47 protein-coding genes and 2 pseudogenes (2 of these 49 running past the window's edge) are annotated in these 57,671 nt (G+C 34.8%); 26 read left to right on the top strand and 23 right to left on the bottom strand.

Translation table 11 applies throughout. From position 1 onward, the window contains the following. Together PGH12_RS07660 and PGH12_RS07665 are read left to right on the top strand one after the other, a co-directional pair. A protein-coding gene (locus tag PGH12_RS07660; protein ID WP_267597575.1) for a TonB-dependent receptor plug domain-containing protein crosses the window boundary here: on the top strand, nt 1–169 show its end. 1,667 nt of this gene lie to the left of the window's left edge; 169 of the gene's 1,836 nt are visible here — the last part of the coding sequence; the start codon falls outside the window, past its left edge; its stop codon occupies nt 167–169. A gap of 10 nt (nt 170–179) precedes the next feature. Further along, complete coding sequence (locus PGH12_RS07665; protein ID WP_267597576.1) at nt 180–1,241, top strand: hypothetical protein; 1,062 nt, start codon at nt 180–182, stop codon at nt 1,239–1,241. Between the two features lie 358 nt (nt 1,242–1,599). Here PGH12_RS07665 and PGH12_RS07670 read toward each other — a convergent pair whose 3' ends face one another. The 9 genes from PGH12_RS07670 to gldB all read right to left on the bottom strand — a co-directional run bounded on the left by PGH12_RS07670 (nt 1,600) and on the right by gldB (nt 8,769). Further along, nucleotides 1,600–3,021, bottom strand: a complete 1,422-nt coding sequence (locus tag PGH12_RS07670; protein ID WP_267597577.1) for a CCA tRNA nucleotidyltransferase — start codon at nt 3,019–3,021, stop codon at nt 1,600–1,602. 172 nt (nt 3,022–3,193) lie between these two features. Next, the gene (locus PGH12_RS07675) at nt 3,194–3,742 is read right to left on the bottom strand and encodes an L-threonylcarbamoyladenylate synthase (protein WP_267597578.1); all 549 of its coding nucleotides are present in this window, start codon (nt 3,740–3,742) and stop codon (nt 3,194–3,196) included. Between the two features lie 65 nt (nt 3,743–3,807). Continuing rightward, complete coding sequence (gene tnpA / locus PGH12_RS07680; protein WP_267597580.1) at nt 3,808–4,236, bottom strand: IS200/IS605 family transposase; 429 nt, start codon at nt 4,234–4,236, stop codon at nt 3,808–3,810. 122 nt (nt 4,237–4,358) lie between these two features. Next, nucleotides 4,359–4,862, bottom strand: coding sequence for a DinB family protein (locus PGH12_RS07685; protein ID WP_267597581.1), 504 nt, complete (start codon nt 4,860–4,862; stop codon nt 4,359–4,361). Nucleotides 4,863–4,977: 115 nt separating this feature from the next. Continuing rightward, nucleotides 4,978–5,424, bottom strand: a complete 447-nt coding sequence (locus PGH12_RS07690) for a GNAT family N-acetyltransferase (RefSeq protein WP_267597583.1) — start codon at nt 5,422–5,424, stop codon at nt 4,978–4,980. A 58-nt stretch (nt 5,425–5,482) separates the two neighbouring features. Beyond that, a complete protein-coding gene (locus tag PGH12_RS07695) occupies nt 5,483–6,664 on the bottom strand; it encodes a cystathionine gamma-synthase (RefSeq protein ID WP_267597705.1) in 1,182 nt (393 codons plus the stop codon). 66 nt (nt 6,665–6,730) lie between these two features. Further along, the gene (locus PGH12_RS07700) at nt 6,731–7,321 is read right to left on the bottom strand and encodes a hypothetical protein (RefSeq protein WP_267597584.1); all 591 of its coding nucleotides are present in this window, start codon (nt 7,319–7,321) and stop codon (nt 6,731–6,733) included. Nucleotides 7,322–7,433: 112 nt separating this feature from the next. Further along, nucleotides 7,434–7,760: a gliding motility protein GldC gene (gene gldC, locus PGH12_RS07705; protein ID WP_267597585.1), complete on the bottom strand. Its 327-nt coding sequence runs from the start codon at nt 7,758–7,760 to the stop codon at nt 7,434–7,436. Between the two features lie 22 nt (nt 7,761–7,782). Continuing rightward, entirely contained in the window at nt 7,783–8,769 is a 987-nt protein-coding gene (gene gldB, locus PGH12_RS07710) for a gliding motility lipoprotein GldB (protein ID WP_267597587.1), read from the bottom strand. Between the two features lie 123 nt (nt 8,770–8,892). Between gldB and PGH12_RS07715 the strand changes: the two are divergent. The 4 genes and pseudogenes from PGH12_RS07715 to PGH12_RS07730 all read left to right on the top strand — a co-directional run bounded on the left by PGH12_RS07715 (nt 8,893) and on the right by PGH12_RS07730 (nt 11,180). Continuing rightward, nucleotides 8,893–9,420: pseudogene (locus PGH12_RS07715) on the top strand (GNAT family N-acetyltransferase). Nucleotides 9,421–9,428: 8 nt separating this feature from the next. After that, a complete protein-coding gene (gene nadE, locus PGH12_RS07720) occupies nt 9,429–10,220 on the top strand; it encodes an NAD(+) synthase (RefSeq protein ID WP_267597588.1) in 792 nt (263 codons plus the stop codon). Nucleotides 10,221–10,313: 93 nt separating this feature from the next. Continuing rightward, nucleotides 10,314–10,796 carry a ribonuclease domain-containing protein gene (locus tag PGH12_RS07725; protein WP_267597589.1) on the top strand — a complete coding sequence of 161 codons (483 nt, stop codon included), beginning with the start codon at nt 10,314–10,316 and terminating at the stop codon, nt 10,794–10,796. Between the two features lie 78 nt (nt 10,797–10,874). Continuing rightward, nucleotides 10,875–11,180 carry a barstar family protein gene (locus tag PGH12_RS07730; RefSeq protein WP_267597590.1) on the top strand — a complete coding sequence of 102 codons (306 nt, stop codon included), beginning with the start codon at nt 10,875–10,877 and terminating at the stop codon, nt 11,178–11,180. Nucleotides 11,181–11,251: 71 nt separating this feature from the next. Here the strand turns inward: PGH12_RS07730 and pafA are convergent, their stop codons facing one another. After that, nucleotides 11,252–12,895 (bottom strand): alkaline phosphatase PafA, encoded by a 1,644-nt coding sequence (gene pafA, locus PGH12_RS07735; protein ID WP_267597591.1) that lies wholly within the window; start codon nt 12,893–12,895, stop codon nt 11,252–11,254. A gap of 417 nt (nt 12,896–13,312) precedes the next feature. Here pafA and PGH12_RS07740 point away from each other — a divergent pair, with 417 nt between their 5' ends. The 6 genes from PGH12_RS07740 to PGH12_RS19065 all read left to right on the top strand — a co-directional run bounded on the left by PGH12_RS07740 (nt 13,313) and on the right by PGH12_RS19065 (nt 20,451). Then, nucleotides 13,313–13,996, top strand: coding sequence for a hypothetical protein (locus PGH12_RS07740; protein ID WP_267597592.1), 684 nt, complete (start codon nt 13,313–13,315; stop codon nt 13,994–13,996). A 75-nt stretch (nt 13,997–14,071) separates the two neighbouring features. Continuing rightward, nucleotides 14,072–14,467 carry a hypothetical protein gene (locus tag PGH12_RS07745; RefSeq protein ID WP_267597593.1) on the top strand — a complete coding sequence of 132 codons (396 nt, stop codon included), beginning with the start codon at nt 14,072–14,074 and terminating at the stop codon, nt 14,465–14,467. Further along, nucleotides 14,352–17,312, top strand: coding sequence for a phage baseplate assembly protein V (locus tag PGH12_RS07750; protein WP_267597595.1), 2,961 nt, complete (start codon nt 14,352–14,354; stop codon nt 17,310–17,312). The genes PGH12_RS07745 and PGH12_RS07750 overlap by 116 nt, the downstream gene beginning before the upstream one ends. A gap of 2 nt (nt 17,313–17,314) precedes the next feature. Continuing rightward, the gene (locus PGH12_RS07755; protein WP_267597597.1) at nt 17,315–17,761 is read left to right on the top strand and encodes a hypothetical protein; all 447 of its coding nucleotides are present in this window, start codon (nt 17,315–17,317) and stop codon (nt 17,759–17,761) included. A gap of 3 nt (nt 17,762–17,764) precedes the next feature. Beyond that, entirely contained in the window at nt 17,765–18,727 is a 963-nt protein-coding gene (locus PGH12_RS07760) for a hypothetical protein (RefSeq protein ID WP_267597599.1), read from the top strand. 422 nt (nt 18,728–19,149) lie between these two features. Continuing rightward, nucleotides 19,150–20,451 (top strand): PAAR-like protein, encoded by a 1,302-nt coding sequence (locus PGH12_RS19065; protein ID WP_324290980.1) that lies wholly within the window; start codon nt 19,150–19,152, stop codon nt 20,449–20,451. An 81-nt stretch (nt 20,452–20,532) separates the two neighbouring features. Here the strand turns inward: PGH12_RS19065 and PGH12_RS07770 are convergent, their stop codons facing one another. From PGH12_RS07770 to PGH12_RS07785, 4 genes are all read right to left on the bottom strand, one after another. Beyond that, nucleotides 20,533–21,459 carry a malate dehydrogenase gene (locus PGH12_RS07770; protein WP_267597603.1) on the bottom strand — a complete coding sequence of 309 codons (927 nt, stop codon included), beginning with the start codon at nt 21,457–21,459 and terminating at the stop codon, nt 20,533–20,535. Between the two features lie 150 nt (nt 21,460–21,609). Further along, entirely contained in the window at nt 21,610–22,161 is a 552-nt protein-coding gene (locus PGH12_RS07775) for a biliverdin-producing heme oxygenase (RefSeq protein WP_267597604.1), read from the bottom strand. Nucleotides 22,162–22,174: 13 nt separating this feature from the next. Then, a complete protein-coding gene (locus tag PGH12_RS07780; protein WP_267597605.1) occupies nt 22,175–24,382 on the bottom strand; it encodes an ATP-binding protein in 2,208 nt (735 codons plus the stop codon). 242 nt (nt 24,383–24,624) lie between these two features. Beyond that, the gene (locus PGH12_RS07785; protein ID WP_267597606.1) at nt 24,625–25,638 is read right to left on the bottom strand and encodes a nucleoid-associated protein; all 1,014 of its coding nucleotides are present in this window, start codon (nt 25,636–25,638) and stop codon (nt 24,625–24,627) included. Between the two features lie 424 nt (nt 25,639–26,062). Between PGH12_RS07785 and PGH12_RS07790 the strand changes: the two genes are divergently transcribed. Beyond that, a complete protein-coding gene (locus PGH12_RS07790; protein ID WP_267597608.1) occupies nt 26,063–26,461 on the top strand; it encodes a DUF7674 family protein in 399 nt (132 codons plus the stop codon). Between the two features lie 169 nt (nt 26,462–26,630). Continuing rightward, nucleotides 26,631–27,284: a hypothetical protein gene (locus PGH12_RS07795; RefSeq protein WP_267597609.1), complete on the top strand. Its 654-nt coding sequence runs from the start codon at nt 26,631–26,633 to the stop codon at nt 27,282–27,284. Between the two features lie 55 nt (nt 27,285–27,339). On the opposite strand, the gene PGH12_RS07800 is transcribed toward PGH12_RS07795, so the two are convergent. From PGH12_RS07800 to dnaK, 3 genes are all read right to left on the bottom strand, one after another. Then, nucleotides 27,340–28,875, bottom strand: a complete 1,536-nt coding sequence (locus PGH12_RS07800) for a RagB/SusD family nutrient uptake outer membrane protein (protein WP_267597611.1) — start codon at nt 28,873–28,875, stop codon at nt 27,340–27,342. 10 nt (nt 28,876–28,885) lie between these two features. Then, on the bottom strand, nt 28,886–31,807 hold the full coding sequence (locus PGH12_RS07805) for a SusC/RagA family TonB-linked outer membrane protein (RefSeq protein WP_267597612.1): 2,922 nt from the start codon (nt 31,805–31,807) through the stop codon (nt 28,886–28,888). Nucleotides 31,808–32,121: 314 nt separating this feature from the next. Beyond that, nucleotides 32,122–34,014: a molecular chaperone DnaK gene (dnaK, locus tag PGH12_RS07810; RefSeq protein WP_267597613.1), complete on the bottom strand. Its 1,893-nt coding sequence runs from the start codon at nt 34,012–34,014 to the stop codon at nt 32,122–32,124. A gap of 439 nt (nt 34,015–34,453) precedes the next feature. Between dnaK and ppk1 the strand changes: the two genes are divergently transcribed. The 4 genes from ppk1 to PGH12_RS07830 all read left to right on the top strand — a co-directional run bounded on the left by ppk1 (nt 34,454) and on the right by PGH12_RS07830 (nt 41,753). Continuing rightward, nucleotides 34,454–36,526 carry a polyphosphate kinase 1 gene (gene ppk1, locus PGH12_RS07815; protein WP_267597614.1) on the top strand — a complete coding sequence of 691 codons (2,073 nt, stop codon included), beginning with the start codon at nt 34,454–34,456 and terminating at the stop codon, nt 36,524–36,526. A gap of 278 nt (nt 36,527–36,804) precedes the next feature. Continuing rightward, complete coding sequence (locus PGH12_RS07820) at nt 36,805–37,689, top strand: Ppx/GppA phosphatase family protein (protein WP_267597615.1); 885 nt, start codon at nt 36,805–36,807, stop codon at nt 37,687–37,689. Between the two features lie 104 nt (nt 37,690–37,793). Beyond that, complete coding sequence (locus tag PGH12_RS07825) at nt 37,794–38,570, top strand: hypothetical protein (RefSeq protein ID WP_267597616.1); 777 nt, start codon at nt 37,794–37,796, stop codon at nt 38,568–38,570. Nucleotides 38,571–38,684: 114 nt separating this feature from the next. Beyond that, on the top strand, nt 38,685–41,753 hold the full coding sequence (locus tag PGH12_RS07830; protein WP_267597618.1) for a choice-of-anchor I family protein: 3,069 nt from the start codon (nt 38,685–38,687) through the stop codon (nt 41,751–41,753). A gap of 124 nt (nt 41,754–41,877) precedes the next feature. Here PGH12_RS07830 and PGH12_RS07835 read toward each other — a convergent pair whose 3' ends face one another. The 3 genes from PGH12_RS07835 to PGH12_RS07845 all read right to left on the bottom strand — a co-directional run bounded on the left by PGH12_RS07835 (nt 41,878) and on the right by PGH12_RS07845 (nt 44,696). Then, nucleotides 41,878–43,167 (bottom strand): hypothetical protein, encoded by a 1,290-nt coding sequence (locus PGH12_RS07835; protein ID WP_267597619.1) that lies wholly within the window; start codon nt 43,165–43,167, stop codon nt 41,878–41,880. Nucleotides 43,168–43,303: 136 nt separating this feature from the next. Then, the gene (locus tag PGH12_RS07840) at nt 43,304–43,552 is read right to left on the bottom strand and encodes a NifU family protein (protein WP_267597621.1); all 249 of its coding nucleotides are present in this window, start codon (nt 43,550–43,552) and stop codon (nt 43,304–43,306) included. Between the two features lie 40 nt (nt 43,553–43,592). After that, nucleotides 43,593–44,696: an Mrp/NBP35 family ATP-binding protein gene (locus PGH12_RS07845; protein ID WP_267597622.1), complete on the bottom strand. Its 1,104-nt coding sequence runs from the start codon at nt 44,694–44,696 to the stop codon at nt 43,593–43,595. Between the two features lie 126 nt (nt 44,697–44,822). On the opposite strand from PGH12_RS07845, the gene PGH12_RS07850 reads away from it, so the two are divergent. Continuing rightward, a complete protein-coding gene (locus PGH12_RS07850) occupies nt 44,823–47,648 on the top strand; it encodes a GH92 family glycosyl hydrolase (protein ID WP_267597624.1) in 2,826 nt (941 codons plus the stop codon). Between the two features lie 52 nt (nt 47,649–47,700). On the opposite strand, the gene PGH12_RS07855 is transcribed toward PGH12_RS07850, so the two are convergent. The 3 genes and pseudogenes from PGH12_RS07855 to PGH12_RS07865 form a co-directional block, all read right to left on the bottom strand. Continuing rightward, on the bottom strand, nt 47,701–48,312 hold the full coding sequence (locus PGH12_RS07855; protein ID WP_267597625.1) for a hypothetical protein: 612 nt from the start codon (nt 48,310–48,312) through the stop codon (nt 47,701–47,703). A 34-nt stretch (nt 48,313–48,346) separates the two neighbouring features. Continuing rightward, nucleotides 48,347–49,060, bottom strand: a pseudogene (locus PGH12_RS07860) (phytanoyl-CoA dioxygenase family protein). A 176-nt stretch (nt 49,061–49,236) separates the two neighbouring features. Next, nucleotides 49,237–50,487, bottom strand: a complete 1,251-nt coding sequence (locus PGH12_RS07865; protein WP_267597627.1) for a dicarboxylate/amino acid:cation symporter — start codon at nt 50,485–50,487, stop codon at nt 49,237–49,239. A 210-nt stretch (nt 50,488–50,697) separates the two neighbouring features. Between PGH12_RS07865 and PGH12_RS07870 the strand changes: the two genes are divergently transcribed. The 7 genes from PGH12_RS07870 to PGH12_RS07900 form a co-directional block, all read left to right on the top strand. Continuing rightward, nucleotides 50,698–51,189 (top strand): BON domain-containing protein, encoded by a 492-nt coding sequence (locus PGH12_RS07870; protein ID WP_267597628.1) that lies wholly within the window; start codon nt 50,698–50,700, stop codon nt 51,187–51,189. A 6-nt stretch (nt 51,190–51,195) separates the two neighbouring features. Beyond that, nucleotides 51,196–51,615 carry an SH3 domain-containing protein gene (locus tag PGH12_RS07875; RefSeq protein WP_267597629.1) on the top strand — a complete coding sequence of 140 codons (420 nt, stop codon included), beginning with the start codon at nt 51,196–51,198 and terminating at the stop codon, nt 51,613–51,615. A 93-nt stretch (nt 51,616–51,708) separates the two neighbouring features. Next, nucleotides 51,709–54,486: an outer membrane beta-barrel protein gene (locus PGH12_RS07880; protein ID WP_267597631.1), complete on the top strand. Its 2,778-nt coding sequence runs from the start codon at nt 51,709–51,711 to the stop codon at nt 54,484–54,486. Between the two features lie 239 nt (nt 54,487–54,725). Beyond that, a complete protein-coding gene (locus tag PGH12_RS07885; RefSeq protein ID WP_267597632.1) occupies nt 54,726–55,262 on the top strand; it encodes a carboxymuconolactone decarboxylase family protein in 537 nt (178 codons plus the stop codon). A gap of 63 nt (nt 55,263–55,325) precedes the next feature. Continuing rightward, nucleotides 55,326–55,748, top strand: a complete 423-nt coding sequence (locus PGH12_RS07890) for a nuclear transport factor 2 family protein (protein ID WP_267597633.1) — start codon at nt 55,326–55,328, stop codon at nt 55,746–55,748. A 5-nt stretch (nt 55,749–55,753) separates the two neighbouring features. Continuing rightward, complete coding sequence (locus PGH12_RS07895) at nt 55,754–56,638, top strand: helix-turn-helix domain-containing protein (protein WP_267597634.1); 885 nt, start codon at nt 55,754–55,756, stop codon at nt 56,636–56,638. Nucleotides 56,639–56,746: 108 nt separating this feature from the next. Then, nucleotides 56,747–57,671 carry the beginning of a CocE/NonD family hydrolase gene (locus PGH12_RS07900; protein WP_267597636.1) on the top strand. It continues 932 nt past the right edge of the window, so only the first 925 of its 1,857 coding nucleotides appear in the window; the start codon lies at nt 56,747–56,749; its stop codon lies beyond the right edge, outside the window.

Genomic DNA, 57,671 nt, shown 5'->3' on the forward strand with positions numbered 1-57,671 from the left:
AGCACTGCAACCGTATTTTGTTGTGAATGCTGGAATTTCTGGTACAATTTTAAAAAAATACACTATCGGTTTTAAAGTCAATAATATTTTTGACGAAATCTATGAAACAATGGCTTACTATCCTTTACCAAAAAGAAATTACAGTATCAATTTTAATATAAATTTTTAAACTATACAATATGAACTTCAAGAAAATCTTACCTTTTTTATTCGCATCGGCGCTACTTTTTAATGTGGCATGTAATGATGACGACTTTATGGAATCAACTAAAAGCGAGGCTTACGAAAATGGAATTTTAATTACTAATGAAGGTGGATATTCTACTCCAACATCCGAAGTTTCTTTTGTGAGTAATGATTTATCTATCTTCGAAAATAAAATCTACGGTAAAAACAACAATGAGGCTATTTTGGGAAATGTTCTCCAATCAGTAGGTTTCAACGGTGAAAATGCTTATTTGGTCTCTAATGTTCCTAATAAAATTGACATCGTAAACCGTTACAACTTTAAAAAACAAACTACAGTTACTGCGAATCTTGATAACCCGAGATACATTGCATTTTCGGGATCTCAGTATTTTGTGACGAATAATAATTTCTTCGATGTAATGAGATTAAATGTTTACAATACTTCTAACAACTCTTTTGTAACAAGCATCAACTTCCCGAGAGCTGCTGAAAAAGTTGTAGAAGCAAACGGAAAAATCGTGGTACAGACAGACGGTATTACCTACCAAACGGTAGCACCTTTTGGTGAACTTCCGACAGGTTACTCATTAACAATAGTGAATCCTACAACGAACACTGTTGCTACTACGATCACACTTCCAAGCAACGGTATCATTAGAGATCTTATCTCTTACAATGGTGACGCTTATGTACTTGCTTCAAGCAATACAGCATCTTACATTTACAAAGTGAATACTGCAAATGGAACGTTCACAACAAAAACTCTTACTCTCGGACAGGCTCAGAAATTGAGAATTGATGCCAATAAATTCTACTTCCATGACAGCAGCAATAAAATCTATTCAATGGATCTGAATTCTACAACAACTCCTACAACTCCGATCGTGACATCTCCCGGAACTTTATACGGATTTAATGTAATTGACGGAAAAATCTATTCTTCTGATGCCAGTTTCACAGGAGACAGCAAAGTGTATATTTACAATACCAGCGGCAATTTGTTGAAAACTCTAACAACAGGAATTGCTACAAACGGTTTTTATAAAAACTAATATTCTTTCGATTAAGATAAAAAAATCCGGCAGTTTCTTTGAAACTGCCGGATTTTTTTATACTTCTTCTTCAAATTATATCTTAAAAATATTATTTCTAAAACTCCAATAAACCACCATGTCGGAAATCTGAAAAAAGTGTACAGCAGAGTGAAGCTATCAACATCCGTTTCACCTTTCGTGACTTTATTGATCTCAAAACCCACTGAAAAAAATGGAATGATAAATCCGAAAAACAAAAAACATAATCAGGTACAATTTCCAATTACGATTTTTAATTATTTTGTATTTCCAAACTCCAAAATTGAAGATGAAAATAATTACCAAAATGATATAATCAAATGTTCCAAAAAACATTTTAAGCAAGTGTTAATCCCAGTTTTTCAGCTTCAGCAATCACAAAACTCCTTGCTTCTTCTTTTTCATTAGCGATTTCTCCTTCTAGAATTGCTTCTTTTACTTTCTCCTTTAAAATTCCGATTTCTCTTCCAGGTTTTAAATTAAATAGCGCCATAATTTCTTCCCCGGAAATAGGCGGCTGAAAATTTCTCACCTGATCTTTCTCTTCAACCTCTTTTATTTTTACCGCAACATATTCAAAATTTTTCTTGAATTTCTCCTGTTTTCTGGAATTTTTGGTGGTAATATCGGCTTTGCAGAGCGTAAAAAGATCTTCCATATCTTCTCCGGCATCAAAAAGCAATCTTCTTAAAGCAGAATCAGAAGCATCATCTGTAATCAAAGCGATAGGACGCGAAGAAAGTTTCACCATTTTCTGAACATATTTCATATCGGCATTCAACGGTAATTTCAATTTGTGAAATAATGTTTTTACCATTTTTGAACCCAAAAACTCGTGACCATGGAATGACCAGCCCATTCCTTCTACAAATTTTTTGGTCGGAGCTTTTCCGATGTCATGAAGTAAGGCAGACCAGCGAAGCCATAGATTATCCGTATTTTCTGATATATTATCGACCACTTCCAAAGTATGATAAAAATTATCTTTATGCGTTTGTCCTTCTACTTCTTCTACTCCTTTCAGCTCTATCAGTTCAGGGATGATGAGTTTCATTAAGCCCGTCTCTTCCATTAACTGAAGTCCGACCGAAGGTTTTTTTGAAAGCATGATTTTATTAAATTCAACCATAATCCTTTCCATTGAAACAATTTTGATTCTTTCTGCTTCCTGCCTGATTGCGTTAAAAGAATTTTCTTCAATCGTAAAATTTAAAGTTGAAGCAAAACGAACCGCTCTCATCATCCTCAAAGGATCATCTGAATACGTTTGTGCAGGTTCCAGAGGTGTTCTCAAAATACCTTTTCCTAAATCACCTATTCCGTCAAAAGGATCAATCAGTTCGCCGAAATTGTTTTTATTAAGAGAAATTGCCATTGCATTGATCGTAAAATCTCTTCTTTTCTGGTCGTCTTCAATCGTTCCGCCTTCCACTTCCGGTTTTCTGCTGTCTTCGGTATAGCTTTCTTTTCTTGCGCCTACGAATTCCAGTTCGAGATCTTTATATCTGATCATCGCCGTTCCGTAGGTTTTAAAAACCGAAACTTTCATCTTGGGATCGATTTCCTGACCAACATTTTGTGCAAGTTCAATTCCGCTCTGTTCGGTAACAAAATCAATATCTGTAGAAGCTTCTCTTTTCATCAGAAGATCCCGCACAAACCCGCCAACGATATAGACCGACTGATTATTTGCTGCTGCAACTTCAGAAATTATTTTGAAAAGTTTTAGATTTTTATTTTGATTGAGGTTGATGAACATTTTATAAAAGAGGTTAGATATTAGAGGTTAGATATTAGATTTACAATACTTTCACATTTGCGAATCTTTATCTAATGTAAAACCACTAAGAAATCGGATTTCAGCTTAAAAAATTGAATTTCCCACTTCTTAATGGCGATGTACTTTTGCAAAGATAATTAATTCTAAACTTTTATTCTCGCAGGACTTTTATTCTATTGTCACTCCAAATTTTGATCACCGAAGAACCAGAGTATTGCGAAACTTTTTCTCTGTCTTCTTCCACCGCAAAATCTACCAAATCAATGATTTCTTGGGAAATATCAGAAAACTTCAACGGACTTTTATCGCCACTGAAATTGGCTGATGTCGAAACCAAAGGTTTATTCAATTTTGTAATTAGTTTTTTGCAATACAGATCTTTTACAAGGCGAATTCCGATGCTGCCGTCTTCTGCAAGCAATTCTTTCGGTAAACCTCTTGGGTTTTGATAAACCAATGTTACCGGTTTTTCGCTCAGATCCATGATTTCCCAAGCCATTTCCGGAACGTCAACCAAATCCTGTAATCGCTTTTCATTTTCCACCAAAATAATCATCGATTTATTTTTTTCACGCTTCTTGATGTCAAAGATTTTGTTGATGGCATCTATATTGGTTGCGTCACAGCCGATTCCCCAGATGGTGTCTGTTGGATAAAGGATTGTGCCACCGGATTTTAATATGTTGATGATGTTTTCCATGATTTAATAGGGGCGGGCTTTAGCCCGTCTTCAAAATTAAGCATTCATTTGGCTTTAGCCAAAACTTACATTTTAAAATCGTATTTTTCAATAAACTCCTGATATTCCTCAGCAAATGTTTTCTTTTGGTGATGCTTTTCCTGATTTTTAATATAATTTCTCACACTGTCTATCATTGATTCTGAAACTGAAACCGCAAAGTATTCATCTTGCCAAGAAAATTTTTTATTTGTTAAATAATTTTTATTGATCCAATGTGAAGATTCTCCCTTTATCAATTGAACAATTTTTTCAATATTCTGATTGGAGCTTAAAGAAATTAGACAGTGACAATGTTCTGAATAACCGTTAATCATATCAATAAAAATTCCTTTTTCCGAAGCGTTTTCTTTAATATGCTTCCAAAATTTTACTCGTAAATCGAGTGTGTTTAAAAATGGAATTCGATTGGTCGTAGAAAATACAATATGAATAAAAATTTTAATGAAAGGCATTTGTGTTCTTTTACCAAAAGTAATAATTTTTAAGTTTTGGCTAAAGCCAATTGATTTTTTTAAATGAAAAACGGGCTAAAGCCCGTTCCTATTGATAAATATAATCTTTAAAAAATAGTAATTTACAATTCCGGTAAATATCTCTCCTCAACCACATTCAAATGATGAATATTATGTCCAACAATCAATTGACAAATCGTTTCCACAGAAATTTCATTTCCGTTGGCTTTCCCAACATTATTTAAAATTGAATGATTTAAAGTTTCCAGCAGAATTTGTGAAGACTTTCTTACGAGTTGATATTCTTCCAATAATGATTCTAAACTTCTATCATTCGCAAAAGAATTGGCAGCGTAATTTTCTTCATCAAAACCGGGCAATTCAGATTTTTCGCCTCTTGCAATAGCTAAAATCCGGTACTGAAAAACTCTTTCTGTGTCTGATAAATGCAGAAGCACTTCTTTCAACGTCCATTTTCCTTCTGTATAAGCGAACTTTGATTGTTCTTCGGTCAGATAAGAATATAAGGAAACGGTTTTCTCTCCAACCAATTTCAATTCTTCCAACCAATTTTCAGATGGAATTAGATCTAAATATCTTTGAATGTATTTTTCGAAATCTGTCATGTTAATATGAATAATAAGTAATTGGTAATCAGTAACATTTTAATATAACAATGGATCAGTCTAGCAATTTAACAATTAAAAAATTGGTAAACTATTACATTGGTAAATTGTTACACTATCTATTCGTCCATTCGTAGAAATTCACCTCATCGTAAATCTCAAATCCACAACTTGGATAAAGTTGGTTTCCGATGTCGTTTGATTTTCCTGTTTCGAGAAGAATTCCTGCTGCATTAGTAGATTTTGCCAGTTCTTTTGCTTCTTCAATTAATTCTTTTGAAAAACCACTGCCTCTGTAATTTTCATTTACAAACAAATCATTCAACAGCCAATACCGCTTCATTCTTGTGGAAGAAAACAATGGATACAATTGCACAAAACCAACCAAATCACCTTCACTTTCAGCAACAAAAATTTCAGAATCAACCTTTTCGATTCTTTCTTTTAGAAATCTTTCCGCTGCCGGAATATCAGAATTTTTATGATAAAAAACCCTGTATTGATCAAACAATTCGGCTAATTGAGGTAAATCATGAATGGTAGCTTTTCTTGTAGTTTTCATTTTAAAATTAATTAAAAACAAACATCCGCTGTAAAAACGGATGCTTGTGATTTTTATTTTAAGAAAATGCTTTTTCTAAATCTGCAATCAAATCTTCTGCATCTTCGATTCCAACGCTGAGACGAACCAAATCATCAGTAATTCCCAATTCTGCACGTTTTTCAGCAGGAATTGAAGCGTGAGTCATCAAAGCAGGATGATTTGCCAGAGATTCTACTCCACCCAAAGACTCCGCTAATGTGAAAACCTTTACTTTCTCTAAGAATCTAATCGCATCTTCTTTTTTACCCGATTTGAAGGTGAAAGAAACCATTCCCCCGAAATCTTTCATCTGAGATTTTGCCAGTTCATATTGCGGATGAGATTCTAATCCCGGATAAATCACTTGAGCAACTGCAGGATGAGATTCCAGGTATTTTGCAACGGCCATTCCATTTTCAGAATGTCTCTGAACTCTTAATGCTAAAGTTTTAATCCCTCTTAAAACCAAATAAGAATCGTGCGGACCTAAAATTCCACCGCTTGCAAACTGAATAAAGTGTAGTTTTTCGCCCAATTCAGCATCTTTTGCGATCAAAGCTCCGGCGATAACGTCTGAGTGACCACCTAAATATTTGGTGGCAGAATGCATTACGATATCTGCTCCCAAATCGATAGGTCTTTGAAGATAAGGTGTTGCAAATGTATTATCTACAGCAACTAAAATATCTTTTCCTTTTGCAATTTCTACAACAGCTTTAATGTCAACCAATTTCATCAAAGGATTGGTGGGTGTTTCAATCCAGATCAACTTAGTTTTGTCTGTAATGACATCGTTGATTTTTGAAGCATCATCAAAATTTACAAAGATAAATTTCAACTGATATTTTTCGAATAGTCTGGTGAACATTCTGTATGTCCCGCCATATAAATCATCCACAGCAACCACCTCGTCGCCTGGATTTAATAATTTTAAAACACAATCGATTGCAGCTAATCCAGAACCGAAAGCCAGACCTCTCGCTCCGTTTTCAATGCTTGCCAAAGAGTCTTCTAAAGCCTGTCTTGTAGGATTTGCCGCTCTTGAATATTCGTACCCGGAATGAACTCCCGGACTTTTCTGAGCAAATGTTGATGTTAAAAAAACAGGTACATTCACAGAACCTGTTGCAGATTCGTGATGCTGACCTCCGTGTATTACTTTTGTATTAAAATTCATTGTTTTATATTTTTGTTGGAAGTTTAGTGATTGAAGAGGGATATTTTTACATCCTTCCAAATTACGACTCCCTGAGTTGTTTTTCTACTTATTTTTATTTTCTTAGAGCTACCCAAATATATCAAATTTAAAAGAATTTCTTTTTTTTACATGGTAATCTCTGTCAAGAGAAAGCCTTTTTCCGTACTTCAAATCATGTATCACAAATAGTAAAAAGAGATGAAATGAAGTTTTTTGCATTATTCTATCAGTGATAATTTCTTCTGTGATGGTTTCATTACTTTCGTTTACATATTGAATTTCTAAGAACTCCTCAATTCCTTCATTATCTTGAAAGGAGTATTTCCATGATACAATTTCCCAAGGAATTATTCTGGTGTAATGTTTAAGATGTTCATTTTCAAATTTCAAGATACTGTAACTTTCATTTTTCACAGAAAAATATTCTGTTGGAATTTTATTCTCTGAAATAAAGGCCTTACAATCTAAGTTTTTAATGAACTCTTCAATTTCTTTTTTAGTGAAATTGTCGTGAATATTATATTTCTTGTCACCAAAATATTCTCTGAAAAAAATATAACTGATAATGTTTCTTTTATCCTTAAAATATTTGTGAGCAAATAATTTCTCAAGCAGAGGAATCAAAGCTATATAAAAAATGATAATCCCTATAAACCATGCAATTTTACAAGAAGTCAAATTAAATATGACAATAAAAACGATGTCTAAAATAAAAGCAAGAAAAAAAGAAATATGACTTATTCTATTCTTAAGTCGTACATATTTAAAGAAATCCTGCAACAAAAACATCTTACATCTTAATTGCAGATTTCACCGCAAATTCTTCAGCAATATCCTCAATCCATGCCGCAACATCATCTTCTCCTGTAGCTCTCTGGTAGGTATTTCCCATAGAAACTAAAATCTGATGCATAAACATTTTCATCTGATCGACCGGCATATCTTTCGTCCAAAGATCAATTCTTAAAGCTTCCGATGTTTTTTCATCCCACACAGAAATCATTACCGCTTTAGTTTCCTCTTTTTCTACTCCGCCGTCTGCTGCATTCCAAGTCATCAATTCGGGGATGTGGTTTTCATCCAGCTCTACATCTATCGTTATTTGAGTCTTTCTCATTTTTCTATTTTTCTAAACTTTATTATTCTTCTAATTTCGGTTTGTAACCTGCTTCATTGAAGATTTTTGTAGCATCCATTTTCAGGAATTCAACCAACTTAGTCTCAGGTTTCTTTTTAAAATATTCTCTGCAGATCTGCCATCCGGTGAAGATCCCCACCATTGGCGACGAATTATTATCAATTTCTGTATAAAACTTCGAAAACGGTCCGGGAGCTATAAAACGCTCTGCCAATCTGTGATCATCACCAAAAATCAGATTATTTTCAACAAAATAATTGTAAATATTGGCTTCGTTTGCTTTTGCCCAGTCATATTGTTCTTTTGTATAATCCATTTTCAGATAATCAGGAATTGCGGGCAAAAACGCGTCTTGCAACATCATTATTTTACCATTGTAGATCATAATGTCAATAAATTTCTGACTTTCCCCTGAATATGGAACGATGTTTTCAGCAAACATTCTGGATACTTTCGGAATGATATTGCTGGGATTCATTGATTTCTGAAAATACAATTCCAACCCTTTATAATTAGCATTTTTATCACCCATGAAACCTGAAATATCTATAAAAAGAAAATTAGATTTCTCGTCGTACAATAAAGGATCCTGAATCATCTGTAAAGCCGATGAAAAAAGGAAAACCTTTGGATTTTTAAATTGCGGAAAATAAAACTTGATGTGCGAAAACAAATCCTGAAGTTCGTTTTGTAATTTCTTCTGATCAATTTTCGCAATCGCCTCTTTGTAGATTTTTACTTGCTCAACATCCGTTCTTCTCTTACCAAAATCTTCATCAGGAACCGTTCCCTGAAACCAAGGAAACTTTGCTGTAAATTGCTCCAAAGGAACATTCTGATCGTAAAACTCTTTTGAGATATCAATCATTTCCACCTTTTCGGCAGGATTTTTTATCTCTACCTTCCAATCTGTTTCATGCTCTTTTTTACAAGAGTTTAAACTTAAAACTAAAAGGCATGAAAGTGCGGCAATTCTAAAAATCTTCATTATTTTTACATGAAATTTAAGTTTACAAAAATAAGGATATAAATATAAACTTATGCTGAAAAAGGATTTTTTTGTGGCTATAAGAATGATAGTAAAAAATTAAAAAATAATTCCACACGAAAGATGAAAATTTATCTCGAAACTGAAAGACTGATCTTAAGAGAAATTCTTCAAGAAGATGCTGAAGCTTTTTTTGCTATGGACAGTAATCCTGACGTTGTAAAATACGTGGGAATAAAACCTTTGACCGAAATCAGCCAAAGTGTAGAGATGATTGAAAGCATTAGAAATCAATATATTGAGAACGGAATAGGAAGATGGGCAGTCGTTAGAAAAGAAGATGGAAAACTGGTTGGCTAGAGCGGTTTAAAACTGATTAAAGAAATCAATAATCATCAAAATATTTACGATCTTGGATATCGTTTTACTCCTGAATATTGGGGAAAAGGCTATGCTACGGAAACTGCAATCGCAGTTTTAAATTATGCATTTAATGAAATGAAACTTAACAACGTTTTCGCATACGCAGATGTTGAAAATGATGCATCCAATCATGTTTTGAAAAAATTGGGTTTTGAAGAAAAAGATACATTCATTGATGAAGGTGACACCTGCTTTTGGTATGAACTAAAAAAAGAGAATTTTAAATAAAAAATATAATGCAAACACAAAAAGTAATAGATCATATTGTACAATGGTTGAAAGAATATGCCGAAAAATCAGGAGTAAAGGGTTATGTACTGGGAGTTTCGGGAGGTGTTGATTCGGGAGTGGTTTCTACTTTGGCAGCAATGACTGGTTTAAAAACTTTGTTGATCGAAATGCCGATTCGGCAAAAAGAAGATCAGGTAAATCGCGCATGGGAACATATGAATGATTTAAAATCTAAATTCCCAAATGTGGAAGCGATGTCTGTGAATCTTACACCGGCTTTTGAAGAATTATACAAGACTTTTGATGTTCACGATGACGAATTTCCGAACGAAAAACTGGCTTTTGCCAATACAAGATCGCGTTTGCGAATGATGACGTTGTATTATTACGGACAAATTAACGGTCTTTTGGTCTGTGGAACCGGAAATAAGGTGGAAGATTTCGGGATTGGCTTTTACACCAAATACGGCGACGGCGGTGTTGACGTCTCTCCTATCGCAGACCTCTATAAAACAGAAGTTTACGAACTGGCAAGAGCTTTAAATTTAGTTAAAAACATTCAGGAAGCAATTCCTACAGACGGACTTTGGGACGCTGAAAGAACCGACGAAATGCAGATCGGCGCCACCTATCCTGAGTTGGAAAAAATTCAAAAAGAATGGGGAACTAAAACAGAATCAGACTACAGTGGAAGAGATCTGGAAGTCTTTAAGATTTTCAGTAGAATGAATAAGGCTGCACAGCATAAAATTAATCCGATTCCGGTTTGTGATATTCCGGAAGAATGGAGAAATTAATTAGTGTAACTATTTATCAGTGTAACAGTTTACCAATACTTGAAGATTGTTACATTGCTAGATTGTTATATTATTACATTAAATTTTATATTTATGAATCCTAAAATTCGTTCGTTACTTTTTGCATGCATGGGACTTCTTTTCGGAATGTCATTAATGTATATTTATAATAATTTCATCGCTGATAAAAAAGCTCCGCTTGAAACTGAAAATGTTCCAAATGCTAATAAAAGTCAATCTGGAAGCCAAACAATTGATGAACTCACGAAAGAGAAAACAGTTATCGCCTATGTAAAACAAAATCATCAGCTTCCTGATTATTATGTTACTAAAAATGAAGCGAAAAAGCAAGGTTGGAATCCTTCCCAAGGAAATCTGTGTGAAGTTCTTCCTGGAAAAGCTATTGGTGGAGATTACTTTGGAAACAGGGAAGGAAAGCTGCCAAAAGGTGAAAACTACAGTGAAGCTGACGTTAATTACAATTGTGGAAACAGAAATGGCGACAGAATTGTTTTTACCAAAAATGGGGAGGTTTATTTAACTAAAAATCATTACAAGAGTTTTGAAAAGCAGTAAGTGAAAAGTGTAAAACATTTCTAAAAAATAAACATTGGAACTTTAATTAAAATAACTCAACTATTAGATACATAAACTATGAACACGACATACATCGACTTCGCAGACCTTGGAGATTACGAAGATTTTTACACCCAGCTTAAAGAAAAAATAAAACTTCCGGCGCATTTCGGGGATAATCTGGATGCACTTTCGGATGTTATTTCAGGCGAACTGGAAATGCCTTTGCACCTAGAATTTGTTAATATGAGTGTTGATCAGCTTGAAATTTTTGAAGATCTGTTAACTACTTTAGAAGACGCAGAAGATGAAGTGGAAGACTTCACTTTCACCTATTTTCTTGAGCAGTTTGAGGATGAGGATGATGAAGAAATTGCCGAATAAGATCCTTTGGATATAAATAATAAACGCCGCAAATGAGAATTTAGCGGCGTTTATTGTAACTGATATTTAATTTATTTTCCTAAAACTTCCATTAGTGGTTGTCCTACATTTCCGCTTGGGTTTTCAATTTTCAGAAATTGAGCAAGTGTAGGCGCAATATCTGTCATAAAGTGGGAAGCGTTGCTTTCACCGTGGGCGACTTTCCATCCCATAAAAATTAATGGAATATGAGCATCGTAAGAATTCCAGACACTGTGCGTTGTTCCTTTCTTTGCATAATTGGGAAGCATTCCGTCGTGAGAAACGATTTGGATGTCACCGCTTCGTTGCCAGTTGTAACCATTGATTACTCTGGTTTTTATAGGTTCCGGGATTGGCGCATTGGCTGCATCTTTCAGATCTACAGCGTAAAGAACACGCGGATCTTTATTTAAATTTTCGATGATGCTTTTTTTAATAGCACTCTCATCAAGTTTTTTTTCTGTAATCAATTGATGATTAAGGTAGATCTGATAATTGTCTATTCCTAAAATTAATTTGCTTGCTGCATATTTTGTTTCTAATTCTACACCTAGATTTTTTTCTAAACCGTCATCGAAAAATCCGGTCATCATTTTATTTTCTTTCATGAAACCTTCAGCATGAGCGCCGCCATGATCTGCTGAAAGAAAAACCAGATATTCACCCTCTCCTACTTTTTTGTCAAGCATTTTGAAGAAGTTTGCCAACTCAGCATCCAGTCTTAAATAGGTATCTTCCACTTCAATTGCGTTTGGCCCATAAGCGTGGCCAACGTAATCTGTAGATGCTACATTGATGGCAAGAAAATCTGTAACAGGATCTGCACCAAGCTGATACCCATCAATTGCTGCTTCTGCAAATTTTAAAGTATATGCATTTCCAAAAGGTGTAGTTCTCAAAACTCCTTTATTGACCGCAAAATCTGCCGCAAGATTGTTGTACGGAAAAGTAGGATTTTTCGCTGTTCCCAAAGGTTTTTCCCAAGGTACATCATCTCTTGTGCTTTCTGTATATTGGCTTATCGGCAACAAGGTATTCCATCCGTTGGCAACCAGTTTTTCTGCTAATTTCTGATCATTAAATCTATTCACCCACTCCGGTAAACTTTGCATGTAGTAAGAACTTGTTACAAAATTCCCGTTAGTTTCATCAAACCAAAAAGCTCCGGTCGGATTATGACCTGCCGGCAAAATTGAAGCCCTGTCTTTTAATGACACTCCAACTACTTTAGACTGAAAATTACTTGCAATTCTCAGCTGATCGGTAATCGTTGTACTCCAGAGATTTTTTGGCGAATGACCGCCGATTTTATCGTTTGTACCTACACCTTTCACGTCTGTGTCTTCGGTACAATAGATGTTTTTTCCGGTTGCTTTATCTGTCCAGTCGTTTCCTGCAATTCCATGAATAGAAGGTACAGATCCTGTATAAATTGTCGTATGACCTATTGCGGTTACTGTAGGAACATAAGGAATCATCACATTATTAAATGAGAAACCTTTGTTCAGCAATCTTTTGAAACCGTCATCACCGTACTTATCGTAAAAACGGTACAGATAATCCCACCTCATCTGATCAATCACCAAACCTACCACAAGTTTTGGCCTTTCTAACTGTGATTTTTTATTTTTTTGAGCATTTACAGTGAGTAAAGAAATAAAAGTAACTGCAGCAATCGTAATTTTCCTTAGCATTGAATAATTTTTTTTGTGGTCACAAATTTACGGGTTTTCAGAGTTTTGAATATTAAATTAATTGTAAGTTTAAATAAAATATTTCATATATCTATTCAAAAAGAAAAACTGTAATATACAAACGCAATCAATCTTCTGTGGTGAACATTCTCCTAACTAAATAAAGTTATTAATCTATCCGCGCAATCGTATTACTACCTATGTAAAAAGCAATTTATTCAGGTGCATAATGCTGTCAGTTTGCTGGTAATCATTTTAGCGTATGTACGCGACACAATTATACCATACAGGCAACCAAATCGATATTACCGGGTAATATTTTAAATGTATTATCATGATTTAATATATAGTATAGCATAAAATATTAAATTCATATAAAAATAATTATTATGTTTGTGTGAATTAAAATTTATTATTATGTATATAAAACAGGAAGAATATTTACCATTAGCTAAAGATGTAATGGCAAGTTTCAGCAGAGATCTCGCAGATTTCGCAGACGAAGATCATAATTACACCCAGGCTTATCTTGACGCATTTCAGGCAAAGATTATTGAAACAGAACAAAAAGAAGCGAGCAATACTGCTTTGGTTCAGCAAAAACAAATTACTCAGACTCTATATCTGTTGGGTGAAAATTTAAAGAGACCTTTAAAAAGCCTGAGAATCCGCATTGAAAGAGCCGAAATACCTACCAAGCTTACCGTTCAGGTTTTGAAAGATGTAAAGAACAGAAACTTTGAAGGTGTTTCTGCGAAACTGGCAGATCTTGTATCATTGGTCAACAGTAACAGTACAGCTTTGCAGACAAAAGGTATGAAAAGCACTCTACCACAGGAATTGCAGGATGCACAAATTTCGATTGCTGCCAAAGCCGATGAACAGTCACAGATGATGAAGAGTGTAGCCGGAACTATTGATGTCAATAATGAGCTATATAAAGCCCTCTATAATTATATCTCGGAAATATGTGAAGACGGAAAACTGATCTATGAGGGCGAACAGAAAGCTGATGAATACACGATCAAAAAAATGCTCACCAAACTGCACGCTAACAAAATAGCGCCTATACAGGAAAAAACGCAAAATATAAATCCTTAAAATTTACATTGACCTTGATAAAATAATTAGCAATGAAATAAATAATTATATTTAATACAACAAAAACACAACATTATGGAAATCGAAAATTTCGACTCTGTCTTCGGTACCTCCCGCAGATTTAAAGACTGGCTTCACGACAAAACCAACCCTTTGGTATACTGTCTTCTGACCATCGACGGAAAAGATTTTTTGAGAAAAAATAGCTACACCGTAGACCTCAGCCAGAAAACTAACGACCACGATACTTTTTATATTACCGTTCCGGATGATGCTCTTGATACATTCAAAGGCTATGTAATGGAAAATTCTAAACACCTGCTGGGAAAAGAAATAGGCATCACATATTGGCGTTATGGTACGATCAGACATTATTTCAGAGGCATCATCGGAAATAAGAAACAAAAAAGACGAAGGCGGAGGCTACGGAGATCTTCACATTACAGGTTATTCACCAAGTATTTTGCTTGAAAGCGGTAAAGACTGTCAGAGTTTTGAAGACAAAACCTTAGAGCAGATCATCAAAAAGGTTACTGAGGAATATCCACAGGAAGCAAAGGTGGAAATTTCAACCATTCATCTGAACGGATACAACAAAAACCCGCTTCCCTACGCCGTACAATACAAAGAATCTGATTATCAGTTTATAAAAAGGTTAGCCATTCGGCACGGAGAGTATTTCTATTATGATGGAGAAAAACTCGTCTTCGGAAACACGGTACAACCCATCCTCAAACTAAGCGAAAATGTAGATTTAATAGATATAGAATTTGAGATGCGGATGCAGGCTCAGGATTTTACCTTCACGGGTTACGATGCCCAAAGCGGAAGCAAAATAGAAAAAGACAGCAGCAATGCAAGAAGTGAATCTAAGGATAGTCCGTTTCAGAGCATTGCGGTGATTGCGTCCAAAAAAATATTCAGGAAGAAACCCAAAATGCACTTCAACCATACAGGAATCCAAAATTGGTCGGAAGGACATTTGGCAGAAGCCGTGAGATTAGAAAAAGAAAGCCGCGAAAATCTGATGCAGGTGCGAGGAAGAAGCAAAACTCCTGAACTGAAAATCGGAGGCAGAGCCAGAATTTCAGACATCAACGGAAGGGCGATGGAAACGTACAGGATTATAGAAATAAGACACGTTCATGAACCGGGAGACTATTACAACGAATTTGTAGGCATCCCGGATTTATTCAACGCCGCACCCTACATCGACATCGAAGCCGTACCGAAAGGTGAAGAGCAGCCTGCAAGAGTTGTAGATAATAATGATCCTATGGGAGCAGGTAGAATAAAAGTGCAGTTTCCGTGGCAGGAAGATAAAAACCATATGACACCTTGGATAAGAACAACAACAATGTACGCAGGAGCAGGACGAGGCGATTACAAAATACCTGAAATAGGTGACGAGATTTTAGTAGGTTTTGAAAGTGGTAATGCCGAAAAACCGTTTATGTTGGGAGCGTTGTACAATGGAGCGGAAGTTTCGGGGTATCATACACCAAATAATGATATCAAAGCGCTAAGAACCCGAAGCGGAATTGAAAGTTTAGCCAATGATGCAGAAGGAAGCTGGAAGCAGAGTACTCCGGATGGAAATTTTTTATGTTTTGACGGACAGGGAAATGCGACGCTGAATGTGCCTAAAGATTTAAGCATTAATGTAGGGCAGAATTTCAATATCAATGTGGGACAAAACGTATCGTTTCTGGTAGGCTTAAAAGCTATCTACAACATTGGCGTGCAAATGATGATGAACACCCCAATTTTAAAATATTTTATTGCAGACAATTATCATCTTCAAAGTCCTAAAACTCTCATTAATGGAGAAGGCGAAATAAAAATTGAAGCTAAAGAAACGAATTTAGCAGGAACACAGAAATTATTTATGCACTCGGATGAAATAGCAACGGTTAATTCCAAAGGGACGATTGATGTAAAAGGCAAGAATGGAACAAGCCAAAATAACATGCCTCAGAATTACAAAATGGTTCCTGTCTATGTAGATGAAAGATGCTTAGTTAGTTTTAGACCAAAAGACGACTGGAATGGTAAAGGTTATGGTTTTGACTGGATACGTGTTGGCGATACTAAAATACCTGGTGATGTTTATTATGGGAATATAATGGGGAAGTATAATGGTGCTTATGCTTCACGAGGAGGAATTATGACAAAAGATAAAAATGAATTTGTTAAGCTGATGTCTTTATTTAATCCACATAATTATACTGTAAAAACGAAAAAAGGAAAAAAAATTAATTTGAATTATTGTGTGCCTTGGCTAAGTCTTTATCCCAAAATAATTGTTAAGAACATAAAACAACCCAATGGAAAAGTTGTGCCAACGGAACTTACATCCACTTATAAAAACACGATAGCGACACTTAGGGTAATTGTTGAGGTTAAAAAGAAGCCTGAAAAATTGCAATTGGAGTATGACGATACATTATTTAGCATTACTCATAAGCCTTTTCCTTTGGCAGTTGGTAAACACGAAATAGAAGTAACTATTATCTGTTTGAAAGAATTTGCTAAAGACCAGCCCATTAAAGTGATTGCAACATATAAAGATGCACAGGGAAAAGAAGAATTGTCTTTGGCTGGCAAGCTGAAAGTTGCAAAGAATAAAAACCGATATAAAGCAAGGATTGTTTTTATTCAAGTTTCGACAAATATTGGAAATAGTAAAAGAACAGGACAACCTTCAGGAAGAGAATCTGAATTAAAAAAATATATGAATCAGGCTTTGGTAAATCCTCATTTTGAAAAAACATTAACTTTAGATTTAAGCCTGGACGTAAATCCTGTTACAAAGCAAAGACATAATCGAAAGACTAATTTTAACAGAATAGTTACTCCTATAAATAGCCCAACAGGAGGTTCAGACAAGTGGATTTATGATGGTACTGAAGATAAGATTTATAAGTTCTTAAATGAGGAATTGTACAAACAATACGGTACAAAATATCAGAATATTTATAAGGTCTATTTTATTGATGAAAGTAATGGGCATTTAAATAGTAGTGGAAATTGGGAGGGAGCTGTAGCAGGAATTGGAAGAACAATGAAAGATTCTAAAATAAAAACAATATTGGTTTATTCTTCTGGTTTTGCTGACAGTACCCTTGCCCATGAGGTTTTTCATTCAATGGGCTTATATCATAGTTTTGACAATAATAGTAATTTTACTTTTGAGTTTGAAAAAACAGATAACATTATGGATTATTCAGATATTGCCCCAGTTCCCATTACTGTAATAAGTACTTATCATTGGCAATGGAAAACTTTACAGGGTAGAGCGGGAGAAAAAGATTAATTATGAAAAATATAATTTATTTAATATTGGCCATATTATTTATTTCTTGCACTAAAAAAGAAAGAAATACTAATGTTAAAAACCAATATCAGCAAGACATTCTTAATCATAGATTTCTTTCCGATGTAGTACTTGGAAGCGAAAATGATATTTTAAAAATAAATTTATGGCGAGATAATAGAAACCATTACTTCAAATCGGCAGGAATATCAACAAGTTTTTTGAATGATAGTTTTGGTAGCGGAAATTTTGCACCTTGTGGAAATGATTATTTTATTGATGTTAATGGAAAATTTATACTTTATGATACTAATAAAATAACGATTTCTGCTGATTCTCTAACATATTCAGGAGAAGATAAAAGACCAACAGCATATAAAAATGGAGAAGAAACCGATTATTCTATTTCCAAAAAAGGCGATACTATTACACTTACAAAAATTGATTAAATAATGAAAAGAATAATTTATATAATTTCCTTATTGTTCATAATTTCCTGTAATTCACAGGATAAAAAGCCTGACAGCAAAATATTAGATAAACCACAACCAGTAAAGCATAATACAATGAATAACGAATACGATTATAAAAAACTAGTCAGTTCCAAGACAGAATACTTTGATATTAAAAAATTTTACCAAAATAATGAAGATGGCTTGGGAAAAACTTATGAAACTGAAAATGGAACAAAAACAGAAGAGTCTGCCGGTGATGAAGGAGGATGGTTCATGTCAAATTCTACGCTCAAAAGTTCACTCTTTACAATTCATAAAGAATTTAATTTAAAAGGTATTATCCAAGAAAAATGGGTTAATTTTAGAAATGGTGGCGGAGCCGTAGGCATAAAATATAAGTTCGATGATTTAGGTAAATTGATAAAAGAAGATGATACGGATAAGAATTTTAAAATTACCCCTCAAGATGTGATAAAATTCTGTCAAGAAAATAATATTGATTTATTTTCTGATTATACATTTATTGAAAGATTTATAGATGAAAAAACAAAAGAAAGTTTTTATAATGTCAATTATAGAGGAAAATACGAAGAGAAGTTTGGTGCAAGAATCGTAATTCAGTTAGACGGAAATTCGGGAGAGATACAAAAAGTAATCTGCATCAACGGAAAGCATAATGATTCCGTAGAAACTTTGTATGATATAAAGGAAGAGAAGGAAAAATCTGCAATGATTTATAAATCTTATCAAGGCAAAGACTACAATCAAGCAGAATGGATAGTTTTTGAAGAAAAAAAATATGAAGCCTACTGCAAAAGAACAGGGAGACCTTATACACCCAAAAATCAGAGGCAAGAACCAAGAACTGATAACCAAGGATACAAAAGTCCTTTTTTAGCCGATGATTTTGAGAAAGGCACTGACAATACACCAAAGAAGAAGAAAGGATATTGGGGATAAATCATTAAAATAATACTATGAATAAATTATCAATTCTAATTTCGCCTCTGGAAAAAACAGTACCACATTAGCAGACGAACCGCAGCATGCTCTAGGATTATATCACACACACCCTGATGCAAACATAATACGACTGGATAATCTTACTCCACAAACCTCTCACTCAATTGAATCTCCTCGTGATAATCATGCTTATATATTGGGATAGACAATAGCAAATGAATGTTTGATGGAATAAATTATGTTCCTTACGTATTTAATGAAAATGTAGCAATTGACAAAAAATTTATATACCATCATGCTCATGCAGATCTTCTTCTAGCCACGTTAAATATTATGAGCTATAGTGGGCATGCAAGAAAATATACATGGCATTGGCAATGGGTAAAAGCAAATAATAATATTCATTAAAAAAATCAATTATGAAAAATATAATATTAATCTGTGTTTGTATATTATCCATTAATAACTGCAACGCACAAAAAGGAAAACAAAAGCATGCTACAAATAAAACCATCACTAAAAAAAAGAATATGAACCTCTATCAATATCTAATAAATAAGTCTTTTGAAAAAATAAACCCTAATCAAAGAGAGGGAAGAGAAACTTTACCAAATGGAAATTTTCTTGAAGTGATTGTAGCTAAATCTGGCTCCTCATTTAATGAAATTATTAAGGATAGTTATTATCTAATTTATAAAGGATATTATCCCAATGGCAACATTCGTAATAAAGGTATTTCTTTCAATCAAGATACTTTTCAAATGGGCATTTGGTATGAGTTTGACGAAAATGGGAAACTTATAAAAGAAACCGACTATGACGAAGGTTATGATTTTACTTTGGAAAATGTTATAAAGTTCGCAGAAACCCAAAAAGACATTCGCAGATATCAAGACCTAAATAATGTTGTTTTTCCACAAGGCGAATACACAGTATTAAATCCAGGGTCAAACAATACCATAAGAAAAGAAATCCGAGAAGGAAAAAATGTCTGGGTATTAGAATATAATTTTTCAGAAAGAGAACAAAGTATGATGCAAGATGGTAAAATCGTAGGCAGAGAATATATTCAAATATATACAGAAATTGTTCTGGATGGTAAAACAGGGAAAATATTATCCAACAAAAGAATAGGTGAAAAAGAAGATTCGGTGGTACAATCTGAGAAAAAAAGAAATACATCCCTACTTGCCAATCCCGAAGAAAAAGGTACATATCATAAACGCGAACTTGGCACTGCCTACGCTTCCCAATCAGAACTAAAAGCTAACAAAAACATTTATCAAACATATGAAGGTAGATACTACACAAAAACAGAGTGGGATGAGTTTTACAAAACTTTATCTTGGGTAGACCGTTTATTTTTAGGAAAAAGTTATAATATGCCACAAAAACTCACAGAAAAAGCATTGCTACTCTGCGACAAAGGAGCAAAACTAAGTCAGCTAAAAGTAACCAGCCAAACATTCAGCAAAGCAGAGGATAAATTGGTTGCCACAGAACAGGACAAACGAGCCGAAACCAATATCCCAAATTTTGGGGTTTGTGCTATTACTAAAAGCAAATGTAATCCTGCTGTAATAAAATGGGAGAAAACCACAGAAAAAGATGTGATCAACAATTATAAAATCCTTACAGATGAAAGCACTTGTCAATGTTCCGTGGGAGGAAAAATTTCTGTTCAGCATAAAGGTCACAATGAAAAACATGACATAGTTTAATTACAGAATGCTCACAACTCTAATAAAAAAACCGTCCCGAAATTTCGGGACGGTTTTCATTTATATAAAGTTTAAAATAAATTAAAACTTCAAATCACCATTCACTTCTCTTACTGCTTTTGCAGCTTCAGCAAATTTCAACTGTTCGTCAGCTGTTAATGTGATGTTTACGATGCTTTCAACACCATTTTTACCGATAATTGCAGGAACACCTAAGCAGATATCGCTTTCGCCATATTCTCCATCAAGCATTAATGAACAAGGGATCATTTTCTTTTGGTCACAAGCAATTGCCTGAACCATTACAGAAACTGCTGCACCCGGAGCGTACCATGCTGAAGTACCCAATAATTTTGTTAATGTAGCACCACCCACTTTAGTTTCTTCAATTACATATTTTTGTTTTGCATCATCAAGAAACTCCGTTACAGGAACTCCGTTTCTTGTTGCTTTGCTTAATAAAGGCAACATTCCTGTATCACTGTGAGCAGCGATTACCATACCGTCTACGTCTGAAATTGGAGCTTCCAACGCCTCAGCCAATCTGTATTTGAATCTTGCAGAATCTAAAGCACCACCCATTCCGATGATCTTGTGCTTAGGAAGACCAGAAGTTTTGTGTACCAGATAAGCCATCGTATCCATTGGGTTAGAAACCACGATGATGATAACTTCAGGAGAATTTTTTACTAAATTTTCAGTAACTTCTTTTACGATTCCCGCATTGATACCGATTAATTCTTCTCTCGTCATTCCCGGTTTTCTTGGGATTCCTGACGTGATTACTGCTACATGAGAACCTGCTGTTTTGCTGTAATCTCCTGTCGTACCGGTAATTTTTGTATCAAAACCGTTTAGAGATGCAGTCTGCATCAAGTCCATTGCTTTTCCTTCAGCAAAACCTTCTTTGATATCTACCAAAACTACTTCCGAACAGAAGTCTTTCATTGCGATGTATTCTGCACAACTTGCTCCTACAGCGCCTGCACCTACTACAGTTACTTTCATAATATTTTTATTTATTGTTTTTAATGGTATTATGGAACTTTACAGATTCATAATATTTTTATTTTGTTAGTTTAATTTTTGCTTCCCAAATGTACAAATTCCCGAAAAATTGAGCAATCTTTCGGGAATTTTAATTATTATTTAAGAAAATTAATTAACGCTTAGTAAAAATGTATATAATTTCTTAGCTCCGGATAATACTTCGCTGTAATTTTCTTCAGCAACTTCATTATCCAAAACTTCTTTAAAGTTCTTCCACATTACACCTGTATTTTCCTGATAACATCCAAAAAAATTAAACGTCACATCATCAAAACCTTCAGTTTTTGAAAGCTGTTTTGCAATGACATTTCCGCCCAGAGTAGAGCCTTCAATGACATACATTGCTCCCAAAGCTTCGTTTTCATTGTTTACTTCAAAATCATGAGAAGCTGTTTGGTTTTTTAAAGCTAAACTTGCCAGATCTTTCTCTATTAAAGGAAGTTTTGCTCTTTTATTTAAATGAAGTTTGTCAGAAAATTTATCAGAAAGAGTACTAAATATTTTGTTTTCACTGTGAAGAAGCATCAAATAATTGGTATTGATGATTTTTTTATAATCTTCTAAAGTAAAAGTTTTATTGAAAATTTTTTGAGAACTAAATAATTTTTCTGCAGCATCATGAAACTCAGCTGTATTCTGTTTTAGATATTCCGACACCATAATCTTATTTATTTTAAAGTTTCACAAATTTAGGGTTTTGGAACGTCAAAATAAAACAAGTTCCGTTATTGGTGCTTTCATAATCTACATTTCCACCGATTCTGTTCATAATACGATGAACGATGGAAAGACCAATTCCGTTTCCTTTAAACTTTCTGGCATTATCCATCCTGTTGAAAATTTTAAACATTCTGTGCTTCTCAGTTTCAGGAATTCCTATACCGTTGTCGGTGATTCTGTAGATGATCTGATCGCCTTCTTCAGAGCCTTCAATAAGTACAGTTGGCTGATCCTGTTTAGAAGAATATTTTATGGCGTTGTTGATGATATTGAGAAAAACCTGATGCATTAAAGTTTTATCAGCCAAAACATTCGGGCAGTCTTTGATAACAACTTTGCTGCTCAAACTGTCGAAAGTCAGTTTGGCATTCTCTGTAATCTTTTCAATAGTTTGCTTCGTTTCTAAGTTTTCAAGCTCAATTTCACTGTGTTTAGCACGGCTTAGCTGCAGAACATCATGCATCATCTCTGCCATATTGTCGATCTCGTCAATAATCGAGCTGATCTTATGTTTGTTTTTATCTGAAGTTTCCGAAAGACTTTTCAGCAACATCTGAGCGTTGAGTTTCATCACCGTCAATGGTGTCCCGAGATCATGCGAAATGGTGTACGAAAAACTGTCGAGTTCTTCGTTGACCTTTTTAAGCTGCTCATTGAGCCTTTTAATCGTAATATATTGTTTGTGTGAAGTTTCCAGAATTACATCGCGTACAGCTTGCACGGCAATTTCGTTTCTGCTGCTCCATCTTTTTGAATTTCCTTTAATATCTTCTTTAAAAACTTCAAAAGAAGTTCGTGGTGAAACGATACTTTTCTCTTCTCCGTTTTGCGAAAACACACCGATTTTCTTTTCAGGGTTTCCGGCCCAGTTGATATGTTCATCAAACTCTTTTCTAAACCAGATCAGCAATTCGTTTTTACTTTTTTCAACAAAATAAATTACGATTCCGCCTACCGTCTCGTCCAGACCAAGTTCTTCACCAAAATCTTTGAGAAAACTACGGCTGATAAATAACATTTCTTCTGTATTCTGGTATGCCCAATCTACAATTTTTTGAATTGTTGCATGATCAGGGGCAGTACCATCTGTGACAATATAATTTTCTGAAACCACAGCTAAACCGTCTGCATCAGGCAGATTTCTGATGGCAGATTTGTTTTCTACCAACGATTCAAACAAAGTATTATGCTTTAAAAATTCAGACTTCAGCTGAGATGCTTTTAAGCTTAAATCCAAACGATATTCGAGCTCTTTTTTTGACTTAAATGATGAATAAGCGTTAGATGCCAAAACGGTAAAAATGCCCGCCTGCACACGATCTTCAAGATCAATATGCTTAGGCTCAGAATTCTGACAAGTCACCAGACCCCAAAGCTGATCATCTATGATAATTGATATACTGAAACTTGACGAAGCTCCTGAATTTTTGATGTACTGACCATGAATTGGTGACATTGCACGCAATGATGCAAATGTAAGATCGATGCTTTGCAGAGTTTTACTCAGAATTTTCACGGGTTCAGAATGCACATTACTGAAGATTCTTTTTCGCTTTTTCTTATAAAGTTCCCGGGCCTGTCTTGGGATGTCAGATTCAGGATAATGGAGACCGAGGTAGCTTTCTATATTCGCGTTTGTTTTTTCTGCAATTACCTTACCAGAACCATCTTCCATGAATTTATAGACCATTATGCGGTCATAATTGATGATATTGAAAAGTGTACCCAGAAGCTGATCCCAAATTTCTTTTTGGTTATCAATTATATAGAAATTGTCGTACTTGTTGGTAATTCTTTTATTAGGATTTGCTACCACGGCTTCGAATTCGAAGAAAATATGATCCTGACTTCTAAAGACAGAAAAATGATATTCTTTACCTTGGATAAATATTTTGTCAAAATAAGTTTCGTTATCTCTTCGGGTAAGATTTTCCAGCGATTCGTAGATATCCGATGCCATTACGCTATGGAAAAGCTCCGGAAAGTCTGTCATTTTCTTTCCAAAAAAAGCTTCAGAATTTTCAGTATTAAAAATATCCGTAATATTTTCACTGAAAAAAGCAATGGTTTGATCTTCTGCATCAATGCCAATCAGATAACCAAAACTTTGTATGTAACCCGGTATTTGGATGGGCTCCTCATGACATTCAACAAAATTCATAGATAACACTTAAAGAGATCAAAGTTAATCATTTTTCCTCCTAAAAATTACTTTGTGGTAGGTGTAATGAGATTTGTATATAGAATTAATAAAAATTATATTTTTTTATTCTTTCCTTAACAATATTGTGAAATTATATCCTTATGAAATATTATTTTCGACTGATAAATGATTATACATCTATCATCAGTAAAAATAATTCACTAATTACATCTTTGTATTACGTTATTCTAAGGCGCTTTTTACACTTCCTTATCAAAATAAAGCATGTAATATTTGCCTTTTTCATCCTGCCCTTGCTCCAGCATTTTACGGTCACCATGAATGTAAATATGGAAGTTTTTATCTAATTTAATGATGCTTTTAAAATGTCTCTGTGTTTTTTTTACAGCAGCTTCACTTATTGGAAATTCTTCAGCAATATTGATCTGCATTTCCTGTTCGTAATCGGTTTTATAATTATTAAAACTTTCAATCACATGCTCATCTTTCAAAACCTCAGCTGCAAAATCATCAAGCTTAAATTCTTCTTTTTCCTTAAAAAAATTGATCGACTGATTCAGAAAATCTGCCTGATCCGCCTTTGAAACCTCAAATTCCTGCGGAAGTTGTTTAATGATATAATCTTTGTAAACCATCAGAGCTTCCTGTGTATGAAAATACTCGTCATCGCGCTGTTTAACTTTAAGAAAATCCTCAAACCAGTAATACATATCGCCGTTTTTATTGTTATCAACAACCGACAAAACGTATCCGCTTTCTTTACTGCTGTTGTAGATTAGTGCAGCTTTGTCGATTTTTGAAAGACTGATTCCCTGATCTTTATCAATCTCAAACGATTCATTTTTAGGAAAAATCTTTAGGAAAGATTCTCTCTTTTCAGTTTTAAAAATTCCGATTTTATCTACTTTTTCATCGCCTTCTCTTTCGTCTTCAAAATAAACAACAAACAATTCGCCACCCTGAACTCTTGGGTTTTCGGCAGCTTCAAAAAGATGTTTTGCCAGATTTTCAGATTCCCAAAGAAATTTAGCCTTATCTTCAAAAATTTCCGACACAGAACTGTAAACAGGATTGTTAACCAAATAAGAATCGCTATAAAATTGATAAGTCTCTTCTGTTTTGAACGAACCTAAAAAATAATTCTCCAGCATTTCAACCGTTCCTTCATCCAGCTCAAGCTCTTCCTGAGAAAGCAAGAGAGATTCTCCATTGATTTTATTTCCTACCCTGTGTACTGCAATTTTTGAAAACATCTTTGATTTTTTGTGGACTGCAAATATATTAATCTCTGACTTAAAAAGGACAAAATATTTTTTTTCGTGAAAAGGTAACTCAAAAGCAAATTCTAATCAATCACTTTCTCATTGATCCGATTATTGTCGAAAAGACATTTGTAATTGCATAAATTTTAAGCAACAGATTATATCTTTGAACATCATTATGAGTTTTAACAGTCGTCAATCTTTTTCTACTATTAATCAAAATCAATTGATTTAATAATCAAACACTTACAAATTTGCATTTTCATCAGAAAGCTTTGTATCGTTGATCATTAAAGGATTTAAAGCAAATTTTAAGGTTAAATTTAAAAACTAAACAAGTCTGTTAATTTTGAATTTCAACGTGATTTTGGTACGCTTTTGGCTACTGCTTGAATGTTTTTAAAATATTTAAACAATGAAGAATTTTGCAGCGGATACTATTAATGAGACTCAGGCAATTGAGCATTTGAAAATTTTTTATCCAACAATTCAGAACGAGATCGCACAGCTTTCTGCACAGAATAATTTTCCTGCAATCATTCAATCGACAGTCGATTATCTGAAAGTTCTTTTACAGGAATCTAAAATCAATATCGTCAACAGAAACATCAAAATGATGGAATGGCTTTACAAAAACGGAACTTTCAACGTAAAGCACATCATCGAAAATCTATTTATCAGATCTTTCGGAAGCTTGAAAAAGCACACCGACACTCAGCAATGGAATATCCTTTATCAGTATATGCCGATTGAGTTTCAGCAGATCTATCTTAACCAGACCCGACTGGATGAGATCATGTTTAAGAAGAATTAAATTTTGCAATAGACAGCGCCCAGGCTTTTAGTTTGGGCGCTGTCGTTTTATTTTGCCAAATATTGAGATTTTTTTTGATATTTCTTTGCTAAATTTTTTGTCGGTTAGATTTAAATTGATGATACGATTTTTAATTAAATAAAATATATATTTAAAACAAAATTAAATTATGGGATCTAAATTTAAAATTATTCTAATACTATTACTTCAGACATTATTCTATTCCGCACAAATCAGTAATAAAATAAAAAAAGTTGTCGAGCCAATTGATCATCAATATTTCAAAATTATACTTACTGAAAAGTATGATGAAGAAGGATATTCCAACTTATACAAAATGTTTAGTAAAGTTTCTGATATTGCAACGAATGATGAACTATTCTATTTAGCATTAAATGGAAGTACATTTGTTAGAATAAATTCAGTTTCAGTTTTAGTGGCACGAAAAGACCATAGAATAATCAAATTATATCGATATTATTCTGAATTTCCACTCGAGTATGAAACCAAGATTGGCCATGTCATATCTAAGCAAGATATGGCACTCAGTAACATCAGAGCTCAGATCTTTTCGCAAATAATTAATTACAACAATTACCAAAACACTAAAAAATTAATTAAAAATCAATCTTTATCGGATTTTTATTCTAAAGATGAAATGGTTTATTACGAAAATTTAGATATTACACCGTTTGAAAATTTGATTGTTGAATTTGATAAAATAGATAAACTCTTCATTCCACAAAGAATAGAATCTTATGAAGAAATTCAAAAAAATTGGATAGACGAAAAATTACAAATACCAACTACTTCAAGAATTTAAATAAAAAAAATCCCTTTACAAAAGCAAAGGGATTTCATATTTAATTAAAAAAATTTTAAGGATTCTGATCATATCCTGCCACCTGAATTTGAGATAGTGGAACCTGATATAAATAATCATTCGTTGTAATCGTAAAATTATAGTTGAGCTGTGCAGCAGCCTGATTAATAACTGCAACTCCTGTATTCCAGCGAACTAAATCGTGCCAATAAACACCTTCACCGGCAAATTCTACTCTTCTTTCTTTTCTTAGAGCAGTGGTAAAATCAGCAGCTGATATTGAAGCGGAAACAGGAGCAAGACCTGCTCTCTGACGGATTCTGTTAAGATAAAAAACCGCAGCATTTGTAGATCCCTCATTATTTAATATCTCTGCGTACATCAACAAAACATCTGCATATCTTATGATAGGAAAGTTGATTGGCCAGTCATATCGGTTGGTTAAAACAACTCCTTTTTCACGGAATTTCACGAAAAATTTCGCCTGATCGGGTTGTCCGTTTGTTGCGATAAAACTTGTCTTGATCGTTAAAGGTAATCTCAAATCTCCTGGTTCATAACTGTCTATCAATGACTGAGAAACTCCCAGTTCAGCGGAACTGTACAAACTGCCTTGCGCATTGTAGTAAGGATCTGCGCTCCCAAAGTTTGGCGAAACATAACTTGGCAAGTAAGAACCTTGTGATAAGCCGCCACTAATATGCTGAATTTCAAAAATGTGGAATTTATTATCGTTGGCACTTTTAAATAAATCTGCATAATTAGCTGCAAATGTTACAGACTGACCTTCTCCCTGAATCACTGCAGACAGATGCTCTTTTGCTTTTGCCGAATACGAACTGTTATGGAGCGGAAACCCCGATCCTGTAAGATAAATTCTTCCCAACATTGCGTGAGCCGCTGATTTTGTAATTCTACCTTTGTTTGCGGCATCGTAAGTGTTTTTTAAACCAGCGACAGAGGCTTCAATTTCTGAGGTGATGAAGTTATAGAGCGTTACCAAATCTGTTCTCGGTATTTTTGAGGCTTCATCCGGACTTACCGGTTTATCAATTAACGGAACTTTTCCAAAAGTACGCATCAACTCAAAATAGGCATAAGATCTTAGGAAACGCGCTTCTGAACGGTATTGCTCTCTGGTTGCGGGATCTGCAAATGGTACTGCATCAATTCTTGACAATAACATATTTGCATAAGCAATCTGCTGATAAGCATCTTCCCAAAGAATTTCCATTTCGTCAGTCGAAGACGTATCCTGAAAGCGGTTGATCGCATAATAATCTCTATTTCCGTTTTGCGAAATTGCATTGAAATTATTTGATCGAACTTCTGACGCCAATAAATAAAAATTAACATCATAACCTCCTCGCGATGAAGCATTCACCATCGCAGAATAAACTCCCGACAAAGCTTGCTGAATTTGTAATTCTGTGGTATAAAAAGAGTTTTGGGTAATATTATTTTCGGGTTCCAGCATCAGATCATCTTCACAACTGACCATTCCGAGCATCATACTACCACAAACCAATGCTTTAGCAAGCGATTTCATATTGACTTGTAAAAAGGATTTATTTATTATTGAAATTTTCATTTTTTTTAATTTAAAAGTTAAAGTTTAAGCCCATCATATACACTTTTGCGTTCGGATATGCACCATAATCGGTACCATCTGACTGCACAGATTCCGGATTGTAACCACCGTAATAGTGATCTTTTCTCCAGACATTTTCTAAACTGACATACACTCTCAGGTTAGAAATTTTTAGTTTATTGACTAATTCCTGTTCAAAATTGTAGCCCAACGTCACGTTTTTCAACTGAATATACGTTGCATCATACAACCATCTCGTGTCTAGAAGACTACCTGTGGTTCCGTCTAATCTCGGTGTTCTTCCGTCTCCCGGATTTTCATCAGAACGCCAGCGATTTGCCCAGTTCCCCATTACATTGGTAGTGGTTCCCATACTGGTACGGTCGATTGCCCGTCCTAACAATGCATAGCTATAACCTCCTTTCTGACCCTGAAAAAATACAGAAAGATCAAAACCTTTATAAGAAAAAGTATTTGTAAAACCCCAATAATAGTCTGGTGTAGGACTTCCGATAATGTGACGGTCGTCTTCGGTAATCTTACCGTCGCCGTTAAAATCTTTATATTTTACATCTCCCGCAATTGCTCCAGCCGTTTTAGCAACACCAGTATTGGTGAGATCTGCAGTAGAAAGCACTCCTATCGCTTCATAAAGATAAAAAGAATTGAGCTCTTCTCCTACTTTGATAATATTTGTTGAGCTAGAGAAACCTGTGTAAATTGGCGCATTATCAGAACCCAATTGCAGTACTTTATTATTATTAAATGCAATATTCGCCGAAGTGTTCCATCTGAAAGCACCTGTTAAATTTTTTGTACTTAAATCTAATTCCAAACCAGTATTCTGAACCGACCCTACATTTTTCCACATGATATTGTAACCTGTAGCAAAAGGAATTGGCTGTTGCAAAAGAAGATCGTTGGTTTTTTTGATATAGTAATCTGCTGTGAAATCAATTCTGTTGAATAAGCCTAATTCAAAACCAAAATCTGAAGACTGGGTTTTTTCCCAAGTCAGATTAGGATTTGCGATGGTGTTTGGAATTAAACCATTCGATAAATTGCCACCGAAAGAATAATTACCACCCGAAAGTGTACCAAAAGCCCTGTAATCTCCAATGTTATTATTTCCGTTTTCACCCCAGCTGTATCTTAGCTTTAAATTGCTAAGCCACGTTTTATCCTGTAAAAATTCTTCTTCATCGATCTTCCAGGCACTTCCGAATGCTGCAAATGTTCCCCAAAGATTATTCCATCCAAATCTGGACGAACCATCTCTACGAATACTTGCGAACAGCATATATTTCTTTTTATAATCGTAATTTACACGGCCGAACATCGACACCAACATCCATTCTGAAACGGTATATTCTGAATTTAAAACCGATGCAGACTGCGTGAAATTAAATGTTTTTAAATCATCATTCGGGAAACCCTTGTTTCGGTTGTACTGGCTAGTCGTTCTGTAATTTTCTGCGCTATAACCCGCAAGAGCAGCAATACTGTGATTTCCGAAAGTCTTTTTATAATTTAATAAGGCTTCTCCTAAATATCTGTTATAATTTACAGTTCGGCGACTGGCAATACTTACCTGTCCAGGAATGTTTGTGATTAAATTAAATGTCGGTGTATAGCTATTGTTGAGATTAAAATTATTGGTTGCGCCTCCGGAAATTTTAAAATTTAAACCCGGCAAAATATCATAAGACATATAAAGACTAGATAATAACCTGAATTCGTTGGTATTGTTGGTTGTATTTTCTAAAACACCAATTGAGCTTTGCGAAGAACTTGCCCATCTGTACCGGTCATTTTTCCAAAAATTGGTATAGAGACCGGCCGACAATTCTGCAACAGGAACCATTGAGAGCATTTTGTGAGCTTCATTGTCTTTTCCGTCTACTGCTGCTCCGTAACTTTGTGAATAACTTGGCCTTAAGGCAATTCCTGCCTTCCATTTATCTGAAATATTAATATCGACTACTGCACTCAGATTATACCTGTTGAATCCTGTATTAAGAGCCAAACCTTCCTGATCAAAATACGAAGCAGAGATTGCATATTTCACATCTTTACTTCCTCCACGTACTGAAAGCTGGTAATTTTGAATTGCTGCAGGACGGTAAAAAGCATCCTGCCAGTCTATGTAAGCAACCTGATCTGTTCCCCAGCGAGGATCAATCATATAATTGACATTAGCTAAATTATAGTTTGTTGTATTTGCTAAATTTAAATAGTTAGCTCTTACCGCATAACTGTCTGATGCAGAATTTCCCGGAGCCAAAGCGACCCATCTTTTGTTGATTGATTCAGTGGCGTAATCTATCCACTCTGAACTCGTCATGATATCCAACTTTTTTTCAATTGTCTGGACGCCATAGTATTGAGAAAATGAAAATGAAGGTTTTCCGGATATTCCTTTCTTTGTAGTGACAATAACAATACCGTTAGAACCTCTGGAACCGTACATTGCCGTAGAAGCGGCGTCTTTTAGTACTTCAATCGATTGCACATCGTCTGGCGAAACATTTGCCATATCATCTGCTACCATTCCATCGATCACGTAGAGGGGAGAATTACTTGCTGAAATTGAAGCTGTACCACGAACTCTGATTTCCAGCGGTTCGCCGGGTTTTCCTGATGTGGCGCGTGTTTTCACTCCGGCAATTTGTCCCGTTAAAGCCTGATCTACTCTCGCTATAGGACGGTCTTTAAAACTTTCTGCACTTACCCTACCAACAGAACCCGTGACCTCTCCTTTTTTTTGTGTGCCGTAAGCAATAATGACGACCTCCTCAATATCTTTTGTTTTATTTTTAGGATTTTGTATACTATCCTGTGACTTTGCCGTATTGGCTGCTTGTTTTTCCTGTGCGAAGATAAAACCTGAGGTACTTAGTAAAATACCCATAGTTACTATGGACTTCTTCATTCTGTGATTGGTGATTTTATAATTACTTTAAAACTTTCTTTAAAATGAAACATGAGAAAAGAAATAAGTACAGACATGATATTTCTCATATTTTTATTTCCCTAAAAGTATACTTATCATCAATTTTTGCTATCCTGCTGTTACCTGCTTAATTTCTCACCTCTCGTCTACACCAGTAAACCATTTACTTTCAATACATTAAATAGTATAATAATCTTTCGGTAATAATTAATGAATTTCAATATGCTTAAATTAGAAACAAAAAAATCCCCAAGCTTACGCTTGGGGATTTCATTATTACTTACTCGATGAGTTTATTTCACTTCTTCAAAGTCTGCATCCTGAACGTCTTCCGCTCCGTTTGCATTTCCTTGAGACTGTCCTGCATCAGCACCTTGACCTTGCTGTCCTGCTGCGTACATTTCTTCTGAAGCTGCCATCCATGCTGCATCCAAAGCTTCGGTTTTAGCTTTTACATCATCGCCGTTTTTAGCTTCGAAAGCTGCTTTCAAATCTGTATGTGCTGTTTCGATTGCTGCTTTTTTGTCAGCAGACAATTTATCACCAAATTCTTTCAATTGCTTTTCAGTCTGGAAGATTAATCCGTCAGCTTTATTGAAAATTTCAACTTCTTCTTTTCTCTTCAAGTCAGCTGCAGAATTTTCCTGAGCTTCTTTTTTCATTCTTTCAATTTCCTCTTCAGAAAGACCTGAAGATGCCTGAATTTTGATAGACTGCTCTTTTCCTGTTCCTTTATCTTTAGCAGAAACGCTCAAGATACCGTTGGCATCGATATCGAAAGTTACTTCGATTTGTGGAACTCCTCTTTGTGCCGGTGGAATATCTGTTAAATCAAATCTACCGATCTCTTTGTTATCGTTGAACATTGGTCTTTCACCCTGTCCTACTCTGATGCTTACAGCAGGCTGATTGTCAGAAGCTGTTGAGAATACTTCAGATTTTTTAGTTGGGATCGTAGTGTTTGATTCAATTAATTTAGTAAAAACAGAACCCATCGTTTCGATTCCTAAAGAAAGTGGTGTAACGTCTAATAAAAGAACGTCTTTCACATCTCCTGTAAGAACTCCACCCTGAATAGCTGCACCAATTGCTACAACCTCATCCGGGTTAACACCTTTTGAAGGTTTTTTACCGAAGAATTTTTCAACTTCTTCCTGAATGATCGGGATTCTTGTAGAACCACCTACCAAGATCACTTCGTCGATATCGCTGATAGAAAGACCTGCATCAGAAAGTGCTTTTTTACAAGGCTCCATAGAACGTCTTACCAAATCAGCAGATAACTGCTCGAATTTAGCTTTAGTTAAAGGCTTCACCAAGTGTTTAGGACCTGTAGCTGTAGCTGTAATATAAGGAAGGTTGATTTCAGTTTGAGGAGAAGAAGATAATTCGATTTTTGCTTTTTCAGCTGCTTCTTTTAATCTCTGTAAAGCGATTGCGTCACCTTTAAGATCTACACCTTCTTCAGCTTTAAATTCGTCTGCCATCCAGTTGATAATAACATCATCAAAGTCATCACCACCTAAATGTGTATCACCATTTGTAGACAATACTTCGAAAACTCCGTCTCCTAAATCAAGGATAGAAACGTCAAAAGTACCACCACCTAAATCGTAAACTGCAATTTTTTGATCTTTGTGAGATTTATCCATACCGTAAGCCAAAGCAGCTGCTGTAGGCTCGTTGATGATTCTTTCTACAGTAAGACCAGCGATTTCACCAGCTTCTTTTGTAGCTTGTCTCTGAGCATCGTTAAAGTAAGCCGGAACAGTAATTACTGCTCTTGTTACTTCCTGTCCAAGATAATCTTCAGCCGTTTTCTTCATTTTCTGAAGAATCATTGCAGAAATTTCCTGTGGAGTATATTCTCTATCGTCGATTTTTACTTTTACTGTATCGTTTGGCCCGCTTACAACACCGTAAGGAACTCTTGAAACTTCAGAAGCATCATCTTTAAAATGAGTTCCTATGAATCTTTTGATTGAATATACGGTTTTTGTAGGGTTGGTAACAGCCTGTCTTTTTGCAGGATCACCTACTTTTCTTTCACCATCTTCTGTAAATGCTACAATAGAAGGCGTTGTTCTTTTACCTTCTGCATTTGGGATCACTACAGCATCTTTACCTTCCATTACTGCAACGCAAGAGTTGGTAGTACCTAAGTCAATTCCGATTATTTTACTCATAATATCTATATTTTTTTAATTTTTAAATTTAATTACACTCTCACTTTCTCAATATCTATACCATTAGAAATTTTGTGACAAATTGACATTATTTCGCTCAAAGCAGGTATATACTTCAATTAATTTGTGCTAATAAGTACCGAAAATTAAATCTAAAGATCGTGACAAACTTAAATAAATAAATTACTGACTTGATGTGACATTTGTGCTGGGGAGATCAAAATGATAAATAAATCTCGTTCTAGGATAACTTAATTTTTAAAAATGTATGACAACTGTAGGTATTATATTGACTGATAATAGATTGTCATTAAACTAAAAATACAGGCAAAAAAGATGCTTTTATTAATTAAAAAACCTTTCTAATGCTGAATTTTTCCAAAATTTAATATTGAAGTACTTTTTAAATATTTTAAATTTGGAGAATTGAATTAAAAATATGTCAGTACATTTTAATCCCAGAGATATTACCTGGTTGGCGTTTAATGAAAGAGTTTTGCAAGAAGCAATGGACGAAAATGTTCCGCTTCATCTGAGAATTCGTTTTTTAGGGATTTTCTCCAATAATTTAGATGAATTTTTCCGTGTACGTGTGGCAGGTCTTAAGCGTGCCATGGATTTTAAGGAAAAAGTAATTGCAGAATCGTTCTATCAGCCGCCTTCAAAAATTCTTCAGAGGATTAATGAAATTGTCATCACCCAACAGGCAGATTTTGATAAAACCTGGAAAAAAATTCAGGTTGAAATGGCAGAGCAGAAAGTTTTCATTAAAACTTCAAAAAATCTTACAGCCCGTCAAAAAGATTTTGTACGTCAATATTTTGATGAAGTAGTAGAATCTAATGTGATTCCTATTTTACTTCATGAAAACACTCCAATGCCTTACTACAGAGACAAAAGTTTGTACTTAGGTGTGGCCATGAGAAAAAAAGACTGGCAATATCACAGCAATTATGCAATTATTGAGATTCCCTCTCGTTTTGTAGGAAGATTTGTTTTGCTGCCAACAGAAGATCTAGAAGAAAAAAATGTCATGCTTTTAGAGGATGTTATTACATTCAATCTTCCGCATATTTTCTCTTATTTCGGATACGACGAATTTTCCGCCAATGCTTTTAAAGTGACCAAAGACGCAGAAATGGATATCGATAACGACATTCGAACCAACTTTGCAGAAAAAATAGAGAAAGGTCTCAAAAACAGAAGAAAAGGAAAACCTACCCGCTTTGTTTTTGACAAAGATATGGATAAAGCTTTGCTCGAATTGTTGATCCGAAAATTAAATTTAAGCAAGAAAGACAGTATTATTCCCGGTGGAAAAATTCATAATTTTAAACATTTTATGGATTTCCCGGATGTTTTTGAATACTATAAAAAACCTGTCGAAAGAACCTCATTTACCCATCCTTCATTTGAACATGGTGAAAGAGTGACTGATGTAATTCTGAAACAGGATGTTTTATTAAGCTTTCCATATCACACTTATACGCCTGTAATCGATCTTTTGCGTGAAGCAGCGATGGATCCTGATGTGAAATCGATCCAGATTACGGCTTACCGTTTGGCAAGCAGCTCGAAAATCATCAATGCATTGATCTATGCCGCAAGAAACGGAAAAGATGTAACCGTAATGCTCGAACTTCAGGCAAGATTTGATGAAGAATCAAACCTGATGTGGAAAGAAATGCTGGAACCGGAAGGCATCACTGTTTTGATTGGGCTTCCCGACAAAAAAGTTCATGCTAAGTTGTGTGTCATCAAAAAAAGAGTCCATAATAAGACCGTTCAGTACGGATTTATCAGCACCGGAAACTTCAACGAAAAAACGGCAAGAATCTATGGTGATCACCTTTTGATGACTTCCGACAGAGGTGTTATGGCTGATATCAATAAAGTTTTCACAGTTTTAAAAAAGCCTAAAGAAGATTATCTTGCTGTTTTAAAAACCTGTAAAAACCTCATGATCTGTCCTCAATTTATGAGAGAAAAAATTGTTAATCATATCGACAAAGAAATTGAAGAGGCAAAAGCAGGGCGCAAAGCTGAAATGATCATCAAGGCAAATTCTGTGAGCGACCGTGGTCTTATTCTTAAAATGTACGAGGCAGCAGAAGCAGGCGTAGTTATCAGAGTGATTGTAAGGGGAATTTATTGTGCTATTAATCAGAAAGATTTTAAACAGAAAATTAAGGCAATTAGTATTGTAGATGAATATCTGGAACATGCAAGAGTAATGTATTTCTATAATAAAGGCTCGGAAGATATGTACATTTCGTCCGCCGACTGGATGAACAGAAATTTGGATTACAGAATAGAAGCCGCAGCAAAAATCACCGATAAAAATCTTAAAAAAGAACTGAAAGACATTCTTGATATTCAGTTAAGAGATAATGTAAAAGCGAGAATTTTAGATAAAAAACTCAGCAACGAATACATCAGCAATGACGAGAAAGAATGCCGTTCTCAAATAGAAACTTACAATTATCTGAAAGCAAAGACTGCTGAAAAATAGATTTTAAAACGCAAAAAGAGTTGAATATATAAGGTAAAATAAGCTTAGATTTTTTAAGTTTTATTAAGGTAAAATCATTAAGTAAACCCTTTAAATCAATTTTATTGATCCTGAAAAAAATCTTAACTCTTCAATAATCTTCATGGTTTAAAATTTCTCAAAATGATTATTAAACCGGATTGGGATTAACATAAAGAATTAATTTTTGTAAATTCGGGTTTTAAAATTAATTTGTTTTAAATTAAACAACTGAAATTCAATATAATACACTTTAAAAAATGATCATTGCAGCGATAGATATAGGAAGTAATGCGGCCCGACTTTTAATCAATGAGGTGAAAATTCAAAATGGAAAGCCTGAATTTATTAAATTAAATCTCCTCCGAATTCCTCTGAGATTGGGAATGGATGTTTTTACGCTGGGAAAAATCGGTGAAGAGCGTGAAAAAATGGTTTTGGATTCTATGAAAATTTTCAGTGATCTAATGAAAATTTATAAAGTTGAACATTACAGAGCCTGCGCCACCAGCGCGATGCGTGATGCTGAAAACGGTAAAGATATTATTGAAAAAGTTAAAAATTACGCAGATCTTTCCATTGAGATTATTTCCGGAGACGAAGAAGCAACTTTGGTGTACGAAAATCACGTCGCAGAAGGTCTCGACAAAGATTTTGCTTATCTTTATGTAGACGTTGGCGGCGGTTCTACCGAACTGACTTTCTACGAAAATGACAAAATGGTCTACGAAAAATCTTTCAACATCGGAACCATCCGTCTTCTCAACAATCTCGTGACAGAAGACAACTGGAAGGAAATGAAAGAGGAAATTAAAGCCAATATCAATAGTAAAATGCAAATTGTAGCCATTGGTTCCGGCGGAAACATCAACAAAGTATTCTCGATGAGCAAAACCAAAGACGGCAAACCAATGTCGATTGCGTATTTAAAAAATGCTTACAAAGAATTTAGCAGTCTGACTGTCGAAGAAAGAATGACAAAATACGGTTTCAGAGAAGACAGAGCCGACGTTTTGGCTCACGCTTTGAAAATCTACAATTTTGTAATGCACTGGGCAGAAATCAACAAGATTTTTGTTCCGAAAATTTCTGTGGCGGATGGTTTGATTCATAATATTTATGAGAGGGTTTCTGGGGAGGAATAAATTCTGTAAAATTTACTTTTAAAATTTTTAATAGTCGGGTTTATATGAATAAAGTCCACAAAAAAATATTTAATCAGTAAATTTTTTACTTAGCAAAAAATACTATGAAACAAATCGCACTGATTCTAACTTTACTATATTCGGCACTAAATTTAAATGCTCAAAATATAAAATTTAGAGAAAATATTGACAAAGATTCTTTGTTTAATGTTGCAGTTCAAAAACTACCTATCGAAATGCGTGGGGATTTCACTAAAACATACAAGAGTGGAAATGAACAGGAAAAGGAATTTTTACTGTTTATGACTTTAATGCCAGAAAGTAGCAAACAGGAACTTATAGCAAATTTTGAAAATAAAAAAACAGAAATTCAAAGATTAAAAACTGAATTTCAAAAACTTGTTCCTAAAAATTACGTTGTGGATATCGAGTTTAAGCCTGAAAGTAAAATTTTGACTGTAAGTGAAGAAATTACTATTAAAATCTACAAGGTGAAAAAGAAGGATGAAAAAGAATATGCAGATGAGATTGAGAGATCTGATGACTTAAAAGTTATATCCCAAAATTGGAATTTGAAACCAAATTCGAATGAACTAGACAAAATTATTAAGTCGATTGGATGGACAAATCAAACTCTTGATCAAATCAAAAAACTTTTAAACGAAGCAAATTGCATTTCAATAGAAAATGGCAAAATTACTACAATAGGTTTTGCAAGAAGTGGAATGGGAAAATATTATTATAAAATTTTCGAAAAACCGCTTAATGAAAAAAATAAAATAGAATACACTAACAATTGTCAATACATTTTTTATAAAGATAACATTGTTCTTGAATATGGTGGCGGTGCAATCGGTTCACAATGTTTTGAAAAACATTAACAATAATTTAAAACTAAAACCATTTCAACCAAAACATTTAACCATTTCATAATCTTCCCGTAAAACCCTCACAACGTACAACGTTCATTTTTGCACAAATAATAAATTGTAAAAATGAAGAACAAATACCTATTGAGAGGCTTGCTGCCTATTGCCGCATTATTTTACGGTTCAGTTTCGGGACAGAGCACTTTAGTTCACTACTGGAACTTTAATAACAGTACATCCGTTGCAGCACTCACCACTCCTACTACATCTCTTCTGAATGGCTCCATTACAGCAATTTCTACAGGAACAGGAAGCACAGATACTTTCATTGATTTCGCAAATGGTGTCAACCAAAATTTTAATATTGAAAATTTAAACGCAAGAAACGGAGACGCTTCCGGAACACATTTAAGATATAATTATCCAATTAACGGAAATGTACAGTTTCTTTTACCTACAACCGGATACAACAATGTTGTTGTAAAATTTACAACAAGAAGATCAGGCTCGGGAGCGGGAAATCAGAATTGGTTCTACTCTTTAGACGGAACTACTTTTGTACCTTATCAGACGGTAACTTCTCAAGATGCTAATCCGCAGCTTATTACATTTGATTTTTCAGCTGTTTCGGGAGTTTCCAACAATCCGAATTTTAAATTAAAAGTGGAATTCGCGCAGGGTGGCGGAGGTGCAGTTGGAAACAACAGATTTGATAATTTCACGGTAGACGCCACTCCAGCCGGAGGGGTTGATACTACTCCACCAACTGTTGCCTACTTGCCTGCAAACAACGTAAATAATGCTTCTACAACAATAAATCCTACGATCACATTTAATGAAAATGTAAGATTAATTGACAATTCTGCGATTACTTCTGCCAATGCACAAAGTTTGGTTGAACTAAGAATTAACAATGCAACAGGGGCAGTCGTTCCTTTCACTACAACTTTCGCGAACAATGCTATTACGGTAATTCCTACCACTGGTTTGGTTCCGAATCAGGCTTATTATTTAGCTTTAAAACCGAATTTGGTTGAAGATACAAGCGACAATGCCGTAACGACCGTCACATCAAGTACTTTCACTACAGCAGGAACGAGCATTGCCTTGGAGAAAAATTTAATTAAAGTCAATGAAAATACTGGAACTTTAGCATTTAAGATCAATGTTAACAATCCTTCAAATGCAGCGGTTAATTTGGTCGTAAAACCTTCGTCATTCAACACTGCAAACGGCAGTGATTTTACTTTGGCTAATCAGACGATCAACATTACTCCGTCTACGACAAGTGTTACCATTAACATTCCAATTACAGATGATAACTTGGAAGAACAACAGGCAGAATATTTTGTGGTTGGTCTTGAAAATCCGGTTGGTGCTACGATTACGGGCGATGCCAATTCTACGATTTACATTATTGATAATGATAGAGCGGCTCCGGTGGCGTCCAATCAAATTCAGTTAAATTATATCGGAAGTTTTGATCCTTCAGGAAACAGCACGAGTTCGACTGAAATCGTAGTTCATGATGCTGCAACACAAAGATTGTTTACCATCAGTTCTTTAACCGATGTTTTTGATATCATTAATTTCTCAAACCCAACCACTCCGACCGTCATTCAGACTGTCAACATGACTCCTTACGGTGGCATTACGAGTATTGCTGTCAAGAACGGAATTATCGCCGTAGCCTCACCCAACGGAACGAATCCTCAAGGAAATGGTTCGGTTGTATTTTTCGACATTAATGGAGTTTTCCTTAAGCAACTAAACGTTGGCGTTTTACCGGATATGATTACGTTTAGCCCAGACGGAACCAAAGTCATGACTGCCAATGAAGGAGAACCAAACGATGCTTACACGGTAGATCCTGAAGGTTCGATCAGCATTATTGATGTTCCGACTTTAACGGTTGCAGGAATTCAGGCTTTAACGCAAACAAATGTTACAACACTTGGTTTCACTCAGTTTAACGGCATGGAAGCTACTTTAGCAACCACCGGAGGACGAAAAGTAAAATCAACAAGCACTTTGGCTCAGGATTTAGAACCTGAATACATCGCGATCAGTCCGGACAGCCAGAAAGCATGGGTTTCTTGTCAGGAAAACAATGCGATTATTGAAGTTAATTTAACCACAAAAGCGTTAACCGGAATTTGGGGATTAGGTAAAAAAGACATGAGTCTTCCAGGGAACGGTTTCGATGCTTCAGACAATAACGGAGAAGTATTGATTGCCAACTGGCCTGTGAAAGCGTATTACAATCCGGATGCAATGGCATCTTATAAAATCGGAAACACCAATTATTTAGTTACCGCTAACGAAGGTGACGAAAAAGATTTGGGTGGTTTCAGTGAAAGAACAACTGTCGGAGCGGCGGGATATACTTTAGATTCAACTGTTTTCCCGAATGCTTCTATTTTAAAAGCTTCGCATAATTTAGGAAGATTCAGAGTGACGAAGGTGAATGGAAACACTGATGGAGATACAGATTTCGAAGAAATTCATGCTTTGGGAGCGAGATCATTCTCAGTTTTCAATACAGACACCAAACAGTTGGTTTACGACAGTGGAGATCAGTTTGAAAGACACGTCGCAGCAAATCATCCTTTGATTTTCAATGCAGATAACGAAGCCAACGGAGCCAAAACCCGAAGCCGAGCAAAAGGCCCAGAACCGGAAGGTGTAACTTTAGGAACCATCAACGGTCAGACTTTCGCATTCATCACTTTGGAAAGAACCGGAGGTGTGATGGTTTACAACGTAACAGATCCAAACAATGTAACATTTACAGATTACAAACACTCAAGATCGACTTCTGCATTTGGTGGCGATAATGGTCCGGAAGGAATTACTTTCATTCCTGCAGCAAATATGACCAATGGAAAAGCCTACGTCATCGTTGCCAACGAGATCAGTGGAACATTATCAATGTATGAAGTTGCAGCTTCTCCAACATTATCAACTGGCGAAGTAAAACCTGAAAAAGCAACCTTCAATATCTTCCCGAATCCTGTAACCAAAGGAAATACCCTATATTTCAACAGAGCACAAGGTTATGAATTATTCGATATGAGCGGTAAACTTCTTGGAAAAGAAAAATCTGCCTTAACCATCGATACTTCAAAACTAAACACCGGAGTTTATTTAATTCAAACATCAGAAGGACAGGTAAAAAGAGTCATTGTAAAGTAACTTTTATATATTTGATTTTGATCAAGCCTCGGGATTTTCTCGGGGCTTTTTTGTTTGTTAAAATAGGCAGAGAATCAACCTTGTCAAGGTTATAAACTGCATGAAGATTAATCTTGACAAGGTTTTAGCTTTGCAACAATTCTTTAAGTGAAAAAACTAGTTTTGAAAAACTATCATTAAAATTTTGATTGTAATTGATATCAAACACTTTCACTCCATTTTTTAAAGATTTTTCGCGTTTTTGATGATCCAAAAATTGGGTTTGGGCTAAACCTTCGATTCCTCCAAAGAAATCTATTGGTTCGAAATGTTGAATACCGTTGTACTCAATTGCAATATTTAATTCTTTTATAAAAATATCAAACCGCTGTCCGTTTAACCATTTTGGAGAATATTGGCTAATAATTGTGTACAGAGGAAATTCAATTGCAAGAAGATTCAGCAAGTGTCTCTCCATCACATAACTTCCAACTTCGTCAAAACCTTTTTCTTGACGAATATGATTCTCCAAACTTCTGTAATTGTTCTTCAAACGAGAATAAAAAATATTTTTAATCTCGTTAGAGCTATAAATTTTCCTGTCCCAATCTGCATATTTTCGTGTATGCCCAGAATTAATGACTAACATATCCCCCAACAAAGTGTAGGAAATTTTATCAATTTTTGAATGAATACGTAAGTAATCTAAGCAGAAAAATTCTTCGATTTCTTCAAGGTTTAACTGACCTAAAAAAGATATAAATTCTTCATTACTAATTACTGCTTTTGTACCATATGACAAACTACGCAAAAGTGAATGAATAATTTTTTCGGTTTTTAAATTCTCATTCTTAAAAAGAACATATGTCAAATATTTTCTAGGAGAAACAAGACCTTCCGCAAAAATCTGATCTATTTTTTCTTTTTTACTCCAGAATTTTACGTTCCTATACTGATTTAAAATAAAATTATTTTTGTTATACCAATAATTTTCAGAAAATGAAAATTCAACCGCTTGTAGAAATCGCCTAAAGTCTTCCTCTGTATTAAACTTAGTGACAACTTCTGAAAAGTAATGAAGAATGATTCCAGACTTCCTAATATCCGTTTCTCCTGATATTTTATTATTATTTGGCAAAGCATAACACATTATCCAATTTAATCCATTTCCAATTCTAATAATATCTGAACACGGATAAGCTGTTTTATCTCCAACTAAATAATTAAGTCCGTTAAAATTTATTAGTTCAAACTTTTTACTAATTCCATCGTCGAAAACAATTCTATTATTGTCATTTATCTCTTTAATAAGTTTTTTCTCATTTCCATACTGTGACTTTTTTGAACGATGAATTCTCTTTAAATCTATTCCAAAATTATTCTTGTAAGAATTCTCAATAAGATCATTCAAATTGTTTTGCTTTGGTGGATACATTATTATTTTAGATTGGTTGGAATATAACTTTTATAAAAATAAAGATTCAGATTGATATACAACTTAAAATTTTATACTTAAACAAAAAAAACAGACCTTCACAGATCTGTTTTCAAAAAATATATCATCGTATTTTTTATTCTACATTTACTACCTTTTCAATTTCGGGAGCATGTTGCTTGATGGTATTTTCTACCCCTAATTTCAATGTTGAAAAATTAAGAGAGCAACCTGAACAGTTTCCCAGAAGTTTTACAAAAACGGTATTATCTTTTACATCCAAAAGCTCGATATCGCCACCGTCTTTGTTCAAAAACGGACGAATGCTTTCCAGAGCTTCTAATACCTTGGTTACAGTTTGTTCGTGTGTTATATTTATCTCCATATTTGAATTTGGTTTTTCAAAAATTAATTTGAAATCATTACTATTTTTTTGGTGAGCAACCTGCCATTGTCGTGATTTTCACGGCTTCTGTAGGCGGTAAAAACTTATTTCTTTCTACTAAACTCTCAACCATTTTTCTTGCAGTTTCTGTATAAATTTCTGCAATTTTAGAATTTTCCTGCAATGCAGCAGGTCTTCCCACATCTCCAGCTTCTCTGATGCTCTGAATCAACGGAATTTCACCCAAAACAGGAATATTTAAATCATCTGCCAAATATTGTGCTCCCTGGTTTCCAAAGATATAATATTTATTGTCAGGTAATTCTTCCGGCGTAAAATAAGCCATATTTTCTACCAGTCCAAGAACAGGAATGTTAATACTTTCCATATTGAACATGGCAATACCTTTTCTAACGTCCGCCAAAGCAACGTGTTGAGGCGTACTTACGATAACCGCTCCCGTTACCGGAACTTCCTGAATGATGGATAGATGAATATCACCCGTTCCCGGAGGAAGATCGATTAATAAGAAATCCAATTCTCCCCAGGCAGCATCTCTGATCATTTGGTTCAATGCTTTTGAAGCCATTGGCCCTCTCCAAACCACTGCCTGATTTGCTCCTGAAAAATATCCGATGGAAAGCATTTTCACACCATAATTTTCGATAGGTTTCATTAAGTTTTTCCCATCAATTTCTACAGAAATAGGCTTTTGACCTTCTGTATCAAACATCGTTGGAACAGACGGCCCGTAAATATCGGCATCTAAAATTCCAACTTTAAAACCCATTTTTGCTAAAGTTACCGCAAGATTTGCAGCGACCGTAGACTTACCAACACCTCCTTTTCCGGATGCGATGGCGATAATATTTTGAATTCCAGGGATTTGTTTTCCTTTGATCTGACTTAGCTGAACTTCACTTGGCTCGGGAGAAACTATTTTAAGTTTTAAATTAATTTCTTCTCCAAATTCACTTGCAAAAGCCTGTTTCATCGCTGCTTCAAGCTTCTTTTTTTCGTGCATTGCCGGTGAATGAGCGGTCATGTCGATGTATACATCGCTGCCCATTACCTGAAAGTTACTCACCAAATCATCTACTTCTATTTCTTTAAGGAAATCCTGAACCTTTTCTTTAGTCAACATAAAAATATAAATTGTCTACAAATTTACGGAAATTTAAACTATTTAGAATCAATAAAGAGACCGATAGATAAATTCTTTTGCTAAGCCAAAAATTGTGTATTTTAGGGCGATTTTAATTTTAAACTCATGCAGAAATTTTTATTTATTCTTTTAGGATTAATTACTCATAACTTATTTTCACAAAATTATTCGCAATACGTGAATCCTTTTATCGGAACAGGTGGTCACGGACATACTTTTCCGGGTGCCATCGTCCCTTTTGGGATGGTGCAGCTTTCTCCCGATACAAGAATTGACGGAAGCTGGGATGGCTGCAGCGGTTATCATTATTCTGATTCTGTGATTTATGGTTTTTCACATACGCATCTGAATGGAACCGGAGTTTCAGATTACGGCGACATTATGTTGATGCCCACGATGGGAACTCCGGGATTAACGCCGAAAGAATATTCATCAAAATTTTCACACAAAAACGAAAAAGCTACAGCAGGGTTCTATTCAGTTAAATTAGACAAACATAATATCGACGTTCGTTTAACCACAACAAAAAGAGTTGGTTATCACGAATATAAATTTAACAAAGCCGGAAATGCCAATATTATTTTAGATTTAAATCACAGAGATAAATTACTGGAAGGTGAAGTAAGAATTATCGACAGTAAAACCATAGAAGTTTTCAGGAGAAGTGAAGCCTGGGCAACGAATCAGTATATTTATGCGAGAATTGAGTTTTCTAAACCAATGAAAATTTCGAAAGAATTTTTAAACGGTGAAAAAATTGATGGAATCAGTGAAGGCAAAAAGAAAGTTTCCTATGATGGTGACAAGTTAGCTTTAGCTTTCACAACTGCCGTTAAAAGTGGCGAGAAAATTCTTGTAAAAGTGGCGATTTCACCAACGGGTTATGAAGGTGCGGGAAAAAATATGCTGGCTGAAGGAAAATCAAATGACTTCAACGAAGTTCAAAATCAGGCGGTTGCAGATTGGAATAAAGAACTTTCAAAAATTGAAGTGAAGTCTGCCGACAAGGACAAACTGACCGTTTTTTATACAGCAATGTATCACGTTTTTACACAACCGAACATCAATATGGATGTTGATGGAAAATACAGAGGAAGAGACAACAAATTTTATATGGCGAAAGACTTCGGGTACTATTCCGTTTTTTCACTTTGGGATACCTTCAGAGGCGCACATCCGCTGATGGCTTTAATTGATAAAAAAAGAACAGCAGATTTCATCAATACATTCATCAAACAATACGAGCAGGGCGGAAAACTTCCGGTTTGGGAACTTGCTTCCAACGAAACAGAATGTATGATTGGTTATCACGGAGTTTCTGTAATAGCCGACGCGATGGCAAAAGGAATTACAGGATTTGATTATGAAAAAGCTTTTCAGGCTTCAAAAAATTCGGCAATGCAGGATATTTTTGGCTTAAATGCTTACAAACAAAATAATTATATCAGCATTGATGATGAGCACGAAAGTGTTTCTAAAACATTGGAATACGCCTACGACGACTGGTGTATCGCTCAGATGGCGAAAATTTTAAACAAAAAAGACGATTACGAATATTTCATGAAACGTTCTCAAAACTGGAAAAATCTTTACAATCCAAATAACGGTTTTATGCAGGCGAGAAAGAACGGAAACTGGTATGAGCCGTTTGACCCGAGTGAAGTCAACAACAATTATACGGAAGGAAATTCGTGGCATTATTCCTATTCTGTGATGCAGGATATTCCGGCTTTAATTGCAGCTCATGGCGGAAAGGAAAAATTTGAACAGTTTATTGATGCAATTTTCGCAGCTTCTGATAAAACGACAGGAAGAGAACAGGTGGATATTACAGGTTTGATGGGTCAATACGCACAAGGAAACGAACCGAGTCATCATATCGCTTACCTTTATAATTTCGTTGATAAACCACAGAAAACGGAGGCAAAAATCAAATATATTCTCGATAATTTCTATAAAAATTCGCCGGATGGTCTGATTGGTAATGAAGATTGCGGACAGATGAGTGCGTGGTTTATTTTAAGTTCGATGGGAATTTATTCGGTAACGCCGGGAAAACCTGAGTGGGAAACCGTAACGCCTTATTTTGATGAAATTAAACTTCACTTAGAAGACGGAACTACGAGAATCATTACGAAAAACACTCCGAAAAGCGAGCTTAAACATTTGGGATTTGAGAACGTAAAAATGGCTAAAGATTTAAAATATCCTGAACAAACTGCTTCTCCGGTAATTGCTGCGGATCGATTGTTTGATTTTACAACTCAGGTGAAAATCACACCTTTGAACGAAAAAGACAAAATCTATTACATGACTTTGGATGAAGATGATGCCAACGTGAGAAAAACTTTTAAGGCTTACAAAGAACCATTTACCATCAGCAAAACGACGCAGGTTTCTACTTACGCCGAACGAAATGGCGAAAAAAGCGGAATCACAACTGCCAATTTCAACAGAAGACCCAACCATTGGGATATTACCATTAATGCTAATGTTAATCTGCAATACACAGCAGGCGGAAAACTGGCTTTGATTGACGGAATCAACGGTGATACGAATTGGCGAAAAGGTGAATGGCAGGGTTATCAGGGACAAACTGTAGAAGCGATAATTGATTTTAAATCGCCACAACCAATCAATCATATCTCGTCGACCTATCTCCAGGACAGCAGAGCATGGATCTTAATGCCCAAAAAAGTAGAATATTACGCTTCAATGGATGGCAAAACTTATATTCTTCTCAAGACTTTGGAAAATAATATTGATCCGAAAGATACGAATGTTCAACTGAAAGATTTCGCAACTGAAGTCCTTCCAACCGAAGCACGTTATCTAAAGGTAAAAGCCTATCACTTTGGAAAACTTCCTGAATGGCATCAAGGAGCGGATGGTGAAGCTTATATTTTTGTGGATGAGATTTCTGTAAAATAAAATATTTGCAGTTTAAAATAATGAAACCTCTTTCAATTTGGAAGAGGTTTATTTAGGGCTTTTCTAAATCTACAACATTCTTATTAATAAGAAATTTAAAATTTTCGCTACTCACAGAATGGTTTCTATCGATTTGATACAGCATTTTTACTTTTGTTGAATCTGTGTAATTTTCCTCTCTTATCGCAAGAGTATTTGAAACAATTACGTTTCCCATTTTGCTCTTGTCGAGTACAATGAGCGAATCCTTTATTTGATATTTTCCGCGTGTAATATCTGCTCCAATTCCAGCATGATTAATAAATTTATACGTTCCGTTCTCTCTGAATTCAAACCATGCTCCGTTAAAATCGCCATCGTAACTTGCATGAATAATTACAGGAGAATTGTCTCTCATGCTTAAAACCAAATTGGTGACTCCAAATGAAAGCAATATCAGAAGACCAACCAGTGATGGAAGATAATTTTTCACAGATCGTGAAAGTTTATATTTATGATAATCTTTGTATATCGAAAGACTTAGAAAAAGTAAAAAGATAAGCAGAAGGAATCCATAAATTAATTCCTGAAACACCATTTCACTGTCTGAATTCTGGATTTTCCACTGATTATAATAGAACCCAATGATTATCAAAGGAAGAATTAGCCAATTTTTTCTGATCATTTTACATTATGTTTTTTAGTTTAAATGAAATTTTTTAATTCATTTTCTCCGACCACTGCAATTCTGCAGGAAGTTCTTTATCCGAAAATTCAATATGAATCACTCTCCGTTTTTTACCGTTCGTTGTTCGGTTTGAACCGTGGAGAAGCAAAGGTTTCATAATCATAATCCCTCCTTTTTTTGCACTACAAACCGTTTCTGTTTCTACATCCCAGTCGATGGTTTCGGGTCTGTAAATTCCTTTTGAGTGAGATTGTGGAACAACTTTTAAAGCTCCATTATTTTCATCGGTATCGTCTAAATGAATTCTTATTGTAAAAATATTTTTAAGAATATCTAAAGGTGGCTGAACGGCAAACTGATTCTATTTGGTCGTCCACGGTCCGAAATTTTCCAGACTAACTTTTTTATCGACAGAAATGGTCAAATCCTGATGATAAGCAACGTACCAATTTGATTTTTCAGGTTTATCGAAGTAGATGCTTTTGACGACAAAATAATTTTCTCCAAAAATTTCTTTGATGATCGCTTTTAAATTTTCATTAAAAATCAAATCTTTTACTTCAGGAATTTCCTTTAAAAACTGACGGATCGCAAAAAGATCTTCCGATTTCCTGAATGTTTCTTTTGAAGTGTCAATACTTTGAATGACTTCGCTTATTTTTTCAATTTCTTTCGCAGAAAAAACATTGCTGATAACGGAAAATCCTTTATCAGCAATTGTATTTTTATGTTGTTGTAAGTTCATTTAATTATAGGTTTTTAATCTATTTTTAACGCAAATCTCGCAGAGTTTTTAATTTAAATGATTGAAATATTTTTCGTTCACAAACGCGTTTCACTTAGCAAAATACAAATTTCATAAAAAACGGTCAACAGAGAAGAAATCCTCTATTGACCGTTTATTTAAGTTAAATTAACATTTTACAAATCGCCACCATGATTATCAAGCTGACCTTCCCATTTTGAAACAGCAGACGTGGCCAACGCATTTCCTAAAACATTGGTCATACTTCTTGCCATATCGCAGAAGTGATCGATTGGTAAAATTAAGGCAATTCCTTCCGGTGGAATTCCAAACATTGAACAGGTTGCTACGATAATTACCAAAGAAGCTCTCGGAACTCCCGCAATTCCTTTTGAGGTTAACATTAATACCAAAAGCATCGTAATCTGTTGACCGACAGTCATTTCAATTCCGTAGATCTGAGCGATGAAAATTGATGCAAAAGTCATGTACATCATACTTCCATCCAGATTGAATGAATATCCCAAAGGTAAAATAAATGATACTACTCTATTATTACAGCCGAATCTTTCCAGCTCTTCAACCAATTTGGGGAAAACTGCTTCTGAACTTGTTGTTGAGAAAGCGATTAATAATGGTGATTTTATTCTTCTTAATAATTCGAAAAGTCGGTTTCCTAAGATTAAATATCCTACTATTAACAATACGAGCCATAAAACTGCTATAGCAAAGAAAAAGTCTCTCAAATAAATAGCGTAGACTTTAAAAATCTCAAAACCATTGGTTGCAACTACGGCTGCAATTGCACCTAAAACTCCAAGCGGCGCAAACCACATGATGTAGCCCACCATTTTAAGAATTGCATGAGCAATAACGTCAAATAACTTGATAACGGGCTGTGCATATTCGTCACCTAAATTAGCCAAAGCAACGCCAAACATAATGGAGAAAACGACAATCTGAAGAACTTCGTTTGTTGCAAAAGCTTCAAAAATACTTTTAGGAATAATATGTTTCACAAAATCTTCCATAGAGAAGCCTTTGCTTGATTTTAAAAGTTCGTCCGCAGATGCAGCATCCTGAATCGGGAGTTTTGTAACGTGACCGGGTTCCAGCCAATTAACCAAAATCAAACCTATGAAAAGAGAAATTAATGATGCAGAAATAAACCAAAGCATCGCTTTTGATCCTACTCTACCAATCATTTTAATATCACTCATTTTGGCAATTCCTACCACTAATGTTGTAAAAACCAAAGGCGCAATGATCATCTGTACCAACCTAATAAAAACGGTACCCAAAAGTTTGATGTTATCTGAAAACGGTTTTGCACTTTCGGGATATTGAATATGTACAAATCCGCCGATTACCACACCAACGATCAGTGCAACAATGATTGCTATAAATAACTTATTCTGTCCTTTCATATATAGAGTTCAATTGCCACAAATATAAAGGTTTTTCAATTGAAGTATAAACTTATGTTAAAATTACTTAAAATTCATTAATTAAAAATTAATATGCACAAAATGAAACATTTAAAATAAAACATTGATAGATTTATTTTTTATTTAGGTAAATGGTACAAATTTTATTATTACATTTGAGTCTAATTAAAACATTAAATTAAATCAATTATGAAAAAAACAATCGCAATGTCTGCCCTAGCTTTGGCAGTATCGTTTGGATCTATTTCGTGTAAAAAGAAAGTTTCTGATGCTGAATTACAAACTTCAGCGACTACAATTGTAGCTTCTAACCCAGCGGCAACAGTAGAAATTAAAGAAGGTGTTGCTCATCTTGGAGGAACATTTGCTACTCAGGCTGAAAAAGACGCTGCCATTAAATCTCTTAAGGAAATTAAAGGTGTAAAAGATGTACATGATATGGCTACTATTGCTCCGGCAGTTACTGCGCCAGAACCTGTAACTACTACAACAGCTGTAGATCCTATGGTTCAGCAAAAAGTGAAAGATGCGTTGAAAGATTTCCCTTCTGTAAATGTGGAAGTTGTAAACGGAGAGCTTACTCTTACAGGTACTGCATCTTCTGTACAGGCAAGAAAAATCAAAGAATCTGTAGATGCTTTGAAAGTTGGAAAAGTAAATTACAATTACACAGTTAAATAATTAGACATGAGCACATTACAAGATAAATACTCTAGCGTAGTTTCTGCAGCTCAGTCTGCAGGTGTTTCAAATCTTCAGGTTCAGGAGCAAGACGGAATTCTTTATGTTTCAGGACACGCTTCAAATACTGCAGCAAAAGACGCAGTTTGGAACGCTTTGGGAGCAATAGACTCTACTTATTCTGCTTCAGACATTAACATCGATGTACAGGTTGCTGGTTTAGCTGCGGGAGCATCTTTAACGATTGCAACTGAAGATTCTAACCTCAATATCAGACAAGAGCCTTCTACGGAAGCTGCGGTTGTGGGTAAAGCGGCAAAAGGTTCTTCGGTAACATTGGTAGAACAAACTTCTGATGACTGGTGGAAAGTTAAAACTGCCGATGGACAGGAAGGTTACGCATACTCAAGATATCTAAGAGCATAAGTTTTAAAAACTCACACTTTTTAGAATATTTAACATTTAACATCCCCAATCGGGGATGTTTTTTTTATACTTTTGCGCATCTAAAATATACAAATGAAGAAAATTTTATTGCTGTTGCTATTACTAATCAACGCAGTTATTCTCAATGCACAAAAGATCAGCATCGACGGAAAAGTTTTAAATTTCGAAAAAAAACCCGTAGAAAATGCTACTGTTTATCTTCTTAAACAAAAAGATTCGTCAATAATCAACTATACCTCGACCAATCGGGAGGGCAAATTTTCTTTGAAAACTGACGAAGTTGCCGAAGCTGCCGTTCTCAAAATTGATGCCGACAAACTCATTCCTTTTTCAAAAAATTATGACAGAATAGAACAGTCAATGTCATTAGGAGACATAGAGTTAGAAAAAAATTCTGTTTTTAATATAGAAGAGGTGAAAATTTCGGCTTCACCTGTAAAAATTAAAAAAGATACGATTGAATTTAATGCTTCGGCAATAAAAGTTCGTCCCGACAGTAAAATTGAAGAACTTCTAAAACAAATTCCCGGCGTCGAAATCAGCAATGAAGGTAAAATTACCGTCAATGGAAAAGAAGTCGACCAAATTATGATCAACGGAAAGCCTTTTTTCGATAAAGACGGAAAAATTGCTTTGCAAAATCTTCCCGCCGATATTATAAAAAACATTCAGTTTACTACAACGAAGACTAAAGAAGAGGAACTGAGTGGAAAAACTGCAAAATCAAACAATACAACCATTAATTTCAATATTGATGAGAAAAAAAATAAGGGTTTGATCTCCAGATTAACGCTTGGCTACGGCTCTGATAAAAGATATGAAGGCAGCGGATTGCTAAGTTATTTTAAAAAAGACACCAAAATTAGTTTACTGGCATCATCCAACAACATCAATTCTCAGGGTTTTTCTAATGATGAGGTTTTCGACAGCATGGGACATGGGAGAAATTCCTGGTTAATGCAGGGCGGGAGCGTGATAACGTCAGGAGGAAATGTAACTTATTACAGCCAGGGCGGAAATGGCAATACAAAAGGAATCCAAAGATCTACAACGGTAGGTTTTAATTACAGCGATAAATTGTCTAAAGATTCAGATCTTGAAACTTTCAGTCTCATGCATTCGGATAATAATCTTGAAACGAGATCTAAAGTTTCGAGAACAACACTTCTACCCGATTATACTTTGAAAACCAACTCAGAAAGCGAAGGAGAAAATGATAACAGACAATATAATTTTGATACCTCTGCAAGAATAAAGTTTGATTCTCTGACAAGCATTTACATTTCACCATCTTTTTCACGAAGCGAAGGATTTAATTTTAATAAATCTAAATCGAGCACTTTGCGAGACAATCTTCTTCTTAATGAAAGTGATTCTTACACAAGCACAGATTCTGAAAGCAATTCATTTAATCCAAATATTTATTTTTCTAAAAAATTCAGAAAGAAAGGAAGAACTGCGTATGCAAATATGAATACAACGATCTCCGAATCTAAGAGCGACCGTTTAAATAAATCTCAGACTTTATTTTATCAAAACGCAGAACCGAGTGACATTCGAGATCAGCTTTCAAAAAGCAAAACGCAGACAAACAGCTATAGATTTAGCGCGGGATATTCTGAGCCTCTTTCTGATTCTACTTCTATAAGCTTAAATGTAAGTTACGAAAATAATCTCGACAAAAATCTGAGAGATGTAAGTAATTTTGATCAAAATACTGGCAATTATTCTAATTACAATAACGTATTATCTAATCAAATGGATCAGAAAATCGACAAAATCACTCCGGAAATAGTTTATGAAATCAATAAAAGTAAACTTAATCTGTGGGCTACAGCAGATCTTGACATTTCAAATATGAACGTGAATTCTATATTTAACGGGCAGCAGTATAACCTGCAGAAAAACTTTGCACTTCCCGGTTATAGCATCAATGTACAGTATCAGTTTTCACAAAACAAAAGTTTAAGCTTTTATAATTATTCAGATTTTACGATTCCATCTGCTGATCAACTTACGCCTTACATAGATCTTGCGAATCCGTTAATTGCCTATCAGGGAAATCCTGATCTTAAAAATCCGTGGAGCAATCAGGCTTACCTTTATTTCAACAATTTTAATATACTGAAAAACACCAGTTACTATGTTAACCTTAGTTTTACATACGGTAATAATGATGTGGTAAACTATTCTTATTTTGATGATTCCGGAAAACAATTTGTAACCTATTCGAATGTGAGCGGAAATAAAAACATCAATTTCGGCGGCGGTTTTAGCAAAACTTTTAAATGGAAAGAAAATAAACTTACACTCAACCCGAGATTTAGCACAAACTACAGTTACAACCGGGGATTCATCAATTCTGTACAATACACCAGCGATTCTTATACAATCAGCCCAAGTTTTAATCTTACCTATGAAGTAAAAGATAAAATTACCATAAAACCATCATATAGAATCAGTTACAATTTCTCAGATTATACCAATTATGATATCGGAAGAGTGCAGACCACAAATCAGGTTGTAAAATTAGAGCTTACCAACTATATTTTTAAAACAAAACTCGTCTTTGGCAATGATTTTGAATACAACACAAACTCAAACATTGCTCCGGGTTTCAAGAGAGATTTTTATTTCTGGAACACAAGTTTAGGATATTCATTTTTCAACAAACAGCTTACTGCAAAAGTGAAAGTATATGATGTTCTGAATCAAAACCAAAGTGTAAGGAGAACCATAATGCCTGCATATTTTGAGGATCGTGAAGATCTTATTCTGAAACGTTACGTGATGTTTTCACTTACCATGAAACTGAATAAATTTGCCGGTAAAAAAACGGAAAGTAAATAACGACCAAACCAACCTATATATATTTTTGCTAAAATGATCAGAAGAGATTCTGATCATTTTCTTTTTTTAAATCTCTTCCTGTTTTTATTTTAAGAAAAAAGATGTCATCCGAACAAACATTTTTATTGAGAAAGGGAAAATCGTCCATGATCTAGCGTTTATCGTCCATTTTTTTCATGTCTAATCCGGCGCATCTTTGTACTGTTAATAACGACAAACAATTTAAAAAAAATAACAAAATGACAACAGTACAATTTAATGTCCCGACAAGAGAAGAAGTTGCACCTGCAAACCAGGCAATTTTTGACAATCTACAAAAAGCATTGAGTTTCGTTCCCAATTTATATGCGACTATTGCTTATTCCGAGAATGGTTTAGCAAGATTTCTGGCCTATCAAAATGCTAAAACTTCTTTATCCAACAAAGAAAAAGAAGCAGTAAATTTGATCGTAAGTCAGGTAAATGAATGTATATATTGTCAAAGCGCGCATTTGGTGATCGGAAAAATGAACGGTTTTACTGATGAGCAGTTAACTGATATCCGCAAAGGAAAAAGTGAAAACCCTAAATTAAATGCTTTGGTAAATCTGGCTGCGGATATTACAAAAAACAGAGGAAATGCAAGTGATGATCATGTAAATGCTTTTTTTGAACAAGGTTATACTAAAGAAAATTTAGTAGATTTGATTCTTCAGGTTAGTGATAAAACTGCGATGAATTATCTGCATAATTTAACAAAAGTGCCTGTAGATTTTCCTTTAGCACCTTCTTTATAAAAATAATTTAATACAAAAGTCTGTTGATTTTTCAGACTTTTGTATTTTTAAATTGACACAAATATGAACAACGAAAATAAAAAATTTCCATTGCCGCCCTTCACTTTACAAACGGCTCTTCAAAAAGTTCAGATGGCAGAAGACGCCTGGAATACACAGGATCCTGAGAAAATCTGCATGGCTTATACCATTGATACAGAATGGAGAAACAGAACCGAATTCATCAACGGAAGAGAAGAAGTGAAAGCTTTTCTGAAAAGAAAATGGGAAAAAGAACGGCAGTACAAACTTAAAAAAGAACTTTGGGGATTCCGGGAAAACCGAATGGCGGTAAGGTTTGAATATGAATATCAAAATCCCGAAGGAAAATGGTTCAGAGCGTACGGAAACGAAAACTGGGAATTTGATGAAAACGGGCTGATGCAGAAAAGATTTGCCAGCATCAACGATCTGGAAATTGATGAAAAAGACAGAAAACTAAAATAATCACCATGTCAAAAGAATATCAGAAAGAGCATACACTTGTAAATCCTGTCAACGGAAATCTTGCTTTTAAGGTGTCTTCGTTCGAAAGCAATACCCATTTTGACAATATACAAAGACTCAATTATTACAGTATCATATTAATTAACAGCGGGAAAGGAAAATTAAAAATTGATTTCAGCGAATATGATTTTACCGAAAATATGCTTCTGAGCTTTGTTCCTTATCAGCCATTTATGCTGGAGAGTGATGAAAATATCAGTGGATTTATTCTCAATTTTCATCCAGATTTTTTTTGTATTCATAAGCATCAGAAAGAGGTGGCTTGTAATGGTGTATTGTTTAATGATATTTACAAACCTCCTTTTATAACTCTGGAATACAGCGAAATGCAAAATTTCCACACATTAATCCAGCAAATGAAAGATGAATTACAAAATGCTGAACTTGCTCAATATGAATTATTGGTTTCGTATTTAAAAATTTTCCTCATTACGGCTTCCCGCATCAAAGTTAATCAGTCTCCAAAAGCACAACGGGATTTTGCACAGATCAAAGAACCTTTTATTTTACAAAACCTGAAAGATTCTATTGAAAAAAACTTTAAAACAAAGCATTCTGCCAACGATTATGCTGTACTGCTGAACATTTCACCAAAAGCACTGGCTAAAACCACAAAATCGTATTTTAATAAAACTTTAACCGATTTAATATCTGAAAGAATCATCATTGAAGCCAAACGTGAGTTATATTTAACATCGAAATCTGTGAAGGAAATCGCCTACGAGCTTGGATATGAAGACGAACATTATTTTAGCCGGTTTTTTAAAAACAATGCAGATATTTCTCCGCAGATCTTTAGAGAGACGGTAGGTTTTGCAAGAGCCGAATAAAATTATTTTTTTAATGACCTCATTTATCAACGATCAGAAGAACACTCAGGTCGTTTTTTTTGTTTTAAGTAAAAGGTTTTATTTCTAAATTAGCATCAAATTTTATTTATGAAGATTAATTTCTCAGTTCTGCTGATATTCCTTTTCTTTTTGGGAAATGCACAGAACAGTCAGCCGGACACTTTTGTAAAAGACAACTTCACCAAAAAAGAAGTGTATATTCCGATGCGTGACGGGACAAAACTTTTTACGGCAGTCTATATTCCGAAAGATATTTCAAAGAAAAATAAATATCCTTTTTTGATGCAGAGAACCTGCTACAGCATTGCGCCATACGGTGAAAATGAATACAGAACCAAACTCGGTCTCAATCCTTATTTAATGAAAGATAAATACATTTTTGTTTTTCAGGATGTTCGCGGACGATACATGAGCGAAGGAACTTTCACGAATATGACTCCGCAGGTTGAGCGAAAAACCAAAAAAGATGTTGATGAAAGTACCGATACTTACGACACGATCGACTGGTTACTGAAAAACGTCAAAGACAACAACGGGAAAGTAGGACAATACGGAACTTCTTATCCTGGATTTTATACCGCTGCCGGAACTTTAGCGCAACACCCTGCATTGGTAGCTTCGTCTCCACAAGCTCCGATTTCAGATTTTTGGAATGATGATTTTCTGCATAACGGAAAATTTATGCTGGCATATTTCAGAACATTTCCCGTTTTTGGAGTTCAGAAAACTAAGGCTGAAAACAAAGCATGGTATTCAGATTCTATGATTAAAGCCAACTCTGAAGACGGCTTAAAATTCTACAGAGAACTGGGAACCTTGAAAGACGCTTATGATAAATATTATAAAGATAATTTCTTCATGACCGAAATTATGAATCATCCCAACTATGATGAATACTGGCAAAAAAGAAGTCTTCTCCCTCATCTGAAAAATGTAAATCATGCGGTAATGACTGTCGGAGGATGGTTTGATGCTGAAGATCTTTCGGGTCCTTTAAATATTTATAAAACCA

It is taken from the genome of Chryseobacterium sp. CY350 (assembly GCF_027945075.1).
Lineage (GTDB): Bacteria > Bacteroidota > Bacteroidia > Flavobacteriales > Weeksellaceae > Chryseobacterium.

What these genes read in the sequence shown, in the direction of transcription:
- ppk1 (WP_267597614.1), top strand. Translation starts at nt 34,454, where the DNA reads ATGTCAGTACATTTTAATCCCAGAGATATTACCTGGTTGGCGTTTAAT.
- PGH12_RS07790 (WP_267597608.1), top strand. Translation starts at nt 26,063, where the DNA reads ATGAAGAATTTTGCAGCGGATACTATTAATGAGACTCAGGCAATTGAG.
- PGH12_RS07775 (WP_267597604.1), bottom strand. Translation starts at nt 22,161, where the DNA reads ATGGTGTCGGAATATCTAAAACAGAATACAGCTGAGTTTCATGATGCT.
- PGH12_RS07850 (WP_267597624.1), top strand. Translation starts at nt 44,823, where the DNA reads ATGCAGAAATTTTTATTTATTCTTTTAGGATTAATTACTCATAACTTA.
- PGH12_RS07770 (WP_267597603.1), bottom strand. Translation starts at nt 21,459, where the DNA reads ATGAAAGTAACTGTAGTAGGTGCAGGCGCTGTAGGAGCAAGTTGTGCA.
- tnpA (WP_267597580.1), bottom strand. Translation starts at nt 4,236, where the DNA reads ATGCCTTTCATTAAAATTTTTATTCATATTGTATTTTCTACGACCAAT.
- PGH12_RS07825 (WP_267597616.1), top strand. Translation starts at nt 37,794, where the DNA reads ATGAAACAAATCGCACTGATTCTAACTTTACTATATTCGGCACTAAAT.
- PGH12_RS07870 (WP_267597628.1), top strand. Translation starts at nt 50,698, where the DNA reads ATGAAAAAAACAATCGCAATGTCTGCCCTAGCTTTGGCAGTATCGTTT.
- PGH12_RS07675 (WP_267597578.1), bottom strand. Translation starts at nt 3,742, where the DNA reads ATGGAAAACATCATCAACATATTAAAATCCGGTGGCACAATCCTTTAT.
- dnaK (WP_267597613.1), bottom strand. Translation starts at nt 34,014, where the DNA reads ATGAGTAAAATAATCGGAATTGACTTAGGTACTACCAACTCTTGCGTT.
- PGH12_RS07785 (WP_267597606.1), bottom strand. Translation starts at nt 25,638, where the DNA reads ATGTTTTCAAAAATTGCAGTACACAGGGTAGGAAATAAAATCAATGGA.
- nadE (WP_267597588.1), top strand. Translation starts at nt 9,429, where the DNA reads ATGCAAACACAAAAAGTAATAGATCATATTGTACAATGGTTGAAAGAA.
- PGH12_RS07665 (WP_267597576.1), top strand. Translation starts at nt 180, where the DNA reads ATGAACTTCAAGAAAATCTTACCTTTTTTATTCGCATCGGCGCTACTT.
- gldC (WP_267597585.1), bottom strand. Translation starts at nt 7,760, where the DNA reads ATGAGAAAGACTCAAATAACGATAGATGTAGAGCTGGATGAAAACCAC.
- PGH12_RS07685 (WP_267597581.1), bottom strand. Translation starts at nt 4,862, where the DNA reads ATGACAGATTTCGAAAAATACATTCAAAGATATTTAGATCTAATTCCA.
- PGH12_RS07690 (WP_267597583.1), bottom strand. Translation starts at nt 5,424, where the DNA reads ATGAAAACTACAAGAAAAGCTACCATTCATGATTTACCTCAATTAGCC.
- PGH12_RS19065 (WP_324290980.1), top strand. Translation starts at nt 19,150, where the DNA reads ATGAAAAATATAATATTAATCTGTGTTTGTATATTATCCATTAATAAC.
- PGH12_RS07795 (WP_267597609.1), top strand. Translation starts at nt 26,631, where the DNA reads ATGGGATCTAAATTTAAAATTATTCTAATACTATTACTTCAGACATTA.
- PGH12_RS07865 (WP_267597627.1), bottom strand. Translation starts at nt 50,487, where the DNA reads ATGAAAGGACAGAATAAGTTATTTATAGCAATCATTGTTGCACTGATC.
- PGH12_RS07800 (WP_267597611.1), bottom strand. Translation starts at nt 28,875, where the DNA reads ATGAAAATTTCAATAATAAATAAATCCTTTTTACAAGTCAATATGAAA.
- PGH12_RS07755 (WP_267597597.1), top strand. Translation starts at nt 17,315, where the DNA reads ATGAAAAATATAATTTATTTAATATTGGCCATATTATTTATTTCTTGC.
- pafA (WP_267597591.1), bottom strand. Translation starts at nt 12,895, where the DNA reads ATGCTAAGGAAAATTACGATTGCTGCAGTTACTTTTATTTCTTTACTC.
- gldB (WP_267597587.1), bottom strand. Translation starts at nt 8,769, where the DNA reads ATGAAGATTTTTAGAATTGCCGCACTTTCATGCCTTTTAGTTTTAAGT.
- PGH12_RS07840 (WP_267597621.1), bottom strand. Translation starts at nt 43,552, where the DNA reads ATGGAGATAAATATAACACACGAACAAACTGTAACCAAGGTATTAGAA.
- PGH12_RS07750 (WP_267597595.1), top strand. Translation starts at nt 14,352, where the DNA reads ATGGTACGATCAGACATTATTTCAGAGGCATCATCGGAAATAAGAAAC.
- PGH12_RS07745 (WP_267597593.1), top strand. Translation starts at nt 14,072, where the DNA reads ATGGAAATCGAAAATTTCGACTCTGTCTTCGGTACCTCCCGCAGATTT.
- PGH12_RS07885 (WP_267597632.1), top strand. Translation starts at nt 54,726, where the DNA reads ATGACAACAGTACAATTTAATGTCCCGACAAGAGAAGAAGTTGCACCT.
- PGH12_RS07805 (WP_267597612.1), bottom strand. Translation starts at nt 31,807, where the DNA reads ATGAAGAAGTCCATAGTAACTATGGGTATTTTACTAAGTACCTCAGGT.
- PGH12_RS07855 (WP_267597625.1), bottom strand. Translation starts at nt 48,312, where the DNA reads ATGATCAGAAAAAATTGGCTAATTCTTCCTTTGATAATCATTGGGTTC.
- PGH12_RS07740 (WP_267597592.1), top strand. Translation starts at nt 13,313, where the DNA reads ATGTATATAAAACAGGAAGAATATTTACCATTAGCTAAAGATGTAATG.
- PGH12_RS07895 (WP_267597634.1), top strand. Translation starts at nt 55,754, where the DNA reads ATGTCAAAAGAATATCAGAAAGAGCATACACTTGTAAATCCTGTCAAC.
- PGH12_RS07830 (WP_267597618.1), top strand. Translation starts at nt 38,685, where the DNA reads ATGAAGAACAAATACCTATTGAGAGGCTTGCTGCCTATTGCCGCATTA.
- PGH12_RS07725 (WP_267597589.1), top strand. Translation starts at nt 10,314, where the DNA reads ATGAATCCTAAAATTCGTTCGTTACTTTTTGCATGCATGGGACTTCTT.
- PGH12_RS07730 (WP_267597590.1), top strand. Translation starts at nt 10,875, where the DNA reads ATGAACACGACATACATCGACTTCGCAGACCTTGGAGATTACGAAGAT.
- PGH12_RS07760 (WP_267597599.1), top strand. Translation starts at nt 17,765, where the DNA reads ATGAAAAGAATAATTTATATAATTTCCTTATTGTTCATAATTTCCTGT.
- PGH12_RS07835 (WP_267597619.1), bottom strand. Translation starts at nt 43,167, where the DNA reads ATGTATCCACCAAAGCAAAACAATTTGAATGATCTTATTGAGAATTCT.
- PGH12_RS07880 (WP_267597631.1), top strand. Translation starts at nt 51,709, where the DNA reads ATGAAGAAAATTTTATTGCTGTTGCTATTACTAATCAACGCAGTTATT.
- PGH12_RS07890 (WP_267597633.1), top strand. Translation starts at nt 55,326, where the DNA reads ATGAACAACGAAAATAAAAAATTTCCATTGCCGCCCTTCACTTTACAA.
- PGH12_RS07670 (WP_267597577.1), bottom strand. Translation starts at nt 3,021, where the DNA reads ATGTTCATCAACCTCAATCAAAATAAAAATCTAAAACTTTTCAAAATA.
- PGH12_RS07875 (WP_267597629.1), top strand. Translation starts at nt 51,196, where the DNA reads ATGAGCACATTACAAGATAAATACTCTAGCGTAGTTTCTGCAGCTCAG.
- PGH12_RS07845 (WP_267597622.1), bottom strand. Translation starts at nt 44,696, where the DNA reads ATGTTGACTAAAGAAAAGGTTCAGGATTTCCTTAAAGAAATAGAAGTA.
- PGH12_RS07780 (WP_267597605.1), bottom strand. Translation starts at nt 24,382, where the DNA reads ATGAATTTTGTTGAATGTCATGAGGAGCCCATCCAAATACCGGGTTAC.
- PGH12_RS07820 (WP_267597615.1), top strand. Translation starts at nt 36,805, where the DNA reads ATGATCATTGCAGCGATAGATATAGGAAGTAATGCGGCCCGACTTTTA.